At 63.4% G+C, this 56,665-nt stretch carries 54 protein-coding genes and 1 pseudogene (2 of these 55 running past the window's edge); 27 read left to right on the forward strand and 28 right to left on the reverse strand.

The window, feature by feature from the left end; all coding sequences use genetic code 11:
• The 3 genes in view from ACV1FX_RS20450 to lptF are tightly spaced (each overlapping or abutting the next) and all read right to left on the reverse strand, a layout consistent with a single transcriptional unit that may run on beyond the window.
• Positions 1-1,478, reverse strand: the 5' portion of a protein-coding gene (locus ACV1FX_RS20450) for an LPS-assembly protein LptD (protein WP_473119352.1). Its footprint begins 1,009 nt before the window's first position; 1,478 of the gene's 2,487 nt are visible here — the first part of the coding sequence; its start codon is at positions 1,476-1,478; its stop codon lies off the left edge, out of view.
• Entirely contained in the window at positions 1,478-2,575 is a 1,098-nt protein-coding gene (gene lptG, locus ACV1FX_RS20455; RefSeq protein WP_473119353.1) for an LPS export ABC transporter permease LptG, read from the reverse strand. The genes ACV1FX_RS20450 and lptG overlap by 1 nt, the downstream gene beginning before the upstream one ends.
• Positions 2,572-3,741, reverse strand: coding sequence for an LPS export ABC transporter permease LptF (gene lptF, locus ACV1FX_RS20460; protein ID WP_473119354.1), 1,170 nt, complete (start codon positions 3,739-3,741; stop codon positions 2,572-2,574). Before lptF ends, lptG begins: the two co-directional genes overlap by 4 nt.
• A 338-nt stretch (positions 3,742-4,079) precedes the next feature.
• Between lptF and ACV1FX_RS20465 the strand changes: the two genes are divergently transcribed.
• From ACV1FX_RS20465 to ACV1FX_RS20475, 3 genes are all read left to right on the forward strand, one after another.
• Entirely contained in the window at positions 4,080-5,582 is a 1,503-nt protein-coding gene (locus tag ACV1FX_RS20465; protein ID WP_473119355.1) for a leucyl aminopeptidase, read from the forward strand.
• 6 nt (positions 5,583-5,588) lie between these two features.
• Entirely contained in the window at positions 5,589-6,041 is a 453-nt protein-coding gene (locus tag ACV1FX_RS20470) for a DNA polymerase III subunit chi (protein WP_473119356.1), read from the forward strand.
• A gap of 167 nt (positions 6,042-6,208) precedes the next feature.
• On the forward strand, positions 6,209-6,703 hold the full coding sequence (locus ACV1FX_RS20475; protein WP_473119418.1) for a hypothetical protein: 495 nt from the start codon (positions 6,209-6,211) through the stop codon (positions 6,701-6,703).
• Positions 6,704-6,818: 115 nt separating this feature from the next.
• Here ACV1FX_RS20475 and ACV1FX_RS20480 read toward each other — a convergent pair whose 3' ends face one another.
• On the reverse strand, positions 6,819-6,947 hold the full coding sequence (locus ACV1FX_RS20480) for a hypothetical protein (protein WP_473119357.1): 129 nt from the start codon (positions 6,945-6,947) through the stop codon (positions 6,819-6,821).
• 377 nt (positions 6,948-7,324) lie between these two features.
• On the opposite strand from ACV1FX_RS20480, the gene ACV1FX_RS20485 reads away from it, so the two are divergent.
• Entirely contained in the window at positions 7,325-8,272 is a 948-nt protein-coding gene (locus ACV1FX_RS20485; protein ID WP_473119358.1) for an amidohydrolase family protein, read from the forward strand.
• Positions 8,273-8,294: 22 nt separating this feature from the next.
• On the opposite strand, the gene ACV1FX_RS20490 is transcribed toward ACV1FX_RS20485, so the two are convergent.
• On the reverse strand, positions 8,295-8,975 hold the full coding sequence (locus ACV1FX_RS20490) for a response regulator (protein WP_473119359.1): 681 nt from the start codon (positions 8,973-8,975) through the stop codon (positions 8,295-8,297).
• Positions 8,972-10,285, reverse strand: a complete 1,314-nt coding sequence (locus ACV1FX_RS20495; protein ID WP_473119360.1) for a sensor histidine kinase — start codon at positions 10,283-10,285, stop codon at positions 8,972-8,974. Before ACV1FX_RS20495 ends, ACV1FX_RS20490 begins: the two co-directional genes overlap by 4 nt.
• Before the next feature lie 362 nt (positions 10,286-10,647).
• Here ACV1FX_RS20495 and ACV1FX_RS20500 point away from each other — a divergent pair, with 362 nt between their 5' ends.
• The 5 genes from ACV1FX_RS20500 (at position 10,648) to ACV1FX_RS20520 (ending at position 15,807) form a co-directional block, all read left to right on the forward strand.
• Positions 10,648-11,004: a hypothetical protein gene (locus ACV1FX_RS20500; protein WP_473119361.1), complete on the forward strand. Its 357-nt coding sequence runs from the start codon at positions 10,648-10,650 to the stop codon at positions 11,002-11,004.
• 92 nt (positions 11,005-11,096) lie between these two features.
• Entirely contained in the window at positions 11,097-11,447 is a 351-nt protein-coding gene (locus tag ACV1FX_RS20505; protein ID WP_473119362.1) for a hypothetical protein, read from the forward strand.
• 134 nt (positions 11,448-11,581) lie between these two features.
• Positions 11,582-12,865 carry a serine hydrolase domain-containing protein gene (locus ACV1FX_RS20510; RefSeq protein ID WP_473119363.1) on the forward strand — a complete coding sequence of 428 codons (1,284 nt, stop codon included), beginning with the start codon at positions 11,582-11,584 and terminating at the stop codon, positions 12,863-12,865.
• Between the two features lie 157 nt (positions 12,866-13,022).
• Positions 13,023-14,279: a tetratricopeptide repeat protein gene (locus tag ACV1FX_RS20515; RefSeq protein WP_473119364.1), complete on the forward strand. Its 1,257-nt coding sequence runs from the start codon at positions 13,023-13,025 to the stop codon at positions 14,277-14,279.
• A gap of 1,048 nt (positions 14,280-15,327) precedes the next feature.
• Positions 15,328-15,807 carry a hypothetical protein gene (locus ACV1FX_RS20520; RefSeq protein WP_473119365.1) on the forward strand — a complete coding sequence of 160 codons (480 nt, stop codon included), beginning with the start codon at positions 15,328-15,330 and terminating at the stop codon, positions 15,805-15,807.
• An 81-nt stretch (positions 15,808-15,888) separates the two neighbouring features.
• On the opposite strand, the gene ACV1FX_RS20525 is transcribed toward ACV1FX_RS20520, so the two are convergent.
• Positions 15,889-16,698, reverse strand: coding sequence for an IclR family transcriptional regulator (locus ACV1FX_RS20525; RefSeq protein WP_473119366.1), 810 nt, complete (start codon positions 16,696-16,698; stop codon positions 15,889-15,891).
• 146 nt (positions 16,699-16,844) lie between these two features.
• Here ACV1FX_RS20525 and ACV1FX_RS20530 point away from each other — a divergent pair, with 146 nt between their 5' ends.
• From ACV1FX_RS20530 to ACV1FX_RS20560, 7 genes are read left to right on the forward strand one after another with little or no spacing between them, the layout of a single operon-like run.
• Positions 16,845-17,888: an ABC transporter ATP-binding protein gene (locus tag ACV1FX_RS20530; protein ID WP_473119367.1), complete on the forward strand. Its 1,044-nt coding sequence runs from the start codon at positions 16,845-16,847 to the stop codon at positions 17,886-17,888.
• A complete protein-coding gene (locus tag ACV1FX_RS20535) occupies positions 17,888-18,751 on the forward strand; it encodes an ABC transporter permease (RefSeq protein ID WP_473119368.1) in 864 nt (287 codons plus the stop codon). Before ACV1FX_RS20530 ends, ACV1FX_RS20535 begins: the two co-directional genes overlap by 1 nt.
• Positions 18,748-19,551 carry an ABC transporter permease gene (locus tag ACV1FX_RS20540; RefSeq protein WP_473119369.1) on the forward strand — a complete coding sequence of 268 codons (804 nt, stop codon included), beginning with the start codon at positions 18,748-18,750 and terminating at the stop codon, positions 19,549-19,551. The genes ACV1FX_RS20535 and ACV1FX_RS20540 overlap by 4 nt, the downstream gene beginning before the upstream one ends.
• An 11-nt stretch (positions 19,552-19,562) precedes the next feature.
• Complete coding sequence (locus tag ACV1FX_RS20545; RefSeq protein WP_473119370.1) at positions 19,563-19,856, forward strand: (2Fe-2S)-binding protein; 294 nt, start codon at positions 19,563-19,565, stop codon at positions 19,854-19,856.
• Positions 19,853-21,232 (forward strand): FAD-dependent oxidoreductase, encoded by a 1,380-nt coding sequence (locus tag ACV1FX_RS20550; protein ID WP_473119371.1) that lies wholly within the window; start codon positions 19,853-19,855, stop codon positions 21,230-21,232. The genes ACV1FX_RS20545 and ACV1FX_RS20550 overlap by 4 nt, the downstream gene beginning before the upstream one ends.
• A complete protein-coding gene (locus ACV1FX_RS20555; protein ID WP_473119372.1) occupies positions 21,229-22,377 on the forward strand; it encodes an NAD(P)/FAD-dependent oxidoreductase in 1,149 nt (382 codons plus the stop codon). Before ACV1FX_RS20550 ends, ACV1FX_RS20555 begins: the two co-directional genes overlap by 4 nt.
• A 19-nt stretch (positions 22,378-22,396) precedes the next feature.
• The gene (locus ACV1FX_RS20560) at positions 22,397-23,440 is read left to right on the forward strand and encodes an ABC transporter substrate-binding protein (RefSeq protein WP_473119373.1); all 1,044 of its coding nucleotides are present in this window, start codon (positions 22,397-22,399) and stop codon (positions 23,438-23,440) included.
• A 146-nt stretch (positions 23,441-23,586) separates the two neighbouring features.
• Here the strand turns inward: ACV1FX_RS20560 and ACV1FX_RS20565 are convergent, their stop codons facing one another.
• The 3 genes from ACV1FX_RS20565 to ACV1FX_RS20575 form a co-directional block, all read right to left on the reverse strand.
• Positions 23,587-25,449 (reverse strand): ABC-F family ATP-binding cassette domain-containing protein, encoded by a 1,863-nt coding sequence (locus tag ACV1FX_RS20565; RefSeq protein WP_473119374.1) that lies wholly within the window; start codon positions 25,447-25,449, stop codon positions 23,587-23,589.
• A 92-nt stretch (positions 25,450-25,541) separates the two neighbouring features.
• Entirely contained in the window at positions 25,542-25,724 is a 183-nt protein-coding gene (locus ACV1FX_RS20570; protein WP_473119375.1) for a hypothetical protein, read from the reverse strand.
• Between the two features lie 223 nt (positions 25,725-25,947).
• Complete coding sequence (locus ACV1FX_RS20575; RefSeq protein WP_473119376.1) at positions 25,948-26,205, reverse strand: sulfur globule protein precursor; 258 nt, start codon at positions 26,203-26,205, stop codon at positions 25,948-25,950.
• A 297-nt stretch (positions 26,206-26,502) separates the two neighbouring features.
• Here ACV1FX_RS20575 and ndk point away from each other — a divergent pair, with 297 nt between their 5' ends.
• Positions 26,503-26,925, forward strand: coding sequence for a nucleoside-diphosphate kinase (gene ndk, locus ACV1FX_RS20580; protein ID WP_027522612.1), 423 nt, complete (start codon positions 26,503-26,505; stop codon positions 26,923-26,925).
• A gap of 15 nt (positions 26,926-26,940) precedes the next feature.
• Positions 26,941-27,801 carry a TerC family protein gene (locus ACV1FX_RS20585; RefSeq protein WP_473119377.1) on the forward strand — a complete coding sequence of 287 codons (861 nt, stop codon included), beginning with the start codon at positions 26,941-26,943 and terminating at the stop codon, positions 27,799-27,801.
• A 3-nt stretch (positions 27,802-27,804) separates the two neighbouring features.
• Here ACV1FX_RS20585 and ppx read toward each other — a convergent pair whose 3' ends face one another.
• The 4 genes from ppx to ACV1FX_RS20605 all read right to left on the reverse strand — a co-directional run bounded on the left by ppx (position 27,805) and on the right by ACV1FX_RS20605 (position 32,981).
• On the reverse strand, positions 27,805-29,307 hold the full coding sequence (gene ppx, locus ACV1FX_RS20590) for an exopolyphosphatase (protein ID WP_473119378.1): 1,503 nt from the start codon (positions 29,305-29,307) through the stop codon (positions 27,805-27,807).
• A 15-nt stretch (positions 29,308-29,322) separates the two neighbouring features.
• Positions 29,323-31,512: an RNA degradosome polyphosphate kinase gene (locus tag ACV1FX_RS20595; RefSeq protein ID WP_473119419.1), complete on the reverse strand. Its 2,190-nt coding sequence runs from the start codon at positions 31,510-31,512 to the stop codon at positions 29,323-29,325.
• 157 nt (positions 31,513-31,669) lie between these two features.
• Positions 31,670-32,347: a P-loop NTPase family protein gene (locus ACV1FX_RS20600; RefSeq protein WP_473119379.1), complete on the reverse strand. Its 678-nt coding sequence runs from the start codon at positions 32,345-32,347 to the stop codon at positions 31,670-31,672.
• 91 nt (positions 32,348-32,438) lie between these two features.
• Complete coding sequence (locus tag ACV1FX_RS20605; RefSeq protein WP_027523874.1) at positions 32,439-32,981, reverse strand: CDP-alcohol phosphatidyltransferase family protein; 543 nt, start codon at positions 32,979-32,981, stop codon at positions 32,439-32,441.
• Between the two features lie 153 nt (positions 32,982-33,134).
• Between ACV1FX_RS20605 and purM the strand changes: the two genes are divergently transcribed.
• Positions 33,135-34,208, forward strand: a complete 1,074-nt coding sequence (gene purM, locus ACV1FX_RS20610) for a phosphoribosylformylglycinamidine cyclo-ligase (protein WP_473119380.1) — start codon at positions 33,135-33,137, stop codon at positions 34,206-34,208.
• 5 nt (positions 34,209-34,213) lie between these two features.
• Positions 34,214-34,867: a phosphoribosylglycinamide formyltransferase gene (purN, locus tag ACV1FX_RS20615; RefSeq protein ID WP_473119381.1), complete on the forward strand. Its 654-nt coding sequence runs from the start codon at positions 34,214-34,216 to the stop codon at positions 34,865-34,867.
• A gap of 85 nt (positions 34,868-34,952) precedes the next feature.
• On the opposite strand, the gene ACV1FX_RS20620 is transcribed toward purN, so the two are convergent.
• The gene (locus tag ACV1FX_RS20620) at positions 34,953-35,156 is read right to left on the reverse strand and encodes a cold-shock protein (protein WP_027523877.1); all 204 of its coding nucleotides are present in this window, start codon (positions 35,154-35,156) and stop codon (positions 34,953-34,955) included.
• 382 nt (positions 35,157-35,538) lie between these two features.
• Between ACV1FX_RS20620 and ACV1FX_RS20625 the strand changes: the two genes are divergently transcribed.
• Positions 35,539-36,693: an autotransporter outer membrane beta-barrel domain-containing protein gene (locus ACV1FX_RS20625; RefSeq protein ID WP_473119382.1), complete on the forward strand. Its 1,155-nt coding sequence runs from the start codon at positions 35,539-35,541 to the stop codon at positions 36,691-36,693.
• A gap of 10 nt (positions 36,694-36,703) precedes the next feature.
• Here ACV1FX_RS20625 and ACV1FX_RS20630 read toward each other — a convergent pair whose 3' ends face one another.
• On the reverse strand, positions 36,704-37,747 hold the full coding sequence (locus ACV1FX_RS20630; RefSeq protein WP_473119383.1) for a LysR family transcriptional regulator: 1,044 nt from the start codon (positions 37,745-37,747) through the stop codon (positions 36,704-36,706).
• 66 nt (positions 37,748-37,813) lie between these two features.
• On the opposite strand from ACV1FX_RS20630, the gene ACV1FX_RS20635 reads away from it, so the two are divergent.
• The 5 genes from ACV1FX_RS20635 (at position 37,814) to ACV1FX_RS20655 (ending at position 41,372) form a co-directional block, all read left to right on the forward strand.
• Positions 37,814-38,431: a hypothetical protein gene (locus ACV1FX_RS20635; RefSeq protein ID WP_473119384.1), complete on the forward strand. Its 618-nt coding sequence runs from the start codon at positions 37,814-37,816 to the stop codon at positions 38,429-38,431.
• Positions 38,418-39,038, forward strand: a complete 621-nt coding sequence (locus tag ACV1FX_RS20640; RefSeq protein WP_473119385.1) for a GNAT family N-acetyltransferase — start codon at positions 38,418-38,420, stop codon at positions 39,036-39,038. Before ACV1FX_RS20635 ends, ACV1FX_RS20640 begins: the two co-directional genes overlap by 14 nt.
• Before the next feature lie 25 nt (positions 39,039-39,063).
• Positions 39,064-39,627 (forward strand): isochorismatase family protein, encoded by a 564-nt coding sequence (locus ACV1FX_RS20645; RefSeq protein WP_473119386.1) that lies wholly within the window; start codon positions 39,064-39,066, stop codon positions 39,625-39,627.
• 26 nt (positions 39,628-39,653) lie between these two features.
• Positions 39,654-39,836: a hypothetical protein gene (locus ACV1FX_RS20650; RefSeq protein WP_473119421.1), complete on the forward strand. Its 183-nt coding sequence runs from the start codon at positions 39,654-39,656 to the stop codon at positions 39,834-39,836.
• 153 nt (positions 39,837-39,989) lie between these two features.
• A complete protein-coding gene (locus tag ACV1FX_RS20655; RefSeq protein ID WP_473119387.1) occupies positions 39,990-41,372 on the forward strand; it encodes an aspartate aminotransferase family protein in 1,383 nt (460 codons plus the stop codon).
• A gap of 178 nt (positions 41,373-41,550) precedes the next feature.
• Here the strand turns inward: ACV1FX_RS20655 and rnd are convergent, their stop codons facing one another.
• From rnd to ACV1FX_RS20715, 12 genes and pseudogenes are all read right to left on the reverse strand, one after another.
• A complete protein-coding gene (gene rnd, locus ACV1FX_RS20660) occupies positions 41,551-42,699 on the reverse strand; it encodes a ribonuclease D (protein ID WP_473119388.1) in 1,149 nt (382 codons plus the stop codon).
• Positions 42,700-43,145: 446 nt separating this feature from the next.
• Positions 43,146-44,591, reverse strand: coding sequence for an outer membrane protein (locus tag ACV1FX_RS20665; RefSeq protein WP_473119389.1), 1,446 nt, complete (start codon positions 44,589-44,591; stop codon positions 43,146-43,148).
• A gap of 345 nt (positions 44,592-44,936) precedes the next feature.
• Positions 44,937-45,501, reverse strand: a pseudogene (locus ACV1FX_RS20670) (autotransporter outer membrane beta-barrel domain-containing protein); the annotation flags it as partial.
• Between the two features lie 501 nt (positions 45,502-46,002).
• Complete coding sequence (locus ACV1FX_RS20675) at positions 46,003-46,995, reverse strand: helix-turn-helix domain-containing protein (protein ID WP_473119390.1); 993 nt, start codon at positions 46,993-46,995, stop codon at positions 46,003-46,005.
• A 112-nt stretch (positions 46,996-47,107) separates the two neighbouring features.
• Entirely contained in the window at positions 47,108-48,136 is a 1,029-nt protein-coding gene (locus tag ACV1FX_RS20680) for a helix-turn-helix domain-containing protein (RefSeq protein WP_473119391.1), read from the reverse strand.
• A complete protein-coding gene (locus tag ACV1FX_RS20685; RefSeq protein WP_473119392.1) occupies positions 48,133-48,327 on the reverse strand; it encodes a hypothetical protein in 195 nt (64 codons plus the stop codon). The genes ACV1FX_RS20680 and ACV1FX_RS20685 overlap by 4 nt, the downstream gene beginning before the upstream one ends.
• The gene (locus ACV1FX_RS20690; RefSeq protein ID WP_473119393.1) at positions 48,324-49,352 is read right to left on the reverse strand and encodes a helix-turn-helix domain-containing protein; all 1,029 of its coding nucleotides are present in this window, start codon (positions 49,350-49,352) and stop codon (positions 48,324-48,326) included. Before ACV1FX_RS20690 ends, ACV1FX_RS20685 begins: the two co-directional genes overlap by 4 nt.
• A gap of 292 nt (positions 49,353-49,644) precedes the next feature.
• Positions 49,645-50,964 (reverse strand): ABC transporter substrate-binding protein, encoded by a 1,320-nt coding sequence (locus tag ACV1FX_RS20695; protein ID WP_473119394.1) that lies wholly within the window; start codon positions 50,962-50,964, stop codon positions 49,645-49,647.
• A 10-nt stretch (positions 50,965-50,974) separates the two neighbouring features.
• Complete coding sequence (locus ACV1FX_RS20700) at positions 50,975-51,844, reverse strand: carbohydrate ABC transporter permease (protein ID WP_473119395.1); 870 nt, start codon at positions 51,842-51,844, stop codon at positions 50,975-50,977.
• On the reverse strand, positions 51,841-52,791 hold the full coding sequence (locus ACV1FX_RS20705; RefSeq protein ID WP_473119396.1) for a carbohydrate ABC transporter permease: 951 nt from the start codon (positions 52,789-52,791) through the stop codon (positions 51,841-51,843). Before ACV1FX_RS20705 ends, ACV1FX_RS20700 begins: the two co-directional genes overlap by 4 nt.
• 1 nt (position 52,792) lies before the next feature.
• Positions 52,793-53,641, reverse strand: a complete 849-nt coding sequence (locus tag ACV1FX_RS20710) for a phosphodiesterase (protein ID WP_473119397.1) — start codon at positions 53,639-53,641, stop codon at positions 52,793-52,795.
• Between the two features lie 203 nt (positions 53,642-53,844).
• A complete protein-coding gene (locus ACV1FX_RS20715; RefSeq protein WP_473119398.1) occupies positions 53,845-55,323 on the reverse strand; it encodes a protein adenylyltransferase SelO in 1,479 nt (492 codons plus the stop codon).
• Positions 55,324-55,518: 195 nt separating this feature from the next.
• Between ACV1FX_RS20715 and aspS the strand changes: the two genes are divergently transcribed.
• Positions 55,519-56,665: the 5' portion of an aspartate--tRNA ligase gene (gene aspS / locus ACV1FX_RS20720; RefSeq protein ID WP_473119399.1), read on the forward strand. It continues 626 nt past the right edge of the window; the window shows 1,147 of its 1,773 coding nt (coding positions 1-1,147); the start codon lies at positions 55,519-55,521; the stop codon falls past the right edge of the window.

Consider the following 56,665-nt stretch of genomic DNA (forward strand, 5'->3'; position numbering starts at 1 on the left):
GTGTAGGTGCCGGGGAAGCCGCGCAACAGACATTGCGAGGGCGTGCGCGCGGCGGTATCGGCCGAAGTGGTCGTGCAGAGGCCGTTGGTGTTCGCGGTCGTGGTGATCGGGTCGAACACCGCGTCGTTACGTGTCAGGTTGACGAAATTCGTCTTGTAGGAGACCTCGCCGCCGAAGATCGGATAGTTGAGCACGTTCGAGTAGTCGATCACGGGGTAAACGACCGGGACCTGCTGCTGGTTGCCCGAGAAGCTCAGGAAATACATCGTCCGCGCGTCGAAGTAGCTGCGGTTGCCCACCCCCGTCAGATAGAGCTGCGAGATCGCTTCCGTCGGCAGGCTCAGGAACGACGTGAAGGGATCGCGGTACTGCGACAGGCGGTAATCCGACATGAAGTAGTAGTCGGAGAGCAGGACGCCGTCCCAGCCCCAGACCCATTTGTCGTTCAGCGCGAACTGGCCCTTGGTCTCGACGCCGCCGCGGAACTGGCGGTCGCCCGGCAGCCCGGCGAAATTGCTGGGGTTAAGCTGGTCGATGCCGTAGACGCGGATCTGGTAGGCGCCGTCCATCAGGCGTTGGCGGAATTCGGCCTGGAACAGCACGCCCTGCTTGGACGTAATGCGCGGATTGAAGGTCGCGTCCATATCGGGCGCGATCGCCCAGTAGAACGGGACTTCGACGCCGTAGCCGAACGCCGTGTATGAGGTGAAGCCCGGCATCAGGAAGCCGGTCTTGCGCTTCACCGTCGGGTCGGGCGTCGAGAAATACGGTATGTAGGCGAGCGGCACGCCGAAGAACTCGAGCTGCGCCGTCTCGAAGTACAGCATCTTCTCCTGCTGGTCGTGGATGATGCGGGCACCCTTGACCTGCCACAGCGGCGGCTTCTTCGGATCGTCCTTGCACGGCGCGCAGGCGGTGTAGACGCCGTTCTCGAACACCGTGTAATTGCCGCTGGAGCGGTCGGCGCGGCTCGCGGCCATGCGGGTCTGGTCGGCGGTGTCCACGCGCAGCGAATCGACGAAGCCGTCGCGGTAGTCGTCCGAGAGGTCCATGATCTCGGCATAGGTGATCTTTCCGTCGGCATCCGTCATGCGGATGTTGCCTTCGGCATGGAGGCGCTTGGTCTTCTGGTCGTAGATGACCTTGTCGGCCTCGACGCTGGTGCCGTTGTAGAACAGCTGGACGTTGCCGACCGCCGAGACGCGCGAGTTGTTGTAGTCGTAATCGACCTCGGTCGCCTGCACGAGCATCTGGTTGTCGTTCGGGGCCTTCGGCGGCTTCGGACGCGGCGGCAGCGGGTTGTAGGTGAAGCTCTGCGCAGCCGCAGGCGCGGTCGCGGCAAGATCGAGCAATCCGCCAAGCGCGAGCGCGGCAAGGAAGGGGAGCAGGAGGCGACCAGCAGGCAAGCCACGTCCGTTCGCACGCACCAGGGTGCGTCGCGTCAAACGGGACACAGGCTCTCGGTGGACGGCAGTCACTATCCGTCCTCCTGATAGAGCAAGGCCAAAAAGCCGGTGAGGCCGCCCACCACAACGGGCAACCACGCCGCAGCGATCGGATGCATCAACTCAGCCTTGCTCAAATCCTCAGTAACTTTGGACAGCACGTAGAGCAGAAAGCCTGCGCCCACGCCACTCAAAACCATCTTCTGCACGCCGCCCATCCGGAAGAAGCGCAACGATACGGAAGCCGCCAGCATGACCATCGCTGCAAGCAGAAATGGCTGTGCCAGAAGCTTATGGTACTGGAGTCGATATCCGGCTGTCGCGAAGCCCGAGCTTTCCGACGAACGGATGTAGCTCGGTAGTTGCCAAAAGGACACAGTTTCGGGTGTGGAAAAGCTGTTGCGAACCTGCGCTTCGGTCAGCGTCGTAGGAATCTCCAAGCGGTCCTGATCGACAGGGGGCGCGTCGAGCGAAAAGCGTCGCACGGTCCTGAACACCCAGCGGCCATCCTCCAGGGTGGCCTCGCGCGCCTCGATGCGCTCCTTGAAGTGATAGGCCGTATCAAACCGAAACAGTGTCAGGCCGGTCAGCCGGATGCCCTGCTGCTCGCTGCGCGCGGCGTTGATGATGACCTGGCCCTCGTTGGTGACCTGGTTGAGCCAGAAGCCGGAGGCGTCCTGGATGCCGCCGCCGGGCGCCGAGCCGAACAGCTCCGCTTCCATGCGCTTGGAGAGCTCGCGCAGGTTCGCCGACATCGGATTGTAGGCGACCGTCGCGATCACGCCGATCAGCAGCGAGCTGGCGAGCGCGGGCGAGATGAACTGCCAGGCGGAAATGCCGGCGGCCCGTGCCACCACGAGCTCCAGCCGCCGCGATAGACCGAGGTAGCAAGTCATGGCGCCGATCAGCATGCAGAACGGCGTCAGCTTCTCCAGAAGCTGCGGCACACGGAACAGCGAGGTCTCGGCCACCATGACCGCGGAGGCGGAAGCAAGCCCGGAAGTCTTGCGCACCATCTCGATATAGTCGACCAGCACCAGCAGCAGGAAAATGCTCGCAAACACGCCGAGCGCGTTGATCACGAAGCGGCCCGCGAAATAGCGTCCAAGCGTGTTGGTGAGCATGCTCATGCGGCGACCGGACGTCGAAACAGCCGCGCAATACGCGCATTGGATCGGTTGATGGCTTCCAGCAGCGCAGGCGGCGCTTCGACCACCACGCCGCCGACGATCATCCAGACGCCGAGGCCAATGGCGAGGACGAGCATCCCATATTGAACGACTTCTGCCGTTGGCGAGTTTACTGCGATGACGGAGCAGGCGTAGCCCGCGATGCGTAGGCTGAGGACCGCCAGGATCGTGCCGCCGATCGCGAAGTTTCGGCTTTGGCGCGTCGTGCGGGGGGCGCCCAAGAAGGCAAAGGTCAAAGCGGCGAAGGCGAACGGATAGATCGGCGCGAGAATGCCGTCGTGCAGGGCCGAACGGAATTGGCCGGGGACGGCTTTGTAGACGGGATCATCCTCCGACGGCGAGGCCAACTCCCAGAGATAGCGTTCGCGAATGCCGAGCGTGACGTCGCGTCCCTGGTTGGAGAATTTCGACATGTCGAAGCCGTGGCGAGCGAAGGTAACGAGCGCGGGATCGCGCTTGCCGGCCTCGAAGCGCTGCAGGTTGCCGTCCTCCAACACCAAAATGGTCTCGCCGCCGCTCTTCACCACCGTGCCGCGCTCGGCGACGATCGAATTGCGTTCCTTCGGATCGCGGCGGTCGTCGATGAAGATGCCGGCCATGATGCCGCCGGGCTGGCGCTCGCGAATCCGGATCGTGAGGTTCTGGTCGAGCTGGGCGAAGCGGCCGGGCTGGAGGATGTTGGTGAGGACGTCGGCGGTGATCTCGGCGTCCCATTGCTTGATCCGCCGCATGCCGTCGGGGGCGAGATAGGCGGCGATGAAGGCGACCAGCAGCGCGACCACGCAAGTAGCGTAGAAGAACGGATAGAACAGCCGGAATGGCGAGAAGCCGGCGGCATTCATCACGATGATCTCGGAATCGGTCGCGAGCTTGTTCAGCGTGTGCGTGATCGCGATCATCAGCGCGATCGGTGAGATGATCAGCACCAGCGCCGGAATCACCAGGCTGGTGATGCCGAGAAAGGTCAGGATGGTCTGGCCCTGACTGGTCATCAGGTCGATGCCGCGCAACGCCTGCGTAATCCAGATCACGCCGGTGAGGCTGACCAGGACCAGCGCAAACGACGCCAGCGTCGTGCGGAAAATATACCTATCGATCGACCCCATGCGCTACCGCACGATCCCCGCCAGGCCCCTTCTGGGTCCCAAACTCCGGACATTCCGACCCATCCCGAAAGGGGTCCCCAAGGGTCGTTCTGCCACGTCTTTCACCAGTTCACACTCTCACTACCATCCCTTTGATCCGTCAACAAAATGGCTGCCCCGTGGCACCCTCATCATATGGTTAATATTTCCTTCTTGTGGCCGGCCGGCCACGGGCGGCGCTTGGCATGCGAGGTGCGGACGGGTCATAGTACGTCCGGGAGCAGTGAATCGCCGTTCAGCCAGCATCCTCAGCGATGCGCGGTACGCGGCAAAAGTCTCGTCTTTTGGAGGAGTTATCCATGTCCGACGCCGTCAAGGTCGGCTTCGTTCCGTTTTCCGCCGTCCCGCGCGGCACGCTGGTGGCGTTTTGTGACGACGGCCTGCGATTCGGTCCCGCGACCGCCAAGGCGCTCGGATCGGCAGCGGAGATGGTGAAGCGGGCAGCAGGCACGAGCCAGTTCAAGGGCAAAACGGGCGCGGCGCTCGACATTTTGGCACCGGAGGGGCTGAAGGCCGACCGGCTTATTGTGATCGGGGCTGGCAAGGCTTCGGCCCTGAAGCTCAACGATTTTCTGAAGTTCGGTGGCGTGGCGGCCGGCAAGCTGAAAGCGGGCGCGAACGCCATGACCATCATGGCCGAACTGCCCGACGGCGCCATGACTGCGGAGCAGGCGGTCGCGATCGGCTCGGGCCTGCGGCTGCGCGCCTATAAATTCGATCGCTACAAGACGAAGAAGAAAGACGGCGAGGAGGGCGGCACCCTGCGAGCCGACGTCGCGTTTGCCGTCGCTGACCTCACGGCTGCGAAAAAGGCTTTCGCGCCGGCGGGCCATGTCGTCGACGGCGTGATCATCGCGCGCGACCTCGTCAATGAACCGCCGAACGTACTTTATCCCGAGGAGTTCGCGCGGCGCGCGAGCCAGCTCCGCAAGCTCGGCGTCAAGGTCGAGGTGCTCGACGTCAAGGCAATGCAAAAGCTCGGAATGGGCGCGCTGCTCGGCGTCGGCCAGGGCTCGGCGCGGCCGAGCCGCACCGTGATCATGCGCTGGGAGGGCGGCAAGAAGGGCGAGGCGCCGGTCGCTTTCGTCGGCAAGGGCGTCTGCTTCGACACCGGCGGCATCTCGATCAAGCCGGCCGGCAGCATGGAGGACATGAAGGGCGACATGGGCGGAGCGGCCTGCGTCGTCGGCCTGATGCACGCGCTCGCGGCGCGCAAGGCCAAGGTCAATGCGGTCGGCGCTATCGGCCTCGTCGAGAACATGCCCGACGGCAATGCGCAGCGTCCCGGCGACATCGTCACCTCGATGTCGGGCCAGACCATCGAGATCATCAACACCGATGCCGAAGGGCGCCTCGTGCTGGCTGACGTGCTCTGGTACGTTGCCAAGAGGGTGAAGCCGAAATTCATGGTGGATCTCGCAACGCTCACGGGCGCGATCATGGTCGCTCTCGGCACCGAGCATGCGGGCATGTTCTCCAACAATGACGAACTCGCCGAACGTCTCCTGACGGCCGGCATCGAGAGCGGCGAAAAAGTCTGGCGCATGCCGCTTGGGCCCGAATACGACAAGTTGATCGACTCTCAGTTCGCCGACATGAAGAACACCGGCGGCCGCCATGGCGGGTCGATCACCGCCGCGCAGTTTCTCCAGCGCTTCGTCGACGGCACGCCCTGGGCGCATCTGGACATCGCCGGCACCGCGATGGGTGCGCCGAAGACCGACATCAACCAGAGCTGGGGTTCCGGCTATGGTGTCCGCCTGCTGGACCGCCTGGTCGCCGACCACTACGAGCGCAAATGACCCAAGATGACTGAAGTGCTGTTCTACCATCTACAGAACATGACGGTGGAGAACGTCTTGCCGCCGCTGCTCGAGAAATCACTCGAGCGCGGCTGGCGCGTCGTGGTGCAGTCGACCTCGGAGGAGCGCGCCGATGCACTCGACGCGCACTTGTGGACCTATCGCGACGATTCCTTCCTGCCGCACGCGACATGGCGCGTGAACGACGCCGCCGAGCAGCCGGTCGTGCTGGCGGTCGAGGAGGGCAATCCCAACGGCGCCAATGTCCGCTTTCTGATCGACAACGCGGCTTTGCCTCAGGACTCGGAACGCTATGAGCGCATGGTGCTTCTGTTCAACGGCGACGATCCGGATGCGCTCGCGCTGGCGCGCAGCGCCTGGACGGATTGCAAGACGCGCGGATTTGATGTCACCTATTGGCAGGCCGACGAGCGTGGCCGGTGGCAGCGCAGGAATTAACGTTCGCATCCAATTAATGATAATTTGCGGCTTTTGGGGTAATGCTGCCCTCCGTCACGTTCGTGCCGCAAAGTGATGTTGGGACAATCGTTTAGGGCTGGCCCTTAACGCGGGGATTTGAGTTTATCGTGCGACATCAAAAGCTTCCTCCGACGCTTCTACTGGCGTTGTGCGCGGTTGCGCCGCTGATCGCGGGCTGCTCCAGCGCATCCGATATGATGTCGAGGGATGCCGAATGGTTCAACAAGCCGGCCCGGCTCTTCATCAAAAACATCTCAATCGAATCCCCGCCGCTGACTCCGGACAGGCCGGTGACGGCGGAGGATCTGGTCAGTGCCGACGGCGCCTGCCCGGGCATGGCACCCGCGGGTGCGCCGGCTGACGCCAACGCCTCGACCACGGCGTCCGCTCCGACGGGCGGAACGGTCGCGCTCGGTCACACCGAGTGTGACGTCGTGCGCGGCATCGGCGCTCCGAGTAACGTCAATCTCTCCAACGATGCCGCCGGCAGGCGCGTCGCCGTAATCACCTGGGCGACCGGTCCGCGCGCCGGCATCTACACCTTCACCGCAGGCCGCCTGTCCTCGATCGAAGGTAGCCCAGAGCCGGCGCCGATGCCGAAGGCGAGCAAGCCGAAGGCGAAGAAGAAGGCGGCGACGTAAGTGGAGGCCGTGTCGCGGGCGCGGCGCGGCATGACGCAACGTTATTGCGCGGGTACGGCGGCATCCATCACGGGAAAGTAGATCGGTGGGCAGCCGCCGCCGATCATTTCAACGATCACCGAACGGACTTCTTGCCGTTCGCCTGGCCGTAAGCCGGCTTGTTGTCAGGCTCATGCTCAAATGCGCAAGCAGTCACCGAGATCCCGATCAGGATCAGCAACGTCGCGGTCGTCCAAAATTTCATCTGCTCGGCCCCAGGGCTTCGGTGGATATTCCGGAAAAAACAGGTCTTTGACGTCGCGGGCCGGGGTGGGGTTCAAGGCAGTGCTTTCTGTCGCCTTCGCATCTTGGCTATGCCGACATTGAGCACCATAGGTCTGCCCCTGAAGAGGACGCGAGCGCCGTCAAACGAGCTTGCCGCGCCACGACGCTAAATGTTACGATATGTAACACATCTGCCCGTCCGCCTGCCGAGAGTTCGTGACGTCCAACGCGCATCGATCTGACCGTTCGCGAAAGTACCGTCAGCGCCATTGCCCTCGACAAGCGGTGGGCTTTGCAACCGAGGGCTTGCACAGAAGAGCCCTCCGCATCGAAGGGCGCTATGAGAATGTGCTCTCGATGGTGCTCGTGATCGCCGTGACCATGACGTCATTTCAAGAGGCGCTGACGACCGGCGATTTGGAGGCGCGCCGGTCGTTTCCGAAGAGCGACTTGCACAACCATGCGTTTGGTGGCGGCAATCGGGCATGGATCGCCCGCATGATTGGACATGACATCGCGCCACTCGATAGCCCCCTCAGTTCGATGGCTCAAATGCATGAATGGGTCGCCGAGCATATCGGTCCGCTTTTCGATGGTCCGAGAGGGCGCCTCACCGCGTTCGAGGCGACGCTCGTCCAGGCGCAACATGATGGCGTTTCGCGGCTGGAGGTCGGTGAGGACGTCTGGGCTATCAAATTGTTCGATGGGAACGCTGAAAAGCTGACCCGCGAGCTTATTAGCATCCATGCCCGCGCAGCTCCTGAGATTGAATGGATCCCGCAACTTGGGATGTCTCGACATTGCGACATATCGAGCCTGATCAAATGGCTGGAGCCGTTCCTGGAGCTTGGCGTCTACAGGACGATTGATCTCTCGGGAGACGAACTCGCTCAACTTTACCGCATGGCCAAGGAAGCGGGTCTAAGACTGAAAGCGCATGTTGGGGAATGGGGCGACGCCGACTCGGTGTGGCGCGCGGTTGAACAGCTTGAGCTTGATGAAGTCCAACACGGGATTGCGGCGGCAGGTTCTGCCCGGGTCATGCGTTTTCTTGCGGACAACAAGATCCGCCTGAACATCTGCCCGACATCGAACGTCATGCTGGGAAGGGTCGATTCGCTGGCTGCTCATCCGATCCGTACGTTGTTCGATGCCGGCGTTCTCGTCACAATCAATACCGACGACGTGCTGGTCTTTGGCCATGGCGTTTCGGAAGAGTTCTGGACCCTGTTCGACGCAAAATTGTTCGACGCGGATGAGTTGGAGTCGATCCGCTTGGCAGGCCTCGCCGATCCGGGGCAATAGCGTGTCCACGTTCCGCGATCGCTCATTCTCGGCGGTCACCCTCCTGCTCGCGCTCCTCGACCCGCGTTACTAACCCGCTTCGCAGCCCAAAGAGCACAAGCTCAACGTCGGAAGAAACGCTGAGCTTCGATTTGATGGCGTAGTGGTAGTTCGAGACGGTTTTCGGGCTGAGATTGAACGCGGCTGCTATTTCCGCGGCCGACCGGCCGGCAAGCAACATGCGCAGGATCTCGAATTCACGTGGGGACAAGGTATCAACCGCACTTGCATCGTCCAGCAGTTGGCTCCTCGCGAGGGCTTCGCTGATCTCGGGGCAGATTGCAACACGGCCGGCCGCGGCGTCGCGTACTGCGCTGACGAGCAACTCGGGCGGGCTGCTCTTCGTGACAAAGCCTTTAGCTCCGGCCCTGAACGCCTGAAGCGCGAATGTCGCGCTCAAATGCATGGTGAAAACGAGCAGGCGCGCTGCTGGGTCCCACTGGCGTATCTGGCGAATGGCATCAATGCCGCCGCGACCCGGCAGGGAAACGTCCATCACCACGACATCGGGGCTTTTGTTTTTATAGGCTTGGTAGGCACCCGCCGCGTCGGCGGCCTCGGCTACGACCGTAATGCCTTCATGCTTCTCAAGAAGCCGACGGTATCCTTCACGCACAACCGCGTGGTCGTCGACAAGCAGGACGCTGATACTTCGCGGCGTCATGTCGCTGCGCCCAGGGTGTTGGTGACGGGAATTATGGCGCTGAGGATGAGGCCCTTCTCTGGCCTCGACACAACTTTCATCTGTCCGCCCAGCGCGAGCGTTCTCTCGCGAATCCCGATCAACCCGAGACCAAAACCAGTCTCTCTCCTGATCTCATGCGCCAATCCAGTACCATCGTCTTCAACCGTTGCCTCGACCGAGCCATCGCTAGACGGTGACGCATCGCCTTGGGCAAGGTCGATGCGGACCACGGCACGAACGTTGGCCGCCTGCGCGTGCTTCGCCGCGTTCGTGAGACCTTCTTGAACGATATAGAAGACGTGAACGGTAATCGCCGGGGGGAGCGCGTCGAGGTCGCCGTGTGTCTCGAGAAAGAACCGGGTCTTCCCGCAGCCGCGGCGATTATGATCGCCGATTAATCCCTCAAGGCTGGTGAGCAGGCCGACGTCATCGATCTCCTGCAGCCTGAGCTCCTGCACGGTCCTGCGAAGCCCCTTCATGATATTGCCAGCGGTTTCTGTCAGGGCCTGAGCCTCGGCAACGAGAGACGGACAATCAGTCGAGGCGGTGACCTTGATCGAAGCCGCCGTCGCGCTCATGGCACTGAGGCTCTGGGCCAGCTCGTCGTGAAGCACCCTTGCGAGGTGACGCCGTTCCTGCTCACGGGCTTCCACGAGACGTCGTGCAAACTCGGCGCGCTCGGAGGTCGCGACTTCCAGAGTGTTCGCCAGCTCATTGAAGACGCCGCGTATTCTTTGAAGCTCGGCAAGTCGAAATGGCGGGAGACGGCACTTCAGATCACCCGCAGCCAACCTGTTGAGGCCGCTAACGACATCTCTCGTCGGCCGCAGCGCGCGCTCGACGACAAAATACACGAGGATGCCAAGAGCGCTGATCGTTGCGGCGGAGAGGCCGAGCATTCGCGAGATATCGGACCAGGCACGCGCTGTCACGACTGATGGATCCGAGCTGACGACGATCGTGCCAAGTACGGGACCCTGCTGGGCGACGGGACGGCTGTAAGTCATACGGCTGCCGACCGCCCACTGATAGACGGCGGAAAACCATGCCGGTGCCGCGCCCACCTGAGTCTGAAACCCCAGACAGCTGGAGATGACATCCTTCCCAACTTCCTTGAACTGTACGCACTGACCCGGGCTCATCGCCTGGTCCAGAAAGCCATCCATGAAACGAAAGCGCTTTTGCAGATCAAGGCGTGTTCCGAAGAGAGTCCGCCGGTCGCGCTGGACTAGAATCGGTACTTCCAGATATTTGCCAACGGCATCGCCGACAGCCTGATTGGTCTTCAACGTCTCGTCTGCTGCTCGGTAGACGGAGATCGCCGCTCCGCCAAGAAAACAGAGTAGCGCGACGGCCGCTACTTGCCTCAATAGCGACCATTTGAGATCGATGACCGGCCGGCGCCGAAGGATCCTCATCTTCCGCATGGCGAAGGGCCCGCACTGCTTTCCGCAGATTACAGCATCCGGCCGCCGCTCGATACCGTTTGGGGCGGCGTCGGGCAAATTTCCCAGGGCCTTGCATGGAGTCCCCCGTTTCCCTGATTGACGGTCGGTCAGATGCTGCGTGCGGCCCCATGAAGGGCCGGCGAATTGAACCACGTCAATTTGGAAGTCGTGGTGCGAATGTCTCCGCTATTCAGGAGGTCATCATGAAAAATCTACTTTTGATCACCATTGCCGTCGCCGCCATCGCAGGCGCATGGACCAATAAAGCCGAGGCGTGCAGCTTGAACCCTCCGACCTTTGAGCTCATGGGCTTCCCGATCTCCCCGCACCAGGTAGCGGTAATGGGATCGGCCTATGTTGAGGAGAGCTCGGCTACACCGCAGCTCATGCTGGCTGGCATGCCCGCTTCTCCCCATCAGATTGCGGTCCTCACTCCGCGCTCGAAAACTCCAAAAATGGTGCAGGCCACGTTTGGCATTCGAGAACCAACTACCGTTGGCTTGACGCCTCCTGGCTTGCCCATCGAGGCGACTGGCGCTGCGCTCTGTGCCGCTGACTGAACAGGCGTGAGATCGATTAACGCCACTTCAAGGCCGCTCGATGACCTCGAGGTCCTTCATTGAGCCGAGACCAGATCGCGGAGGCGAAGACAATGCTGGCGACGAGGCAGGCGACGTTTCCGATCTGTCTGCTGCTGTTCGCGACCGCAGCGCTCGCGCGAGACGACGGCCGCTACGCGAATTCCCCGCTGAAACCCTGGTTCGAGAGCCTGGAGAGCGAATTCGGGAAATGCTGCGAGGATTCCGACGCCTACGTGGTCTCCGAACCGGATTGGGAGTCTGATCACGGGCGCTATCGCGTTCGCATCGATGGAGAGTGGGTCCTGGTGCCAGACGGCGCTCTCATCACGCAACCCAACCTCGCCGGACGGACGATGGTCTGGAAGCACTATATCGACGGCCATCCCCGTGTTCGCTGTTTCATACCGGGCAGCATGACCTGATGCGTCCAGCGCCAGACCGACGCGAAAAGGCGGTCCTCGCCGGCGGGTGTTTTGACCAATCCTGGAAGTCGTGCTCTTGATGGAAGGGCTGCGCCAATGCAGCCTGGTTGTTTGCGCAGCACGCGGAGGCGGCGATGAACTGGGCAACAGGGCGGGTTTGGATCCTCGCGGTGGTCATGCTCGCGACCTTCGGCATCACAAGTGCGCAAGAAACCGCCAAGCGTACCGCTGCCGGACCGGTTTTGTCGAACACCGGTCATGATGCGGCCGCTTACGGCGCTGACGAGGGATATCCCCTTGGCACCTTGTCCACCGGCGCTGAGATGCGGCATCTCGTAGCGACCTATAGTCATTTTGACGAACTGACACCGGCGCGCATCGTTGCACGTGCAGCCACATCCTGGTCGTTTCAGCGCGCCGCCGAGCCCGAGATCTACTACAGCTTCGAGGGTGAGCGCCGCACGATCGCGGACTATCTCGCCCGGCAGCCGACGACCGGACTGCTGATCGCCAGGGACGACACGATTCTGTACGAACATTATCAATACGCGCGATCGGACCGCGATCGCTTTCTCTCCCAGTCGATGGCGAAGACCATCACCGCGATGCTGATCGGCATCGCTACGGCCGAGGGTGCCATCAGATCGATCGACGACGACGCTGCGACCTATGTCACCGCTCTCGCAGGGACCGAGTACGGCAAGACACCGATCCGTGCGCTGTTGCACATGTCCTCCGGCGTCAACTTCGAAGAGCGGTACGATGGGCAGGACGATATTGCCCGCCTCGGGCGCGATCTGTTCGGCCGGCCCGGCAAGTCCCCCGTGGTCAGCATCGCACAGTTCAATACCCGCGTCGCGCCGCCAGATACGCGATGGCACTACGCCAGTGCCGAGACCGAGATCCTCGGCCTCATCCTGCGCTCTGTGACCGGCACTCCAGTCGCGGATTATCTCAGTGAGAAGATATGGCGGCGGATCGGCACCGAAGCCGATGCCTCGTGGGCGATCGACGGAACCGGCCAAGAGGTGACCTTTTGCTGCTTTAACGCCGTGTTGCGCGACTACGCCCGTTTTGGACGCCTGCTTGCGCATGACGGCGTGTGGAATGGGCGCGAGGTCATCCCACGCCAATGGCTGATCGATGCGACGACGGTGAGATCAACCGACGTCCATCTCGCACCCGGTGTGGCCACGAAGTATTACGGCTATGGCTATCAGGTCTGGCTACTGCCCGGCGCTGCGCGCCGGTTCGTCTTGCTCGGCATCCGCGGCCAGATGATCTTTGTGGATCCTGGAACCAAGCTGGTGATGGTGCATACAGCCGTGCGTCCCGAAGCGACCGACAGGACCGCGTCGGCAGAGACCGTAGCACTATGGCTGGCCGTGGTGGAGCAGCTTGGTCGCACCGCGCAATAAGCGTCCCCATCTCGTGGGCCCATAGCGGAGATGACGCCGCCCGTTGCCGAAGGCGGGTATAACGGTCTCCGTTGCCGATGGTCGATAGCCTGCCGTTGGGGCTAAAGTTCTCATGTCCGGATGTGTCGTGCCGGAGAGCCTGGCGGTGGAGAACAGCATGACAGCGGGTGGATCAGGTGGACTGCTCCTTTGCGTCGCGGTCCTGCTTGCCGTGCCGGTGCGGGCCGCTACACCGGTCGATCGGGACGGGTGCGCGGCCAGCGCCGACAAGCCCGATGTCGGAGGCGCGGCATGCAGCCGCGTCATCGACGATGCAAGCGAGCCGGTGGCCGAACGCGTCAGGGCGCTCAAGAACCGGGGACGCGGCGCGTTCAACCGGAGGGATTACGACCGCGCGATTGCCGACTACGGCGAGGCTATCAAGCTCAGTCCGAAGGACGCCGGGGCCTTCGCGCACCGGTGCGAGGCTTATGAGAGCAAGGAGGCCCACGACGCGGCCATTGCGGATTGCACGGAGGCGATCAGGATCGATCCGAAGTATGGCTGGGCCTACAACAACCGTGGCGTCGCCTATTACAGTCTGCATGAATACGACGCTGCGCTGGCCGACCACGCCGAGGCGATCAAGGTCAATTCCGGAGATGCGTGGGCCTACGCCCGCCACGGCATGGCGTGGACGGAAAAGGGTGAATTCGACCTGGCCGTCGCCGATCTCACCAAGGCGGTGACCATCGATCCGAAATACGCCTTTGGGTTTGGCCAACGGGGGCAGTCGCTCTTCAGGAAGAGATTGATCACGAAGAAGGACGGATGGGAGCCTGCGATCGCAGACTTCAGCGAGGCAATCAGGCTCGATCCAAATCTGGTTTGGCTATTCAGCTCGCGTGGCGTCGCCTACAGCAACAACTTCCAATACGATTTGGCCGTTCCGGATTGCAGCGAGGTCATCAAGCGCGAACCCAGCAATGCCGGCGGGTACAATTGTCTCGGCGTCGCCTACGAAGGCTTGAGACAATATAGTCGTGCGATCGCCGCCTATAATCAGTCGATCAGCATCAATCCAAGAAACGGTGTCGCTTATTGGAATCGCGGCAATGCCAATGTGGGGCTGCGCAAGATCGATGACGCGATCGCCGACTACGACCGGGCAATCGCGATAAACTCCAAGGACTTCAACGCTTTCAACTCCCGCGGCAAAGCCTACGTTCTAAAGGGTGACCGCGACCACGCAATCGCCGACTATACGCAGGCGATCCAGCTCAATCCGTCCTATGTCGAGGCCTACAACAACCGCGGCCTCACCTGTGAAGCACAGCAGCGCCGCGCTGATGCGATCGCCGATTTCCGCAAGGCGCAGTCGATAGACCCGGCCGACCAGGTCAGCAAGCAACAGCTCCGCCTGTTCGGCTTCTGACAGCTTGCGGCGAAGCCGCCTGCCGTGAGAATGTCTGCAAGTCGGCCGTCCCAGAACTCCGGCTTAGGCCGAACGTCCGCTTGGCGCAAAGAGCGGACCTCGCCGTGAGGTCGGCACCCGAAGCGGGCATTGCGCATGGCTCGAAATCCCTCGAGCCATGCTATCACTGCCTTCGCGCAGCCGGCGTGGACTATCGGGTGCCCAGTTGCTTGATTTCGGCGACTTGCTTTTCGCCGGGCAACTTGCCGCCGGCCAGCAGGCTGGTGCAAATCCACCGAGATTCTCTGGGTTGCGCGCCAAGGAAAGCCTTGGTCTCTACGCACTGCGCGTAAGTCTTGTAGCTGAGCGTGTCTGTGCACGTTGGTGAGAACATGCTCCCATCAAATCCTCCCTGGCCAGCAAGGCTACATCCAACCCAGGGGGCGTTGCCGACCCTGAAACTTGTTTCGCAACCACCGTTGCAGCTGCGGGCTTCTCTCTCCAGCTTGGCAAGCCTCCCCAATGTTGTATTCGGCGCGAACACTGGCGTTTGAGCGGTTGAGGTGCCGGTTGTCCTGCGGGATGTCCCCGCGTTGGACCCCCGTTGCGTATGATGGGGCCTTGCCGCCTGGTCCGGCGCATTGACCGTGACACCGGGGAGCGTGCTGGTGGCCGAGCCTTGCGACGATGCCGGGCCACACAGGAAAACAGTTGCGAACATAGCGAGGATTGAAGGAGCGACAGCACTTGAAGACAATTTCATGATGATGCCTTTCCAGGACGGACAGGCCGTCCATTGGTCAAAATAACCACGCGCAATTCGTAGCGTGAATTCTGCAACCTGCCTAGCGACCCCCTCGCCGAAAAGTTGTGCACGTCGGCGTTGCGGGCCATGGATACGCCCGAGCAAAGATACGCCCGAGCAAACCTGGTGCGCCGCAACAATCGCGTTGGAAGACCACGGGCATCAGTGCTGTCTTCCGCTCATCGGCCCGAGGCCGACTTCGTCCTAAGCCCAGATGTCCACTTTGCGCCAGAGGGCCATACACTCCGGGATCGCGTTTGGCCCATGGCAGACGTTGCCGCGTGTGCGCTATACGACCATCCAGTTAAACGGGGCTCGCATTCGAAAATGTTGAACGTTGCGCTGGCGGCGGTGCTTCTTGTTGCACTCGGTGGGATTTTGTTTGGCGTGAGGTATATGCGGCGCGAGGAATATCTGCCGTATCATGCCGTCGTGGCCGGAAAGCCTTTCTCCGAACTCGATCCCGGAGTTCAGGGAGTCATTCTTGGTATGCTGAAAGTCATTGGGGGCGGCTTCGCAACCCTTGGTGTCACCTTGCTGTGGCTGTGTTTCGCGCTTCATGAGGGCGAGCGCTGGGCACCTTGGGCAATCCTGACCATCTCGGCTACGGCGCTCGTGCCGATGTTGTACGTCGCCACCAGGCTACGCACGTTCCGACCCGGCGCGCCAACACCTGTGCGGCCGACACTCGTGATGATGATCTTGATCGTCGTCGGTGTCGGGCTGGCTCTGCTGGCGCGCTAGCTATCAAGGGAGGTCCGGGTACTGCCGGGGAGGCGGCAACGGTTCGACATTTCAGGCCGTCGCCCTTCTTGCGGCGGACGACTACCTGGTCTGGTGAACCTGCGCGTTGCTGAGACTTCTGAGCGGCTGGCTTAGCGTTTCGTCGAAGGGGTTGATCTTGCTGCTCAGGGCCTTCGCCTCGGTCTTGAGGATATCGACCACGATCGGCAGGCGTTCCTTGCTCAGCCGCTCTTGCAGGGTCCCCACGCTCAATGCTGCAACCACGCGACCGCCCGCATCGAACACCGGAACAGCCACACCGGCCATTCGCGGAATGAGTCCGAGGTTGAAATCGGCAAAACCTTGCTTCGCGGTTGTATCCAGCGTCAGACGTAATGCAGCCTCATCAAGGAAGCCGCGGTCGAGCAGGCGCGGCATGTTGAACGCGATCACAGCTTCACGCTCGGCTTCGGGCAGGTGAGCGAGGATCGCGAGGCTTCCCTGGCCGATGCCGAGCGGCACCTTGCCGCCGATCTCGCCTGTAAACGAGCGGATCGGGAAGGGGCCTTCGACGCGATCGAGGCACACCGCATCATATCGGTGCCGGACCAACAGGAACACCGTGTCCGACAAGGTCGAGGAAAGGCGCAGCAGCGAGGGGCGGGCGACATCGCGCAGCCCCGCCGCACGTCCGGCATTGGCCGCGAGCACAAAAAAGTCGAGCGACACGCCGTACCGGTTCGTGTCGTCGATCTGCTCGATTAGGCCTTCGGCGGTGAGATCCTGCAACGCGCGATGTGCAGTCGACGGTCCGCAATCGGCGCGCTCCGCCAGATCCTTCAGGCGCATGCCGCCGCGAGGCCCCTCGGCCAGGACCCTGAGAAGCTGCAGCGCACGACGGGTGCTCGTCATAGTTTTCAAGTATTGAAAAATACGCGACAGGGGAAGTACAAAATTCCAAATGCGGGAATAATTTTGGAAAAAATTCCACAATCTGGAAGTTCGGCTTGACCTCCGTGTTCCAGCCGGAGCTGACTATGGCATCTCCGGAGTCGACAATGACGTTCCTGACCCTCGAGTGCCTGAGCAAGCAGTACGGCAATGTGTTTGCCGTCGAGGACGTCAGCCTGAGCGTGGCGCGCGGCGAATTCGTTTCGCTGCTGGGTCCGTCCGGATGCGGCAAGACCACCACGCTGCAGATGATCGCCGGCCTGGTCCAGCCAAGCAGCGGCCGCATCACGCTGGATGGACGCGACATCACCGACGAGAGTCCGAGCCGACGCGGCCTCGGCATCGTCTTTCAGAGCTATGCGCTGTTTCCGCACATGACCGTGGCGCAGAACGTCGCCTTCGGCCTCGAGATGCGCAAAGTCCCGCGCGCCGAGCGCGACAGGCGCGTTGCCGAGATGCTGGCGCTGGTCAAATTGTCAGCGATGGCTGATCGCTATCCGCGGCAGTTGTCCGGCGGGCAACGTCAACGGGTGGCCATTGCCCGCGCGCTGGTCATCAATCCTCCCATCCTGCTGCTCGATGAACCCTTGTCGAACCTCGACGCCAAGCTGCGCGAGGAAATGCAGTACGAGCTCTCGCGCATTCAGCGCCAGGTCGGCACGACGACGATCATGGTGACCCATGACCAGGCGGAGGCCCTGTCGATCAGCGATCGCGTCGTCGTCATGGAGCATGGCCGCATGGTGCAGGTCGATGCGCCGTTCCAGCTCTATGAGCGGCCCGCCACGCCTTCGATCTCGTCCTTTGTCGGCAAGATGAACCGCCTCGAGGGCGAGTGGCGCGACGGCCGCGCGATCGTCGCCGGCATCGCCGTGCCGAGCGAAACCATGGCTCGGGCAGACGGGGCCGTCTCTCTGTTCATCCGTCCGGAAAAGATTCTGCTCGCGCGTGCCGGTGAAGGTGTCGTGGACGGTAAGGTGACGTCACGGTTCTTTCTCGGCAGTCATTGGCTGTTCAACCTCGATACGGCGGTCGGACCGCTGACCGTGTCCGTTCCGAACCAGGGCGAGGTGGCGGAGAAGATCGGTGACGACGTCGGTCTGGTCTGGCTGCCGGGAAGCTTGCGCTACGATCGCGGCGCGGAGGTCTGATGAAGGGGGCGACGCGCCTTGGCAACTTCCCGCCGGTCCTCCTGGTGCTGCCGGGCGTCTTGCTCTTCACCGCTCTCGTTCTGGTTCCGCTGTGCCTGACCCTCGGACTTTCGTTCCTGGACTACGACGCGACCACCGGCATCAAGGACACCTACACATTGTCGCATTACGCGACGATCCTCGGCGACCGCTACTATCTGGATATATTCTGGCGAACGCTGCGCATCGCCGCGCTGACGACGGTGATCTGCGCCGCGATCGGCGTGCCGGAAGCCTATGTGCTGTCGCGCATGAACGATCCCTGGCGGTCGATCTTTCTCGTGGTCATCATCGGACCGCTGCTCGTCTCGGTGGTGGTTCGCGCCTTCGGCTGGAGCATGCTTCTCGGCTCGTCCGGACTTGTGAATCAGGCGCTGCAGGTGATGGGGCTCGGTCCTGTCCGGCTGCTCTACACGGAGACGGCCGTCGTGGTCGCACTTGTCCACGTGATGTTGCCGTTCATGGTCATCCCGGTCTGGACGTCGCTGCAGAAGCTCGACCCGACGATCGAGGCGGCGGCGTGGTCGCTCGGCGCGTCGCGGTTCACCGCCATCCGGCGCGTGGTGTTCCCGCAGATCATGACGGGGCTGTTGTCGGGCAGCCTGGTCGTGTTCGGCCTTGCGGCCAGCTCGTTCGCAATTCCGGGCCTGCTCGGCGGGCGCAGATTGAAGATGGTCGCAACGATCGTCTACGACGAATATATGCAGGCGCTGAATTGGCCGGTCGGCGCGACGATCGCCATTCTGGTGCTCGCCGCCAATATGCTCATCATGCTGAGCTACAACCGTGTCGTCGAAGCGCGCACGCGCCGGACCCTGGGATGAGCGGGATGCAGCGCAACGGTCCGATAGCTCTCCTTTTCCATGCCCTGGTTGCCACCTTCATGCTGGCGCCACTTGTCATCGTCGTGCTCGTTGCCTTCACGCCTGCGAACACGCTGACGATACCGACCACGCACTTTTCGACGAAATGGTTCGTGGCGCTCTGGCAGCATCCCGATTTTGCTGCTTCATTCGTGAACAGTTTTTGGGTCGGCGGGATCTCGGCAACCATCTCCGTGCTGCTCGCCGTGCCGGCCGGGCTGGCGATCCATCGCTACGAGTTCAAGGGGAGGGCGGCCGCCAACGCGTTGTTCCTGTCGCCCCTCATCATTCCTCATCTTGTGCTGGGTGTTGCGTTTCTGCGCCTGTTTGCGCTGATCGGCGCCGTCGGCAGCTTCGGCTGGCTGGCTGCAGCCCACATCATCGTGGTGACGCCCTATGTGCTGCGCCTCGTGCTGGCCGCGCTTGCAGGCCTTGACCGGCATGCCGAGCAGGCGGCGGCAACGCTCGGGGCTTCCGCCTGGACCGTGTTCAGGCGGATCACCGTGCCGATGATGCTCCCCGGCATCACCGGAGGATGGCTGCTCGCCTTCATCAATAGTTTCGACGAATTGACGATGTCGATCTTCGTGACCTCGCCCGTCACGATCACCCTGCCGGTCCGCATGTACATGTACACGACCGAGTCGATCGATCCGATGATGGCTGCGGTGTCTGCGCTGATGATCGCGCTGACTGCCGCCGCGATGCTCATCCTCGACCGGATTTTCGGTCTCGACAAGATCCTGGTTGGCGAAAAATAGGGCCTCGATTCATGTCGCTCCTTCATCGCATCGCGCGCACCGATCAGCCGACCATCACGTTCGTTCTCGACGGAGTTCCGCGCGAGGGGCGCGTCGGCGACACGCTGCTTACTGCGATCCTCGCCGCTACCGACGCCGTCAGACGAACCGAATTCTCTCAGGCGCCGCGCGCCGGCTTCTGCCTGATGGGCGCATGCCAGGATTGCTGGGTCGCGCTTGAAAACGGTGAGCGCATCCGGGCCTGCACCACGGTCCTGTCGCCCGGCATGCACATCGTGACCGGCGGCAAGGAAGGCGCACGATGAGCTCGCGCGTGCAGCCCTTGATCGTCGGCGCCGGCCCGGCCGGCGTCCGTGCCGCAGAGACGCTCGTGAAGGCCGGCTTGAAGCCGTGCGTCGTCGATGAAGCGCCTGCCTGCGGCGGCCAAATCTATCGTCAACGTCTCGTCGATGACGGCCGGTCCGTGGAAGCGCTCTACGGATCCGAGGCTTCGAAGGCAGGAAGGCTGTACGCGGCTTTTGCTGCACTTTCGGATCAGATCGACTATCGGCCCGAGGCGCTGGTCTGGAACGTCTCCGATGGCACGGCCGACATTGCCGTGCGCGGCGAGCATCGCCGCGTACCCTATGATGGACTTATCCTTGCAACGGGTGCGACGGATCGGGTGCTGCCAATTCCCGGATGGACGCTGCCCGGCGTCTTCACCCTGGGCGGCGCGCAGATTGCCTTGAAGGCCCAGGGCTGCGCGATCGGCGAGAAGGTCGTCTTCGTCGGTTCCGGGCCGCTTCTGTATCTCGTCGCCTGGCAATATGCCTGCGCCGGCGTCGAGGTGCTCGCGGTCCTCGATGCCGCACCGCGCGCGGCGCGTGTGGGGCTGATCCGTGCTGCGCTGCTTGCGCCGGATATTGTGGCGCGCGGATTACGCTTTGCACTCGCGCTTCGCCTGCGGGGCACGCGGTTGTGGAGCGGCATCAGCGATGTCCGCATCGAGGGTGAAGGGCGCGTCTCGGCCATCTCGTGGGATCATCGCGGCGAGCGGCATCAGTTGCCTTGTGATGCCGTCGGCTATGGACTCGGGCTGCGCTCCGAGACGCAATTGGCCGATCTTGCCGGATGCATGATGCATTTCGAAGCCCGCGATCGCGCCTTCCTGCCGATCCGCGAAATTGGTGGACGAAGCAGTGTGCCCGGCGTCTATCTGGCAGGGGATGGTGCTGGTATTGCCGGCGCTGACGCGGCAGAGCTCGGCGGCGAGCGTGCTGCGCTGGCGCTGCTTGAAGATCGTGGACTAGCGTATGACGAGGCGCGTGCCCGCAATCTCGATCGCCGCCTGTCTCGGATCTTTCGTCTTCGCGATGCCCTCGAGGCCGCCTTTCCGTTTCCGGCATGGTGGGCGCAGCGCATTGAAGACCAAACCCTCGTTTGCCGGTGCGAGGAGATCGACGCCGGCACGATGCGTAGCGCAGTGCGGGATTTCCAGCTCACCGAGCTCAATCGCATGAAGGCTGTCACCAGGGTCGGTATGGGGCGCTGCCAGGGGCGCATCTGCGCGGCGGCGGCAGCCGAGCTGCTGGCGCTGGAGGCGGGGCGCGACGTCGATGCGGTCGGTCGTTTCCGCTCGCAAGCGCCGGTCAAGCCGCTTCCGCTGACGCTTGGCCCGTCCTGCGAGGCGGCCGAATGACGATGCGACTTGATGCCGATGTCGCCATCATTGGCGGCGGGTTGGTCGGGACGTCGACGGCGCTGGCGCTCCGGCGTCGTGGCATGAGCGTCGTGCTGCTGGAAAAAGGCTTTTGCGGTGCGCAGGCCAGCGGCGTCAATTATGGCGGCGTTCGCAGGCAGGGGCGTCCGCCCGAGCAGCTCGCGCTCTCGCAACGTGCGCATGCCATATGGCCGCGCCTGCGCGAGCTCATCGGGATCGATGGCGAGTTCCTGCGCACCGGGCATCTCAAACTTGCACGTAGCGAGGCCGATATGGCTTCGCTCGAGGCGTATGCGCAGCGCGTCGAGGCTTACGCCCTCGGGCTCGAATTGCTCGGACACAATCAGCTCAAGGAGAGGTTCGGCTGGATCGGCGATGAGATCATCGGAGCCTCGTTCTGTCCGGGCGACGGTCACGCCAATCCGCGTCTCGTCGCAGCCGCTTTCGCGGTCGCTGCGCGGCGCGCAGGAGCGCAGGTTTTCGAGAATGCGCCCGTTGTGAGCTTTGCGCGAGATGCCGGTGGCTTTGCGATCGAGGCGGAGAACGGTCTGCAAGTTCGCGCCCGCGCAGTGATGAACAGTGCCGGCGCTTGGGCCGGGCCGTTTGCGGCGTCGTTCGGCGAACCCGTTCCGCTCAAGCGAATCTATCCATCGATCATTGTGACCGAACCCATGCAGACCATCATGACCGTCAATATCGGGATGGAGGGTGGCGGGGTCTATGCGCGCCAGGTCGAGCGAGGCAATTGCATCGTCGGGGGCGAGCGCGGCAGGCCGCTCGCGGATGCTGATTTCTCGCGCCCTCGCAGCGAAGGCGCGCGCGCCATCATGAATCGCGCCTGTGAGCTTTTTCCGGGATTGCGTGGCAGCCTCGCCATACGTTTCTGGAGCGGCACTGAAGGAGAAATGCCGGATCGCAATCCCGTGCTTGGAGCAAGCCACACGACGCCCGGGCTCTTTCATGCCTTCGGCTTCTCCGGCGCCGGATTCCAGATCGCGCCTGGGGTCGGCGAGGTGATGGCGGAGCTCATCGCTGAGGGTACCACGACGACGCCCATCGACGCTTTTTCGATCACGCGCTTTTCCGGGGCAGGGACAATCCCGTCCGCTTCGTCTCAACCATAGGCCACGAGGGGAATCAGCAATGCAGAGATATCTGACGACATTCGTTGCGGCCATTGCCGCATGCGTTCTCGTGAGCGAGGCATCAGCCGAAACCAAGACGCTCTATGTCGGCATGAACGGCGGAAATTTCGAGCGGGCATTCACGCAAGTATTTGCCGACTTCGAGAAGACGAACGACGTCAAGGTCGTCGTTGTGCCCGGCACCTCGTCCGACATTCTTGCCAAGGCCACCGCGGCCAAGGACAAGCCGCAGATGCACCTGATGTTCCTTGACGACGGCGTCATGGTGCGGGCCGTCGGCATGGGGCTCTGTGAAAAGCTTCAGCCGAGTCCGGAATTGGCTCAGCTCGAGAAGGGAAGCCGCTTGAAGGACGACATGGCCGCCGGCGTCGACATGGGCATGACCGGTCTCGCTTACAACAAGAAGCTGTTCGATCAAAAGGGATGGGCCGCGCCGACCTCCTGGATGGATATGGCCGATCCAAAATTCAAGGACAGCGTCGTCTTCCAATCGGCGTCCGCTTCGACCTTCGGATTGCACGCGTTCTTGATGTTCAATCGCATCCAGGGCGGTTCAGAAGCTAACGTCGAGCCCGGCTTTACCAAGTTCCGCGATACCATCGGCAGGAACGTGCTCGAGTTCATTCCAAGCTCCGCAAAACTGTCCGAGATGGTTCAGACCGGCGAAGCCGCGATATTTCCGCTGACGCCGACCGCCGTGGCAACCCTTCAGGAGAAGGGAATTCCAGTCGAGTACGTCCAGCCAAAAGAAGGTTCGGTCGTCCTGATGGTCGCCGAATGCGTGATCGCGCGCAACTCGGAGCCCGAGCTTGCACAGAAGCTCGCAGCCTATCTGCTTTCGGCGCAAGCCCAGAGCAAGGCATTGGCAGTCGGCAATATCGTGCCGTCAAATACGACGGCGGTGGCAGCGACGCCCGAAGCCGAGAAAAAGATGAAGGCCTTTCACACTTACATGCAGAATGCCGTGACGCTCGACTGGGACGCAGTCAATGCCAAGCGACCGGAGTGGAACACCCGTTGGAACAAGATGATCGAACGCTAGCAACACGCTGAAGCTTCCACATCGTCATGGCCGGGCTTGTGGCTCCGGCACGCCCAGCCCTCCAGAATAGGTTCAGGTATTTATGACATGGGTCGTTTTTCAGAGTTTGAATAGAGGCCTCGCGGCCGCTAGCGGGTTATGAGCCTTCAACCTGCTGCCTCATCATATTGCGCGCTCGCCTCGAGCCATTGCTCCTCCGCGCGCGCGAGCGCGTCGGCGGCGTTGGCGCGGGCCTTGGAGAGCTGCGCGGCCTGCTTCGGATCGCGCGTGAAGATGTCGGGCAGGGCGAGCGCGGTGTCGATCTTGGCGATGATTTCGGTGACGCGCGCGATCTCGGCCTCGGCTTCTGTGATGCGCTTCTTCAGTGGGCCGCGATTGTCCGATCGTGCGCGCTGCGGCTTCTCGGCTGGGGCATTGCGCTCGCGGGTGCTGTTGTCCGCGCTTGCCGCGGATAGCACCACGCGGCGGTAGTCGTCGAGGTCGCCATCGTAGTTCGTCACTGTGCGATCGGCGACCAGCCAGAGCCGCTCGGCGCAGGCTTCGATCAGGTAGCGGTCGTGCGAGACCATGATGACGGCGCCGGGAAAGTCGTTGATCGCCTCGGCGAGCGCGGCACGGCTGTCGATGTCGAGATGGTTGGTCGGCTCGTCCAGAATGATCATGTTGGGGCCGAAGAAGGTTGCAAGCCCCAAGAGCAGCCGAGCCTTCTCGCCGCCGGACAGTTTGCCGGCCTTGGTGTCGGCCGCCTTGCCGGAAAAGCCGATCGCGCCGGCTCGCGCCCGCACCTTGGCCTCAGGCGCTTCGCCCATCAGCTTGCGGACATGGTCGTAGGCGGAGGCATCCACGTTCAATTCGTCGAGCTGGTGCTGTGCGAAATAGGCGATCGACAATTTGTCGGCGCGCGTCACCCTGCCGGAGAACGGCGCGAGCTTGCCTGCGAGCAGCTTCACCAGCGTCGACTTGCCGTTGCCGTTGGCGCCCAGCAGCGCGATGCGGTCGTCATTGTCGATGCGCAAGGTGACGCGGCTCAGCACGGGGGTCGTCGGATCATAGCCGACCGAGACGTTGTCGACCGCGATGATCGGCGGCGATAGCGTCTTCTCGGGCGGCGGGAAGCTGATCTCGTGCACGTCCTGCGTCACCAGTGCCGTGATCGGCTTGAGCCGCTCCAGCATTTTGACGCGCGACTGGGCCTGGCGGGCCTTCGAGGCCTTGGCCTTGAAGCGGTCGACGAAGGCCTGCAGGCGCGCGCGCTCGGCTTCCTGGCGCTTGATCTGCTTGGCATCGAGCAGTTCGCGCGCGGCGCGCTGCTCTTCGAACGACGAATAGCTGCCGCGATAGAGCGTCAGCTTGCCGCGATCCAGGTGCAGGATCTGGTCGACGGAGCTTTCCAGGAGATCGCGGTCATGGCTGATCACGATCACGGTGCGTGGGTAGTGCGCGAGGTGATCCTCCAGCCACAGCGTGCCTTCGAGGTCGAGATAGTTGGTGGGCTCGTCGAGCAGCAGCAGGTCGGGCGCTGCAAACAGCGTCGCGGCGAGAGCCACGCGCATCCGCCAGCCCCCGGAGAACTCCGAGCAGGCGCGCAACTGGTTCGCGGCCGAGAAGCCGAGACCGCTGAGAATCGCAGCCGCGCGGGCAGGGGCCGAATGAGCATCGATGTCGACCAACCGGGTCTGGATCTCCGCGATGCGATGCGGGTCGTGCGCGGTCTCGGCCTCCCGCAGCAGCGCGTCGCGCTCGAGGTCTGCCTTGAGCACGACCTCGATCAGGCTTTCCGGGCCGTCAGGGGCCTCCTGTGCGAGGCTGCCGATGTGCCAGCGCGGCGGCAGCGTGACGGAGCCGTGCTCTGCGGCAAGCTCGCCGCGGATCACCTTGAACAGCGTCGACTTGCCGGTGCCGTTACGTCCCACAAGGCCGACGCGCGAACCGGGCGTGATCTGCACGGAGCTCTGGTCGATCAGGAGGCGTCCGGCGAGGCGGATCGAAAGGTCGGTGATGGTGAGCATGCGGCCTTGTCACCGCAGCGCGTCGCAAACGCAACCCCGTTGTTGCACCTGGCTCTCAGGATCTAAGTTCTTGGGATCTAAGTTCTTGATATCTAATTCTTGGGATCGCGGTCGCGATCCCGCTTGCGCAACTCATTCATGAGGTGCTCGAGATATGTCGGAAGCCGCGGCTCGGGCCGAAGATTCTGCTGGAGCCGTTCGCCGATGGCGTCGCAGATCGATCGGCTGGTCCGCCGGTCCATCTGTTCGCTGTCATTGGCGGATTGGCGAGGCATCACGGGTTCCATTGTGAAATGCAGGACACCCTACCAAGTCCCTGACCCCGAAATAGTTTCGGCCCGCCGGTGGGGACCACCTTACATTCTCGTAAAGATTGCATGAACGTGGCGATGTGCGCCCAAAGCAAATCACCCCATGCAATTGATCCAAGGCAAAGCCCCCGGCGGGGGACGCGCCGGGGGCTTCTTCTGGTCGTTCTCTCGGAAGGTGCTGACGGGCTCAGTAGCAGCGGTTGACCAGCCGCCAGCGGGGTCCCCAGGGGGTCGGGACCAACTGGCGCACATAGCAGCCGCCATAGCCATAGGAGACCGGCCCGCCGGCATAGAAGCGCGGTGCGCCCCAGCCCCAGCCACCGTGGTGCCAACCGCCATGCCAGCCACCCCAGCCGCCATGCCAATGGGCGGAGGCAGAGGTCGGAGCCAGCGCGGCACCCAGCGCGACCGCGGCGACTGCAGCAAGCGAAACTTTCCTCAACATGGTGATCTCCTCAAAACTGCCGGCGCGGGCCTGCGCGTCGATGGAATGGCCGCCGAAACGCCTCTTGAAGGGCAGAACGCGTCTCGATGGGCGTGACCTTAAGCCCGCAATCCTGAACCGGGGCCTGAACGGAGGTTGCAGATTGGGTTCATCTCGGTGAAATAATTGTAACTCCAGGGCTCGGCCCCCGCGGCGATCCGCCTGTGAAGCGCTGCTGGCCGGTCGCTTGCCGTCCGCCGACAGCGCCGATATAAGCCCGGCAACTCCAAATCACCCCCCTTCCTCAAGGATAGAACCATGGCGATTGAACGCACCTTCTCGATCATCAAGCCCGACGCGACCGAGCGTAACCTGACCGGCGCGGTCAACGCCGTGATCGAGAAGGCCGGCCTGCGCATCGTCGCTCAGAAGCGCATCCGCATGACCAAGGGCCAGGCCGAGACCTTCTATGCCGTGCACAAGGCCCGTCCGTTCTTCGGCGAACTCGTCGAGTTCATGACCTCCGGTCCCGTGGTCGTGCAGGTGCTGGAAGGCGAGGGCGCGATCGCCAAGTACCGCGAGGCGATGGGCGCGACCGACCCCTCGAAGGCCGCTGACGGCACCATCCGCAAGCTCTACGCCAAGTCGATCGGCGAGAATTCGGTGCATGGTTCCGATGCCCCCGAGACGGCCGTGATCGAGATCGCTCAGTTCTTCTCGGGCAACGAGATCGTCGGCTGATCGGAAGGACGCATTGTGAACTGGCTCTGGCAGATCTTCGACCCGGCCACCCTCGGGTCGTTCTTCACCCAGTTCCGCAATGAAATGGCCGAACCGGCCTTCTGGGTCGCGGTCGGCAAGATCATCTGGATCAATATCCTGCTCTCCGGCGACAACGCGCTGGTGATCGCGCTCGCATGCCGCGGCCTGAAGCCACGGCATCGGCTGTGGGGCATGGTGCTCGGTGCGGGCGCCGCTGTGCTGCTGCGCATCGTCTTCACCGGCATCGTCGCAAGCCTGATGGCGCTGCCGTATCTCAAGCTGGTCGGCGGTCTCGCGCTGATCGTGATCGCCGCCAAGCTCCTGGTGCCGGAAAGCGAGGACGAGGACGACGTCGCCTCCGCCTCGCATCTGTGGCAGGCGGTGCAGATCGTCGTCGTCGCCGACATCATCATGAGTCTGGACAACGTCATCGCGGTTGCGGCCGCCGCCAATGGCAGCGCGCCGCTCCTGGTGCTCGGCCTCGCCATCAGCGTGCCGCTGATCGTCGCGGGCGCCGCGCTGATCATGGCGCTGCTGTCAAAACTCCCGATCCTTGTCTGGGCCGGCGCGGCGCTGCTCGGCTGGATCGCCGGCGAGGTGATCGCGACCGATCCGGGCGTCGAGCCGAAGCTGCATGCGCTGTCTGACGGTCCGTTCGGCACGTCCCTGGATTCGCTGCTGGCAGGCTTGCGCATCCCGCCGCAATTTGCCCATGGCGGCGCGGGCGCCGAATATCTCTGCGCCGTGCTCGGCGTCATCGTCGTGCTGGTCGTCGGTTATATCTGGCGCCGGCGCAGCCTGCATGTCGCCGCGCTCGAAGCCTCCAAACGGCACGCCAACGCGTCGGCCGAGTAGACTTTAGCGCCTTACGATCGATCCCGAGCGGCCGACCAGGCGGGCGAGCTGCTTGAAGCGACCGCCGACGCGATCGGCGACGAGATCGACGAGGCGGTGCTCGAACACCAGCATCAGTTTGCGACCCGTACTGCGGAAATGGGTGGCCGGCAGCACGCCGGGCCGCGCTGCAGAGATCAGATGCGCGACGCGGAACGCGGCGCCCAAGAGCCGCGCGCGCTCGAGATGCGCAGGCGTGAGCAACTCCTGCATCATCAGCGGAGGCTGGTTCTCTTCGCTCAGGCCCGCATAGCGATAGAACACCGACAGGCCGACGAAGGCGCGGCCCTCGTGGCTGATCGCGCCGAAATTGCCGTTGACCACGAGGCTCAGCGTCTGCTCGCCGCGATGGTCGGGATGGACGCGCCAGCCGATGTCGGAGAGCAGGCACGCGGTGTGGCGCAGCCTGCGGTCCTCCTCGGTCTCGCGCAGCTTCACCACGCGAACGAAGCGGTCGGTCCATTCGATCAGCTCGCGGGCATGGCGCGCTGAGCGTGACATGAGCTGGTTCAGTTCTTCCGCAGCGCAGACCAATCCGTCCTTGGCGCGCTCGGCTTCCGACAGCTTCTCGTGCAGCAGGCCTTCGCGCACGCCGAAGGTCGAGAACACGATCGTCTTCGGCCGTGCGACCCGGATGATGTGCTCGAGCACCAGCGCGGCATAGGTGAGGAGAGGCCGCCGCGCGTCGGCGACCACTTCGATGTCGGCAAGCAGGTTGGACGCAGCTAGGCGTCGCAGGCGTCGTGCGAAATCCAGCGCATCCGCGGCCGGTATCGAGTAGCCGTGCATCACCTGCAGCGGATAGCCGCTCTGGATGATGTGGATGCGCGCGAGTGCGCGCCACGTGCCGCCGACCGCATAGAAGGTGCGGCCACGTCCGGCCTTGAGCTGTTCCACGGCATCGAGCTCTTCCTGCACGATGCGGTCGGCGCGCTTCAACGATTTATGCGAGAGATCCTGCAGGGCGAGCCCGCCAAGCGGCAGCGTCACGCCGCTGCGCACGCTATTGCGGTGGACCTCGACGAGCTCCAGCGAGCCGCCCCCGAGATCGCCGACGATGCCGTCGGGGTGATGGATTCCGGAGACGACGCCGAGCGCCGAGAGGCGCGCTTCGCGCGGGCCTGAGAGGATCTCGATCTTGACCGCGCAGATGCGCTCGGCCTTGGCGATGAAGTCGGGGCCGTTGGAGGCGTCGCGGCACGCGGCGGTCGCGATCGCAAAGACGCGGCCGACCTGCATCACGCGACAGAGCGCCCGAAATCGCTTCAGCGAAGTCAGCGCCTTGTCGACCGCGTCGGGCGCGAGTAGGCCCGTGCTCTGCACCTCGCGGCCGAGGCCGCAGAGCGTCTTCTCGTTGAAGATCGGAATGAGGCTGCGCGCCAGCGCCTCGTAGACGACGAGACGAACCGAGTTGGAACCGATGTCGATCACCGCGACGCTTGCGCCACGTTTGCGCGGCCGTGTCACGGCAACAATCCCCGATCAGGACTGATGACGTTCGTTCCGGCGCGTGAGACGCCGCGGCGAGGATTCCTTGAGCGACTTTCCACGGCCAGACAGACTCGGATTTGTCATGAAGTAGTTGTGCACGTTGAAAGGCTCCTCGCCCTTCGCGGCCTTCATACGCGTTGACGATCCATCGGGCAACAATTGCCAGCTCTGCTCATTGTCCTTCAGGTTGGCGACCATGATCTGCTCGAGAACCTGCTGATGTACCGTCGGATTTTGCAGCGGGCACAGCACTTCGACACGGCGGTCGAGATTGCGCGGCATCATGTCGGCCGACGAGATATACACAGCCGCTTTCGCGCTCGGCAGGCCCTGGCCCATGCCGAAACAGTAGATTCGGCCGTGCTCGAGGAAGCGCCCGATGATCGACTTGACGCGGATATTCTCCGACAGGCCGGGGATGCCCGGCCGCAGGCAGCAGATACCGCGCACCACAAGCTCGACCTGGACGCCGGCTTGAGAGGCCTCATAGAGCGCGTCGATGATGTCAGGATCGACGAGGGCATTCATCTTCATCCAGACCGCGCCGGGCTTGCCGTGCCGTGCATGCGCGGTCTCGCCCTGGATGTGCTCGATGATGCGTTTGCGCAGCGTCAGCGGCGATACCGCCATCTTGTCGAGATCGCTCGGCGCCGCGTAGCCGGTGATGAAGTTGAACACGCGCGCTGCGTCGCGGCCGATGGTCGGGTCGGAGGTGAAGTAGGAAAGATCGGTGTAGATGCGCGCGGTTACCGGATGGTAGTTGCCGGTGCCGGTGTGAACATAGGTGGTGAGGCTGCCGCCCTCGCGGCGGACGACCATCGAGAGTTTCGCGTGCGTCTTCAACTCGAGGAAGCCGTAGACGACCTGTACGCCGGCGCGTTCGAGGTCGCGTGCCCAGCGGATATTGGCTTCCTCGTCGAAGCGCGCCTTCAGCTCGACCAGCGCGGTGACGGACTTGCCGGCCTCTGCCGCCTCGGCCAATGCACGCACGATCGGCGAGTTGTTGGAGGTGCGGTACAGCGTCTGCTTGATCGCAACGACGTCGGGGTCGCGCGTCGCTTGCTGGAGGAACTGCACGACGACATCGAAGGATTCGTAGGGATGATGGACGATGAGGTCCTTCTGCCGGATCGCTGCAAAGATGTCGCCGCCATGCTCGCGCACGCGCTCGGGATGACGGGGCACATAAGGGGTAAATTCGAGGTCGGGGCGATCGAGGCGGGTGAGTTGCGACAGCTCGTTCATGGCGAGCACGCCGTCGACCAGGAACACTTCGTCATCGGCCGCAGAGAGCGCGTGCTGCACGAAGTTGCGTAACTGTTCGGGCGTCTTGGCGTCGACCTCGAGCCGGATCACCGATCCGCGGCGGCGCCGCTTCAGCGCCGTCTCGAACACGCGCACGAGGTCTTCGGCCTCTTCCTCGATCTCCATTTCGGAGTCGCGGATGATGCGGAAGGCGCCCTGGCCATGCACGGTGTAGCCGGGGAACAGACGGTTGATGAAGAGTGCGGTGGCCTGCTCGAGAGGGATCAGCCGCGTCACGCCCTCGGCGGGCAGCTTGATGAAGCGGTCGATCTTGCCGGGCATGCGGATCAGCGCGTTCATCTGCTTGCCGTCGGCATCGCGCGTGAGCTGGAGCGCGATGGTGAAGCCGAGGCTTGGGATGAACGGGAAGGGGTGGGCCGGATCGATCGCCAGCGGTGTGAGCAGGGGGAAGACGTTGTGGAGAAAATAGTCCTCGAGCCACGAACGCTCGGCCTTGGTGACGTCCTTGCCGTCGACCAGCATGATGCCGACATCGGCGAGCGTGCCGCGCAGGTCGCGCCAGATCGCCTGCTGGTCGGACGCAAGCTGGGAGACGGTGCGGTTGATCAGGGCGAGCTGTTCGGACGGGGTCAAACCGTCGGGGCTGCGCTCGGGGATGCCCTCGCGGACCTGCGCCTTGATGCCGGCGACGCGGACCATGAAGAACTCATCAAGGTTATTCGCGGAAATCGACAGGAATCTCACCCGCTCCAGCACTGGGTGGCGGGAATTGACCGATTCCTCCAGGACCCGGCGGTTGAAATGCAGCCAGGAAAGCTCGCGATTGATGAATCGCTCAGGGCTTGTGGCGATCGCCGGCTGGCCCGCCGCTTCCTGTTCTTTTTCTTTGATATCAATATCTTGCGCGGAGTCCATGAGAAGTCGATCCATCTTATCTCGCCTTACTTTGCGACTTACGCGCAAAACCGGCGGGAGCATGTGTTAATGCGATGACGTTTCGATGACATTGATGTTCCGCCGCAGCGCCGCGTCAAGCGGTCAGGGGGACGGCCATGCAGGGGCGCTGGAAACGTCAGGCGTCGCGAAGCAGCTCGGCGGCCAGTGCACGCGTCACGGGCCGGCCGAGCCGCAGGGCTTCGCTGTCGAGCAGCTCCACAGCCCGCCGCGCGGCGGCGGAGGAGCGCTCCAGACGGGTCGCGAGGTAGCTGACCACGTTCTCATCGACGCTCAGTTGGCGGTCGGCGCAGAACTTGACGATCAGGCCGCGGAAAAGCTGATCGTCCGGAGGCAGCAGCGACACCACCGGTACGGCGCGGAGGCGCGAGCGAAGGTCGCGCAGCTCGATGTCCAGCGCCGCCGGCATCTCGCGGCCCGTGAGCAGGACGTAGGCTCCGTCCTCGCGCGCGAGATTCAGTAGATGGAAGAGCGCGCGCTCGTCGAGGTCCTTCGATTTCAGGTCCTCAACGACCAATGCGCCCGTGGCGAGCGCCCCAGGCACGGCAGCCGCAGTCAATGCATTCGCGGTGGTGGAGCGGGCGCCGGACTCTTCGGCCCAGATGGCGGCGAGGTGGCTCTTGCCGGAACCTTCGGGCCCGGCCAGCCACATGATCCGGTTGGGCCATTCGGGCCAGCCGTTGATCAGGGCGAGACCGGCCGCGTTGGCCGGGCCTTCGAGAAAATTGTCCCGGCTCAGGCTTTCCGCGTGCGGAAGCGAAAATGCCAGCTGTCGGGGTTGAACGCGGCCTGCCACGCTTGCTTTGCTCCTTACCGGCGCGCCGGCTTCGTTTGAAGAGATTCGACGTATCGAGCGGGAGTTGGCCTTTTGCGGGGCCGCATCCAGCTCATTTGGCCTCGATCGTGCTCATGTGCCGCAGCCACTCGACGAGATAGAGCGACACGGACGAGAGCGTGAAGACCGTGACGAGGCCCATCAGGATTATATCATAGGGGCCGGGCTTGAACCCGAAGGCGAGGGAGGCCAGCACCAATGCCGCGTAGGCCACCTGGGCTGCGGTGTTGAGCTTCGACACCTTCGACGGCTTCATTTCAACCGGCTTGTCGAATAGCCAGGAGACGATCACGGCCGCGACGATCATGATGTCGCGGGAGACCACCAGGATCACAATCCAGCGCGGGATGTCGCCCCAGATGCCGAGCGCCAGATAGATGGAGACCAGCAGCGCCTTGTCGGCGAGCGGATCGAGCAGGGCACCGAGCTCGCTTCTCATGTTGAAGCGCTTGGCCAGGAAGCCGTCGACAGCATCGCTGATGCCGGCGATCAGGAAGACGGCGAATGCCACCTCCATTTGGCTCGACACGATCGCCCAGACGATGATCGGGACCAGCATGATGCGGCCCAGGGTAATGATGTTCGGAATACTCACGCGGCGCTTCCCGGCACCCGGTCTGACCTCGAATCCGGTCCTTTGGAGGCCGAACCGGTTGATATCTACATAGTATAGCCTCAGGCCCCTTGCGAGCCATTGCGCAGCCCTCGAATTCGACGTAACCAGCCGCAAATCCACTGGAAATCCGGCATGACCGACCGCAAAAACGGCCTTACCTACGCCGATTCAGGCGTCGACATCGATGCGGGCAATCGCCTGGTCGACCTGATCAAGCCGATGGTGCGCGCCACCGCGCGTGCCGGCGCCGACGCCGAGATCGGTGGTTTCGGCGGCCTGTTCGACCCCAAGGCAGCCGGGTTCAAGGACCCGGTCCTGGTCGCCGCCACCGACGGCGTCGGCACCAAGGTCAAGATCGCCATCGAGACCGGCCTGCATGGCGGGATCGGTATCGACCTCGTCGCCATGAGCGTCAACGACCTCGTGGTGCAGGGTGCCGAGCCGCTGTTCTTTCTCGACTATTTCGCCTGCGGCAAGCTCGACCCCGAGGCTGCGGCATCGATCGTCGCGGGTGTCGCCGAAGGCTGCCGCGAGTCCGGCTGCGCGTTGATCGGGGGCGAGACCGCCGAGATGCCCGGCCTCTACAAGGACGGCGACTATGATCTAGCCGGGTTTGCAGTCGGCGCCGCGGAGCGCGGGACCTTGCTGCCGCGCAAGGATATCGCCGCGGGCGATGCCGTGATCGGGCTCGCGTCCTCGGGCGTGCATTCCAACGGCTTCTCGCTGGTGCGTAAGATCGTCGAGCAGTCCGGCCTTGGCTTCGAGGCCCAGGCGCCGTTTGCGCCCGTCATGACGCTCGGCGGCGCGCTGCTGGCGCCGACCCGGCTCTATGTCAAATCGTGCCTGCGCGCGATCCGTGAGACCGACGCGGTGAAGGGCCTTGCCCACATCACCGGCGGCGGCTTCACCGACAACATTCCGCGCGTGCTGCCAAAACATCTCGGTGTCGGCATCGACCTTGCGAACCTGCCGGTGCTGCCGGTGTTCAAATGGCTGGCGACGCAAGGCGGCATCGCCGAGCTCGAAATGCTACGCACCTTCAACTGCGGCATCGGCATGATCGCGATCGTCGAGCCGGATGCGGTCGACAAGGTGGTCGAGATCTTCACGGATGCAGGCGAGACTGCGATGCAGCTCGGTACTGTGATCCCGGCCGAGGGCGAGCATCGCGTCGTCTATAACGGCCACCTCGACCTTTCGCTGTAAGAGCCATGAAGCGCCGCGTCGCCATCCTGATTTCCGGCCGAGGTTCCAACATGGCGGCGCTGATCAATGCCGCCGCCGCGCCGGACTTTCCGGCGGAGATTTCGCTCGTCGTCTCGAACAAGGCCGGCGCGCCTGGGCTGGACAAGGCAAGGACGGCCGGCGTGAAGACGCTGGTGATCGAGAGCAAGCCATTCGGCAAGGACCGCGCCGGCTTCGAGGCTGCGCTGCAGGCCGCGCTCGACCAGCACGGTATCGAGCTGATTTGTCTGGGCGGCTTCATGCGGCTGTTCACGGCCGAGTTCACGCAAAGCTGGTACGGACGGATGCTCAACATCCATCCTTCACTGCTGCCGTCGTTCCCCGGCCTTGACCCGCACGGCCAGGCCCTGCGCGCCGGCGTCAAGCTGTCCGGCGCGACGGTGCACTTCGTGATTCCCGCGACCGATGCCGGCCCGATCGTGATGCAGGGCGCCGTTCCCGTCAGCGACAACGACACGCCGGAGACGCTGTCCGAGCGCATCCTCGAGGTCGAGCACCGCATCTATCCCGACGCGCTCCGCCTGCTTGCAACCGGCAAGGTCCGGATCGACGGCGACGTCTGCAAGACCACGGGAAGCGGCGGCTCGGAAAATTTCCTGATCTCGCCGGTAGTGAGCTGAATCGCCACGTGGGCCTGATCCACAAACGAAATCCCCCGGGCGGAGCCGGGGGGATTCATTCTTGTCTGCGTCGATCGTCAGAAAGTCAGTGAACCCTGAGGTTCTCCGCGGAAGTCTTGCCGCGGTTCTCCACGAGATCGTATTCAACCACCTGATTTTCATTAAGGGTGGTCAGCCCAGCGCGCTCGACCGCGGAGATGTGGACGAACACGTCCTTGTCGCCGCCGTTCGGCTTGATGAAGCCATAGCCCTTTGTCGGGTTGAACCATTTGACGGTGCCTTTTTGCATCGCCAGTCTCCTCCTCTAGACATAAAAAAGACGCGGCTACGTCTTTGCGCGTGCCACGCCACAAACGGGCTTCCGGAAGTCTGTTCGAGTCTTGAGTCTCAATGTCGCGAAACGCACAGTCGAGCGGCCAAATCCGATTGTGCCTAATATTGCAGCATGAAAATCGCGCCCTAGCAAGCAGCGCGCGGATTTCAAGTGCCGACCTGACTCGCGGTGGCACAGTTTGCGACCTGTGGCAGCGGTACCACAGGGCGGGCTAATCACCCCGTTCAATACCGTTCAAGCGATTGACCCTTCACGCCGGTTCGGCGCAAATCGTCGCAGTTGCCGCAACGCGTGTTGCATTTTTGCGCGCTCCATTTGCTTCGGGAATTGTGTCGTCATGCGCTGCCCATCGCAGCCTTCAGGGACAAGGCGAACGCGCCGGCCGGGTTTTCTCCCGCGGGCCGCAAGCGTCATCCTGGTCGCCTTTGCGCTCTCGCTGCTGATCATGGCTGGGCCGGCGCATGCGCAGTCGCCTACACCGACGCCCACGCCTACGCCCACAGCGACGCCTACCCCGACACCTACGCCAACCGTGATGAACTACGGCCAGTCGGCCGGTAATACCACGCTCAACCTCGGCTCCAGTTTCCTGGAGCGACTGGGCAATCAGGCCTCGAACGGCTTCGACCGAACCTCCCGCACCAATCCAGGCGGCGGCGGCGCCGCCGAGGCGACGGAAGGGCCGCGCTACCGGACATGGTTCGAGGGGTACGGCATTTCGATGCGAACCGACGCGCAGGGCGACTTCGTTGGCGACACGCGCAAGACCGTCGGCGGGGTCGCGGGCTTCGGCGCGCGGCTTGCGCCGGGAGTCAATCTCGGCTTCTCAGTGGACCAGAGCCATACCGACATCGACGTGCCGCTGGCGCTGCAATCGGCGACGCTGGATCTGACCCAGCTCGGCATCAACGGCTCGGTCGACAAGGGGCCCTGGACCTGGGCCTTTGCGCTCGTGCACGGCTTGGGCAACGTCCGTTCCAGCCGGGACACCGGCTTCGGCTTTGCGACCGCGGGCTATCGCGCCACCATCGACGGCGCACTCACCGAGATCAGCTACTACTGGACCCAGGACCAGACCCGCTTCGTTCCCAAAGGTGCGCTGGAATATGTCCGCGCTACGAGCGCCTCGTTCCAGGAAACGGGCAGCCTCTTTCCCTTGACCGTCGGCTCGTCCGCACTCGCACGCGCGCGCCTCATGCTCGGAGCCGAGGTCGGGCGCTACTTCATCTTCGACCAGAAGATTCTAGACCTTTCGGCCTATGGCAAGTTCGTCGACAATTTCTATCAGGACCTTGGATCGATCCAAGTCAGTCTGGGCACGCAGAGCCTCGTGGTGCCCGGCATTGGTGAGAGCCGCTACGGCCTCGACACCGGTGCGTCGGCCTCGCTCAGCCTTACCAACACCGCGCGCCTCTACATCAATTATGACGGCAAGTTCCGCAACGAGTTACGGTCGCACCAGGGCACGGTCGGCTTCGAGTACAGATGGTAGCTGCCGCCCGTCACGTCGGCGTCGCCGCGACATAGCCCGTCAGGCCAAAGCTCTCCCGGGCCGCCTCCATCATCGGTACCAGCTCGTTCGGATGGATGAACTCGTCGCGGAAGCAGGGATAGGTGCGCGGATCGAAGATCTTCTTCAGCCACTCGACCACGATCTTGTGCCGCTCGGAGGCGCGGAATTCCTTGTGATAGGTGAGCCAGAGATCGGCGTGGTGACTGACGCCGAGATCGACAGCGACGAGCGGCGCGCCGAGTGCGATCGATACCGTCGGCAGAAAGCCGATGCCGGCGCCGCGTTCCACCGCGTAGAGCACGCCGACCGATGAGTTGGTCTTGATCCCGACGATGCCCTCGAGCGACTCGAGTCCCAGGATGCGGGCATAGGCGGTGTCGTCGACCTGCGGCGCGCTCTGCTTGACGATCCGGTGTTTGTGCAATTCGGCAAGCGTGCCCGGCACGCCATGCAGACTCTCGTAATCCTTCGAGACGAAGGGATAGATGTGGAGCCGGCCAAGCTTGGCCACGATCAGATCAGGATTGGTCGGCGGCTCCAGCTGGATCGCGATATCGGACTCCAGGCGCGCAACATCGGCCTGCTCCATCGCGCAGCGCAGGTCGACGGTGATCTTGCGATAGGTCTTCTGAAAGTCGATCAGTCGCGGCAGGATCCAGAAATTGCCGGGCCCTTCAGTGACTGCGACGCGCACGGTGCCCGTCGCATCGCTCGAGCTACGCGAGGCGCGGCGAAATACATTGAAGGCATAACGCTCCATCAATGTGACGTCGGAGATCATCGCCGTGCCTTCGTCGCTCAGCGTCAATCCGCTCTGGTCACGCAGAAACAGCTTGCAGCCGATGCTCTCTTCGAGCCGGTCGATGCGGCGCATCAGCGTCGTGGAGGTAAGGCCGAGCTCCTCGGCGGCGTTGCGGAAACTTTTATATTTCGCGCACGCTAAAAACAGCTTCAAATCGTCCCAGGATGCATCCAGGGACTCATCGCTGCGGTGCTGCGTCATCGCAGCACCCCGGTGCAATAGTTGCTGCATACACCTGTTCCTTACCCGCTAAGCTCCTCATCCTAACGGGATGGGGCGAAACGATAGAGGGGCAGGATGGGTATGGAAAGGGGCTCGTTTGCCGCAAGGCATGAATTTGACGCGCTGCCGCTCAGTGCGGACGTCGATGTTCATTGTGCGCAATTTTCCGAAATTGCCGCGCTTGCCGAGATGGCGCACCGATTAGTGCCCGGCGTGCGGATTGGCGAGCAGGAGCTCGCACGCTATTTCACCTTCGATTCCCAATGCCTTCTGACATTCACGCGGAACGGCGCGCTGGTCGGTGGCATGGCCTTTCTGTTTCTGAATGAGCGCGGCCACGATGCGTTGCTGCTCGATGAGATATGTCTGACCGAGCCCGATATCCGGCATCTCGCATCTGGCAATGAAGACGTCTCGGCCACCTACATCTGGGCCATCGCAGCCACCGGCCGCGGCATTGCCGGTCTAGGCAGGGCGGCCGCGCATCTGCGGCAGCCGCGGTTGCGAAGCGCCGATTGTTTCGCGCAACCGTCGACCGCGGCCGGTCGCGACATCATGAAAGCGACGGGTTTTCGGCCTATCGCGAGCTTCCAGCCCGACCTCTGGTGTTACGAGCGGCCATGGAATCGACTGCCCATGCGCAGGCAGGGCGCGATGATCGAAGCAGGGAGTCTTGCAGATGCACGGCACTAGAATTCCTTTCGCCAAACCCGACTCGCGCGCCATCACGATCCGCATCGCGCGCGATCCCAGCGACCTCATGCTGGTCACGGCCATCCGTTCAGCGGTCTATCTCGCCGAGCAGGACTGTCCTTTCGAGGAAGAGTTCGACGGCAATGATCTGGTCGCCGCGCATTTCATCGGCTTCATCGGCAACGAGCCCGCCGGCTGCCTGCGCGTTCGCTTCTTCGGCGAATTCGCAAAGGTCGAGCGGCTGGCGGTGCGGCACCAGTACCGGCGCTCGCGCGTGTCGTTCAAGCTCGTGCAGGCGAGCGTCGACTATGTGAAGCGCAAGGGCTTCCGCAAGATCTATGGGCAGGCGCAGGACCGGCTCGTCGACTTCTGGGCCCATTTCGGCGCCAAGCCGCTCGGCCACAATCGCAAGATTACCTTCTCCGATTTTTCCTATACCGAGATGGTGCTCGAGATCGAGCCGGGGCCCGACGCGATCACGCTGGACAGCGATCCTTACGTGATCATCCGTCCCGAGGGCGATTGGGATCGGCCGGGCGTGCTCGATGCCTCAGCGGGACGGGCGGTGACATCGCCGCTGCGTAACGTCTCCATGGCACAACGCTGAAATTGGTGCAGCTACGAACAAGAAGATGCCGGACTTGATTCACGACGATCCGCCGATCCTGATTTGCGCCGATCTGCAGGTCGAATATCTCACACCCGGGCGTCGCCATGTCATTCTCGATGGCGACGCCACGACCTTGCGCTGCCTGGAGTTGTTGACGCTGTGGCGCGACAATCTCTGGCCGGTGATGCACCTCAAGCGCATCGCGCAGGCCGCCTGGTTCAATCCGGCATCCAAGCTGACCGATTGGATTGGCGAGCTCAAGCCGCGCCCGGGAGAGATGACTTTCGAGCATCCGCTGCCATCGGCATATAGTTCCGCGCGGTTCGCAGATTACGCCGCGAACGTCCGGAACATCCGCTGCGTGCTGCTCGGGTTCTCCCTCGACGAGACGATTTTGGCGACCGTGGTCGACGGGTTTCACCGGAGCCATCGTTACCAGGTCGTCGGCGACGCTGTCGCCTGCCGCCATCCGGGCCATGGCAACGCAGCCGACTACAAGCAGTCGGTGGTGAACGTGATCAGTAATTTTGCTACTATTCGCCCCAGCGCCGAGCTCATCAGGACCAGCGGCGCCATCGCGGTATAGACGGGCGCGGCCCGCGACGAGGGTAATTGACGAAATTGTCCCGGGGGCAAGAGCTGGAAGGCCTGCTAGGCGACCTGTCGCGCGCCCTTGAAACGGCGCGCCGGCTCGGGCTGTCGACGACCGTCTATCTGCTCTCGATGGCACTCGTCGAGGTACGCGAGGAGGCCGCCGCTGCCTCGGATGGCGGCGACGATGACGGGGCCGCCTGAACTGGTGTTTCACCTGTTTCCTGCAATGCTGCTGGGCGTTTGCCGCCGACGGATTGGCGTTGCAAGTTGTGCCGTGCCGCAATAGCCAATTGACGACGCCGTCGACAGGCGAGCTCCGTTTCGGCGCGCGCCGAAGGCTGAAGGAATGATGTGATGACCATGCTGCCCAACTCGCAAGAAGCCCGGGATGTTGCCTACCAGCTGCATCCCTACACCAACGCACGCACCCATCAGCAGAACGGTCCGCTGGTGATCGAGCGTGGCGAGGGGCCCTATGTCTTCGACGCCGCGGGCAAGCGCTATTTCGAGGCGATGGCCGGCCTGTGGAGCGTGGGTCTCGGCTTCAACGAGAAGCGGCTGGTCGAGGCCGCGTACCGGCAGATGCAGGCCCTGCCGTTCTACCACGTGTTCTCCGCGAAATCGCACGGGCCCTCGATCGATCTCGCCGAGAGACTCGTCGCCCTCGCGCCGGTGCCGATGAGCAAGGTGTTCTTCACCAACTCCGGCTCGGAGGCCAACGACACGGTGCTGAAGCTGATCGCTTATCGATCGAATGCCCTCGGTCAGCCGCAGCGCAAGAAGGTGATCAGCCGCATGCGTGCTTATCACGGCGTCACGATCGCCTCCGCAAGCCTCACGGGCCTGCCGAACAATCACCGCTCCTTCGATCTTCCGTTGCCGAATATCCTGCACACGGGCTCGCCGCACTTCTACAAGGACGCTCAAGCCGGCGAGAGCGAGGAAGCCTTTGCGGCACGGCGCGCCGAGGAGCTGGAAGCGCTGATCGTGAAGGAAGGTCCGGACACCATCGCGGCCTTCTTCGGCGAGCCGGTGATGGGGGCAGGCGGCGTGATCGTTCCGCCCGCGACCTATTGGGACAAGGTCCAGCAGGTCCTGAAGAAGTATGACATCCTGCTCGTGGCCGACGAGGTCATCTGCGGCTTCGGCCGCACCGGCAAGATGTTCGGCTGCGACACCTATAACATCAAGCCCGATGCCATTGTCGTCTCCAAGCAGATCACCTCGAGTTATTTCCCGTTCTCGGCAGTCCTGATGAATGACCGGATGTTCGAGCCGATCGCGGACGAGAGCAACAAGATCGGCGTTCTCGGCCACGGCTTCACGGCGGGCGGTCATCCGGTCGGTGCGGCGGTGGCGCTGGAAAACCTCAAGATCATCAAGGAGCGCGGCCTGGTTGCGCATGCCGCGGAGACGGGAGCCCATCTGCAGGCGCGGCTGCGCGAGCTTTCAGGCCATCCGCTCGTCGGCGAGGTCCGCGGCGTCGGCATGATCGCTGCGATCGAACTCGTGCTCGACAAGCAGCGCAAGACGGCCGCCAGCACGCCCGGCGCCGTCGGCGGCATCGCGGCGCGCATGCTCCAGGAGCGCGGCGTCATTTCGCGCAACATGCTCGACGCCATCGCCATCTGCCCGCCGCTGATCGTCACGAAGGCCCAGATCGATGAGCTGGTCGGCACCATCGCGGGCGTGCTGGACGATATGAAGGCGGAGGCGGCGAATCTCACGCCGGCGTAGGGGAACGCCGCTGATCGCATCCTCGGTGTCGTCCTGGCGCAAGCCAGGACCCATACCGCGTGATGTATCGATAGCGGAAGGCAGGAGTACCAAACGACGAGTCTTCGCCAAACTCCTCGCTGGGGGGTAATAGGTCCTGGCTTGCGCCAGGACGACATTGGGGAGCGATTGCGGGCCGCTACGCCCGGGTGACCCCAACCACACGGCCCTTGTCAATCGCAAGCGCGAGCTGGCCGTGCTTCAGCTTCAGGGCGGCGTCGCCGAACAGCTCGCGCCGCCAGCCCCGCAGCGCAGGCACGTCGGCTTCGTCGTCGGCTGCGATCTCTTCGAGATCGTCGACGGTCGCGATCACCTTGCTCGCCACCGCATGGCGCTCCGCGGTCATCCGCAGCAACACCTTCAGCAGCTCGACGATCGCAGCGCCGTTGGAATTGTTGCGCGGCTTCTCCAGCTTCGGCAGCTTCGAGAGGTCGCGCGCCAGCCCGCGCTCGACCGCCGCGACGATGTCCGATCCCCATCTGGATTTCTCAAAACCCTTAGGCACCGAGCGCAGATGCGCGAGCTTCTCCAGCGTGGTCGGCGCGTGGGTCGCGATGTCGCTGATCGCCTCGTCCCGCAGCACGCGGCCGCGCGGCACGTCGCGGCTTTGGGCTTCCTGCTCGCGCCACGCCGCGATCTCCATCAGCACCGCCAGATCCTTTGGCTTGCGGACCCGCGTCTTCAGCCGCTCCCAGGCGCGCTCGGGGTGGAAGTCGTAGGTACGAGGCGAGGTCAGGATCTCCATCTCGATGGAGACCCATTCGCTGCGGCGGCGCTTCTTCAGGTCGGCGTCGAGCGCGGCAAACACCTCGCGCAGATGCGTGACGTCGGATACCGCATAGTGCATCTGCTCCTTCGTCAGTGGCCGGCGCGACCAGTCGGTGAAGCGATGGGTCTTGTCCGGCCGGTGGCCGGTGACCTTCTCCACGAGTTGGTCGTAGGCGATGCTGTCGCCATAGCCGAGCACCATCGCCGCAACCTGGGTGTCGAACACCGGATGCGGGATGATGTTGGCCTGATGCCAGATGATCTCGATGTCCTGGCGGGCGGCGTGGAAGACCTTCAGGACCTCCTCGTTGCCCATCAGCTCGAAGAAGGGTTTGAGGTCGATGCCCTCGGCCAGCGCATCAATGACCACGGCCTCCTGCGGGCTCGCCATCTGAACCACGCATAGGAGCGGGTAGTAGGTGGTCTCGCGCAGAAACTCGGTATCGACGGTAATGACGGGGTGCTCAGCCAGCCGGCTGCAGGCAGCGGCAAGGTCAGCGGTGGTGGTAATCAGATCCATGAACGGCCCATGACACGTACATCAGCCGTTCTGCCGAAAGCGCTGTGATGTCAAGGGGGTTGGAGCGAATTCGAGGCTTGATTTCGGCCGGAATCGCCGATGCCGACCGCCGATGGGCCAATCCGCGGGGGCGCGGAGGCGAAATCCTACTCGTACCGGATCCGCTGCGACGGCTTCCGCCCGCACGGCACTGCCGCCACGACCACGCACATGGCGAGCATCGCCAGTCCCAGAAACTCGAAAACCAACAGATCCACGGCAGGTCTCCCCGATAGATCGTTAGACTTGTCGGGGGGAAATTGAGGGTCTGTTAATTGTCGTGGTTACCGGCGGAAGGCCGGGCCGGATGGTGGACGGGAGGTTAACGCAGGGCCGCACAGTGTTGACTCCCCAACGAAAAAGCCCCGGGCGATGCCGGGGCTTTGATGTTCGAGACGCAGATCGGATCAGTACTTCGCGACCACCGCGCCATCCGAGTTGAAGCGATAGACCAACGAGGTGCTGATGGTCTGGACCCACGGCTTGAAGGTGATCGCAACGCCCGGGTCACTGCCGCCGAACGCCGGCACCCGCGTCTGCGGGAGGGCGATCCGGTCGTAGAACGCAGACCGGTATTCGGTCTTCATGAACCAGCCCGGCGCGGAGATGCCGAAAATATTCAGGCTGTTCTCGACGCCTCCGCCCACAAACCAGCCGTCACGACGGAAAGAGGGTGTTGTGGCATATGCGATCGGGAGACCAATGAAATTCTGAGTCGTTCCCGACCATTCGGACCCCGAGTAACCCGCGTTGACATAGGAAAGGACATTCGGCGCGACCAGATAACCCAGCCTGACACCGGCGGCGTAGCTGGTACGTAGTTTCTCGGTACCCAGCGTATCTGGCATCTCCGGCGTGCCGAGCGAGCCGCTGACGTCTCCGAACTGCCCGTCAGCGAAAACACCGGCAACCCAGTTGCCGCCATACTGCCAGTCGTAGCCGGCGCCGACGGTGCCGAACCAGCCACTGCCGCCCATTCGCTGGTCGCGCGTGAAGGGCGTGCCTAAAGCAAAGAAGGGAGCTGCAGCCGGCGAGGCGACGGCGTTGCTGTCGGCATTCCAGAGGCCGCCGCCGCCGCCGCCGAAGGCGTAGAACCCGGTCCAATGCGGCGCCCAGTTCGCAGCAGCGGCCTTCGCATACAGCCTTGGAGCCGAATCCGCGGCCGCAACCGCTCCCGTCGAGTTGAAGCGGTAGACCAGCGAGGTGCTGATGGTCTGTACCCACGGCTTGAAAGTCATCGCCGCGACGGCGGGGCCGCCGCCGCCAGCGGGAACGAACGTCTCGGGAAGCGTCGCGCGAGCGTAATAGGCGGTCCGATATTCGGTCTTCATGAACCAGCCAGGCGCCGAAATGCCGAAGATGTTCAGGCTGTTTTCCACGCCACCGCCGACGAACCAACCATCTCGATGGAAGGACGGCGTGGTTAGCATTGGGACGCCAGCGAAGCGACCAGTAGTGAATGGATCCGAGAGCGTGGCAGCTGACCAATCAGAGCCGGAATAGCCCGCGTTGACGTAGGAAAGAACATTCGGTGCGACCAAACTGCCGAGTCGCACGCCCGCCGCATAACTCGCGCGAAGCTTTTCACGTCCTGCTGGAAAAAAGTCGGACCACGGGTCCGCGATCGAACCGCTGATGTTGCCGAACTGTCCGTCGGCAAAGACGCCTGCCACCCAGCTGCCATTGAACTGCCAATCGTAACCCGCGCCAACCGTGCCGAACCAGCCGCTGCCGCCGAGGCGCTGGTTTTGCGATAGCACGGTGCCTGCCGGTCCATAGGTAACGGGATCAATTCCAGAGCTGACAACGTTGGTGTCGGCAGCCCACAGGCCGCCGCCGCCGCCACCGAACACATAGAATCCGGTCCAGCTTGGCGCAGCGACGGGCGCCGGCGCTTTCACATAGGGCCGGGCCGCAAGGTCGGCCGCCGAGGCCGATCCGGTCATTGCCGTGACCGCGCCCAGAGCGAGCAGAAGCTTTTTCATTTCAAATCCCAACCCCAATCTGTTTGGCATGATCGATTCAGATGCCCCTCATATGGTCTTGCCGAAGCGCGCGCAGGATGAACAGGCCAAACGGCGAGCTGTCGCGAAATCGGAAAAATCAGGAAGCGAAACTGGAAAGCGCGGGAAAACGCCTGCCTGTCCACCGAGAGGAACGAGACAGATCATGCGCGAGCCCCTCGCGCGGCACCCCGGTCACCACTGATACCGAACCACTCCCTTGCCGGCATAGGACCGGGTCACGTTCGAGAACTCGCCCTCGAACGTCGCTGCGGCTGCCCAGCCGTTCAGCCACTTTTTCTCCGCCGCCGCCGTGACCAGCGCAGCATCCGCCGCCTGCGCGGCGCTGTTCACGACGAAGCTTGCACCGGGCAACGTCTGGAACGTTGCAGCCAGAACGATCCGGGTTGAAGTCGTGGGCCCAGGCGAAGCGCCCGCGCAATGTGAGGACGCCGTCCTGCGCGGCGAATGACTTGTCCGTGCGCACGCCGAGCTCGCTACGGGCATCCGTGACGTTCTTCGCCGCGTAGGCGAGGGCGGAGGTGCCAGTGCCGACCAGGACGGTTTCGGCATAACCAGGCAAATCGAACATCGTGACCTGCGCCGCTGCATAGGGCGTGATGCCGATGCCGCCCGTCCATGGGGCAACCACGCGATAGCCGCCTTCAACGCGCCCCGAATAGGCATCGGCTTTGAAGTTGGCATGCAGGCGATCGATGCCCGCGACGGTCACGGTGCGATCAGTGGTGATGTCCTGCCAGGTGCTGCCATGGACGTCGACAGAACTGCCGATCGTGCCGTTGCCGGCGAGCGTACCATAGGGAACGTAGAACTTTAGGGCATTGACGATCGAACCGGTGACCACCTGTGTGCCGCCGATGACCCAGACCCTGCCTGTGAACCGCTGCTGTCGCGGTCGGTTGCGTGACGCCGGCGGACTGGGTGATGTCGCCGTTACCTGCGAATTGGGAAGAAAATACGTAATTCGACGAGGTGTGATAGAAGTCGATCCCGCCCTACTGGCTGGCTCCCGTCGAAAACTGGATCAGCGACGCAAAACAGGAAATTAAAGCAAGACGACGGCGTGCCTGCTCACTGCAGAGCTACCGAAGAATCATGGCCGCGTGAGCGCAGCAGAAGCTAGCGATCGTGCGCGTGGCGTTGCGAACATAACCGTTTCGATTCATGTCGCTATAGGCGTATCGCTGCGCGGCCGTTCGGCCGCCAGCAAGGTTGGCGCGGGAGCCGTTCGGTCGCCAACTCACCTCAAGCCTCTGATCCAATGCGTCCAGTCCGCCAGCCTGCTGTCGGGCACTGACGGCAGCGCATGGCCCTCGTGCGCCAGTGCGCGAACCTCGCGTGGTGTGAGACCAAACTGTCGCTGAAAGGCGAGGGCAAAGCTGCGATAGTGATTAAATCCATGCGCTTCGGCGATAGTCTCGATCGACTGGCCTTTATGCGAGGGATGACTCAACGCCGCACGTATCATCGACAGGCGTCTTCGCCGGATGTAGGCGGCAACGCCGCCCTGGGATTCGAAGAGATAGCCGAGATTGCGCCGCGTCATGCCGAAGCGGCCGGCGATCCTCTCCGGATTGAGGTCAGGGGCGAGGATATGGGCATTGATGTAGGAGCAGATCCGTTCGGTCATCGCCATCCGCACGCTGCTGGCCTGTTCCTCGCGAACGGTGCCGTTGAGGGCCGCGGCGGTCAATTGCACCGTGGCGGCGAGGACCGCTTGAGCCTGCTCAAGCGACATCTCAGGCAAACGTGCGTGAAGGTCCACGAGATGATTGCGGAGAAGGGCGGCAAGCGGGTCGCGCGATAGCAACAGTTGCTCATTGTGTTCATCGGGCGCCTTGAGATACGGGCCGAGCAGACTGCGCGGCAGGAACAGGGTGAGCGCTTCGCAGTCGCCGCTACGCCTGTCCGTCGGCTGCGCCATGTCGAAGATCAGGATATCGCCGGCGCGGGCTGTCGTCCCGCTGTCGCGCGGGCCATTCCAGCCTTTGCGATAGAGCTGCAGTATGAATAGGTCCGTCCCGTCGCGTCCGATGCAGGCGCGGGAGCGGCTCCAGTCCTGCGAAGGTACCTGAAAATCGCTGAGGAGAACGTTGCCCAGGTGCCAAAAGTTCGCGCGGACGTCGAAGGCCTGCGGATATTCCTTTTGCGTCCGCAGGTCATAGTGGCGGCTTACGTGCTCTTGCCAGAGGGTGAATGCCTGCTTTCCCGGGAGGCCGCGCGTGTCGAGCACGGAATGGGGGATGCCGCTATCTGAGTGCTCTGTCATGGCTGCGCGAAGTCCCAATCCGCTGCGCGAACCATTCCGATTGAGCCGGTCCGCGTCCCGAAGGCTCGCCTTCCCGTCACGTCATGCTCCTGGCCCAGTATACCCATTCCGCGAGCTTGTCGTTCGATCTTGACGATAGAGCTTGGCGCTGGAGTCCGAGCATGCGCACTTCACGTGGCGTGACACCAAACTGCCGCTGAAAGGCGAGAGAAAAACTGCGGTAGTGATTGAAACCATGCGCTTCGGCGATGGCCTCGATCGACTGGCCCTTGTGCGACGGTTGAGTCAATGCCGCACGGATCATCGACAGACGCCTTCGCCGGATGTGAGCGGCAACGCCACCGTGGGATTCGAAGAGATAGCCGAGGTTGCGCCGTGTCATGCCGAAGTGGCCGGCGATCGCCTCCGGACTGAGGTCGGCAGCGAGGACATGGGCGTCGATGTAGGAGCATATCCGCTGGGTCGCCGCCATCCGCACGGCGCTGGCTTGGTCCTCGCGAACCCTGCCGTTGAGCGCCGCGGCGGCCAATTGCACGGTGGCAGGGATGATCGCTTGTGCTTGCTCGAGCGACATCTCGGGCAAGCGTGCGTGAAGGCCTTCGAGATGATCGCGGAGAAGGGCGGTGAGCGGGTCGCGCGGCGGCAAGAGTTGCTGATTGTGTTCGTCGGGCGCGTTGAGAAGTGGGCCGAGCAGGCTGCGCGGCAGGAACAGGGCCAGTGCTTCGCTGTCGCTGCCGCGTCTGTCCGAGGGCTGCGCCGTGTCGACGACCATGATGTCGCCGGCGTTGGCCGTCGCCCCGCTGTCGCGCGGGCCGTTCCGGCCTTTGCGATAGAGCTGCACCATGAACATGTCGACTCCATCGCGTCCGATGCAGGTGCGGGAGCGGCTGTAATCCTGGGCAGGGAACTGAAAATTGCCGAGCAGAACATTGCCGAGATTCCAGCAATCCACGCGGACGTCGAAGGTCTCCGGATATCCCTTCGGCGCGCGGAAGTCGTAGTGACGGTTCAGGTGCTCCTGCCAGATGGTGAAAGCCTGCCTTCCCGAAAGGCCGCGCGTGTCGAGTACCGAAAAGGGGATGCCGCCGTCGGTGTGCTCTGTCATGCCTGAACGAAATCCCAATCCACCGCGCGAATGGAGAGTGCCTTTTCGATTGAATCCGGATCTAACGGAGCATCGCCGCTGTCGGCACGATATGGGGCGAGGTAAGCCAAGATAACAAATCGGAAATTGCAGGAAGTGAAACCGGAAAGCTCGGGAGTGAAGGCGCGGGCGCCGCGAAGCCAGCCCGTCACGTCATGCTCCTGAGCCAGTGCGTCCACTCCGCGAGCTTGTCGTCCGACGTCGACGACAGGGCTTGGCCTTCGAGCCTCCGCACGCGCACCTCGCGTGGCGCGACGCCAAACTGCCGCTGAAACGCGAGGGCAAAGCTGCGGTAGTGATTGAAACCATGAGCTTCGGCGATGGCCTCGATCGACTGCCCCTTGCGCGACGGATGGCTCAACGCCGCACGGATCATCGACAGGCGCTTTTGCCGGATATAGGCGGCAACGCCGCCCTGGGATTCGAAGAGATAGCCGAGGTTGCGCCGTGTCATGCCGAAGCGACCGGCGATGGTCTCCGGATTGAGGTCGGGGGCGAGGATATGGGCGTCGATGTAGGAGCAGATCCGCTCGGACATCGCCATCCGCACGTCGCTGGCCTGTTCGTCGCGAACCGTGCCGTTGAGGGCCGCGGCAGTCAATTGAACGGTGGCGGGGATGACTGCTTGAGCCTGGCCAAGCGACATTTCAGGCAAGCGTGCGTGAACGCCTACGAGATGTTCGCGGAGAAGGGCGGTGAGCGGGTCGCGCGATGGCAGGAGTTGCAGACTGTGTTCATCGGGCGACTTGAGATGCGGGCCGAGCAGACTGCGCGGCAGGAACAGGGTGAGCGCGTCGTTGTCACCGCCACGCCTGTCCGTTGGCTGCGCCATGTCGAAGATCAGGATGTCGCCGGCGCGGGCCGTCACCCCGCTGTCGCGAGGGCCGTTCCAGCCTTTGCGATAGAGCTGCACCATGAACAGGTCCATCCCGTCGCGCCCGATGCAGGCGCGGGAGCGGCTCCAGTCCTGGGAAGGCACCTGAAAATCGCTGAGGAGAACGTTGCCGAGGCGCCAAAAGTTCGCGCGGACGTCGAAGGCCTGCGGATATTCTTTCTGCGCGCGCAGGTCGTAGTGGCGGCTGAGGTGCTCCTGCCAGAGGGTGAACCCTAGCTTTCCGGGAAGACCACGCGTGTCGAGGACCGAATGTGGGATGCCGCCGTCTGTGTACTCTTCCATGCCTTAACGAATTTCCCATCCTGCTGCCGCGAGCAGTTGGTGCCCTTCCAACGTAGGGAGGTTCGCGTGCGGCAACCTGCCGCTAGCACGATATGGGCCAAAACGGGCGGGCGCCAGCAGGAAAGGAATTTGCGGGAAGAGATATCGGAAGTTTTGGGAAATCGGTGGTCAGGTTCGCTCGACCGCGCACAGGTGCTCAGGGCTCGAGACCGGCTCTTGCCGGGACCCCGGAATCAGTTCGGCGCCCCAGATCCTGGGGCGCCGACGTCTTCTCCGTCGTGCTCGCCGAGATTTAAGGCAGCTTCAGCGCCGTCTCGGCGTTGTAGGGCTTGAGCAGCTCGTCGGCGGCCTTCTGCGCGGCGACGAGCGCATCCTTCGGCTGCTTCTTGCCGTTCAGGACCAGCATGACCTCGTCTTCGAGGGTCTTGCGGACAGGCACGGTCTTGTAGGTCGCGAACCAAGGCTTTGCGACCTCGAGTTGGTCGACCGCGGTCTTCGCGTCCGGATTCTTGCCGAGGAAGTCGACCATCTCCGGCGTCTTGTAGGCGGCCATGTTCGGGGCGAAATAGCCGGTAGCGCGGCTCCACCAGCCGCTCTTCTCCGGCGACGTCATCCACTTGATCAGCGTCCAGGCGGCCTTCTGCTTGTCGGCCTCGAGACCTGCCGGAATGATCAGCGACGCGCCGCCGATCGGCACGGCATTGCGGACGTTGCGCGGGATGAAGGCGACCTTGTAGGGGAACTTGGCGTTGTCGCGCACGTAAGTGAGCGAGCCGGTCGAGAGCATCATCATCGAAGCGTTGCCGGAGATGAAGGCGGTGCTCACGGCCGGACCTGGCGTTGCACCCGGCGGATGCACCTTGTGCTTGGCGATGAGGTCGTTCCACCAGGAGAGCGCGCCGAGCATCGAGGGCGTGTCGTAATAGACTTCGCCGCCGAACTCCTCGTTGTAGTAGCGCCCGCCGTTGGACATGGTGAGCGTCTCCATCATCCAGCCGCAATAGTCATAGGCGCAGGGAATTTCGATGCCCCAGCGCGTGACCTTGTCGCCCTCGCGCTTGGTCAGCTTCTTGGCCCAGTCGGTGACCTCGGCCCAGGTCTGCGGCGGCTTGTCGGGATCGAGACCCACTTCCTTGGCGTGCTCGGCATTGATGTAGAGCAGCGGCGTCGAGTTGTGGAACGGCACACCATAGACCGAGCGGTTGATCACGGCATTGCCGTGCAGCGCAGGGAAGAACTGGCCGAGGAATTGCGCTTTCGTGGTGCCATCAGCGGCGATCAGGGAATCGAGATTGGTGAGTTCGTTCTCGATCTGCATGTCCAGGAGGAAATTCGCCGACATGATCACGGCCGCCGGCGGCTTGCCGGCCTTGATCGCGGCGCGCGTCTTGATCAGCGTGTCGTCATAGGAGCCGGTATAGACCGCGGTCGTCTTGATGCCGGGATGAGTCTCGTTGAACTCCTTGATCATCGTGCCCATGTCGCGAGCGAGCTTGCCGTCCACGGGGACGGGGAAGAACAGGTCGATCTCGGTCGGGCCTTCGGCAAAGGCCGGAAAGGCGAGGGCGCCAGCGATGGTGAGGCCGAGCGCAAGCCGGCGGGAGAGCAGCATCGAAAATCTCCTACTTGATGCCTGAGGTGACGAAAGAGCTGATGAAGCGCTTCTGGAAGATCAGGAAGGTGACGAGCAGCGGGGCGATCACGATCAAGGTGCCGGCGGCAATCGTGCCCCAGGCCTGTGTGCCTTCGGCGGTCTTGGTGAAGACGGAGAGCCCGACCGTGAGCGGGCGTTTGTCCGGCGAGTTGATGACCATCAGCGGCCAGAGGAAGTCGTTCCAGTGGCTGGTGACCGAGACGATCGCAAACGCTGAAAAGCTCGGCAGCGACAGCGGTACGTAGATGTGGCGGATGCGCGCGAGCACGCCGGCGCCGTCGATGAGGGCTGCATCCTCGAGCTCGGTCGGAATCGCCTCGAAGGCCTGGCGCATCAGGAAGGTGCCGAAGGCCGAGGCGAAGAACGGCATCATCACGCCGGTCAGCGTGTCGTAGAGGCCGAGCTTGGCCACCAACGTCAGGTTGGGCACAATGAGCAGCACCGGCACCAGCATGAACTGGAGCAGGAAGAGATAGAAGATCAGCGACTTTCCCGCGAAGGAGAGCCGCGCAAAGGCGAAGCCTGCGAGCGTAACGGTGACGAATTGCACCAGCAGAATGCCGGTGCAGATGATCGTGGTGTTGAGGAAGTAGCGCGGGAAGTCGCCGATGTCCCACGCGTCCTTGATATTGTCGAGCGTGGGCTTCAGGCTCGGTATCAGCTCGGCCATGGCGTTGATGCCGTCGGAAGCGGGGCGGAGCGTCGCCACCACCATCCACAGGAACGGGATCAGCCAGACCAGCGCGAGCAGCACAACAAGCGCAAATCCGAGCTTTGGCGTGATCTCGTTTCGGGTGGCGAGCGGGGCGTCCGTGAACGATCCCTTGAAGAGCTTCATGGCCCGCCCTCCCGGTTCGCAAGCGTGCGGAAGGACAGCGCGGTCAGCCCCATCAGCACGCCGAGCGAGAGCAGCGTCGCTGCCGATGCCTTGCCCACGTCGTAGTGCTCGACCGCTTGCTCATAGATGTAGAACAGCACGAGATTGGTCGCGTTCGACGGTCCGCCCTGGGTCATGACGAAGACGTGGTCGACCTGCGTCACGGCATTGAGGCCGGCAATCACGGTGACGAACAGGAAGGTGGGCTTAAGCTCCGGCAGGATGATGTAGCGCAGGCGCTGCCAGGGGCCCGCGCCGTCGAGATAGGAGGCTTCCATCGCGTCTTCCGGCACGGCCTGGAGGCCTGCGAGGAAGAATAGCATGTAGTAGCCGGCGTTCTTCCAGATCGTGATCACCATGATCGCGATCAGCGCGACGTCGGGATCGCCGAGCCAGTTGGGCAGCACCGGGAGCAGGCGGCCGATATAGTGGTCGAGCAGCCCGACATTGGGCAGGAAGATGAACAGGAACAGCGCGGATGCGGCGACCATCGGGATCAGCACCGGCAGGAACAGCGCGGCGCGCAGCGCACTCGTCACCGCATTGGTGCGCGACAGCGCCAGCGCAAAGAGAAAGGCGAGCGCCATGCTCGGGACCACGGTGCCGACGGCATAGATCAGGTTGTTGATGACCGCGCCCGTGAAGGCGGGGTCGGCGAGCACGGCTGCCAGATTGTCCAGGCCGACGAAGCGGCTCGGCGCCCGCGGCGTGGCGCGCTGATAGAGCGCGTCGACGATCACCCGTCCCACAGCGCCATAGGTGAAGGCCGCGAGGAAAATGAGTGAGGGCAACAGTAGCAGATAGGCCGGCAGCGACGCTTTGAACCGGGCGGACACCCGCCTCGCCATGGGAAGGCGTGGCGATGCGGGCGCCGCGACCGGAAAAGCCGCGGGTTCGGCCAGGCTCATCTCACCGCGCCGGAAAGTTGAGTGCATAGTCGCGATCGTCCATTCCCTCTGGTGGGGAGAAGGGGAAACGCAAGCTCGTGTCGAGGAAGTCGTGGCTGTGCACGACCAGGTTCTCCTGGTCGACCAGCACCACGCCATAGGCCGGCGGCTCGTGGCTTGCGAGATGCGGCTTGTTCGCGTCGAGCTCGAACCAGACCTGGTGGTTGGTGCCGCGCAGGGTGGAGAAGGGGATCTTGCCGTAGCTGCCCGAGATCGGCCGGTGCACATGGCCGAAGAAGAGGTGGCGGATGCGGGAACGATAGGGCGCGATCACCTCGGCAAATTCAGCGCTCTGCTTCAGCGCGATCTCGTCCATCGCGTGGACGCCGACCGGGAACGGCGGATGATGCATGAAGAACACGAACGGCGCGTCACCGGGCGCTTTGGCAAGCGTGTCCGCCAGCCAGCCGAGGCGCTTGGCGCACATCTCGCCGGCGTCGCTGGTCTCGTCTAGCGTATCGAGAAAGACGAACAGTCCGTGATCTGTGGTCCGCGTGCCCTGCACGAAACCGTTTGGATCGCGGGGCGCGGCCTTGAGCCCGTCAAGGCAGGCGATGCGCCGGTCGTGATTACCCACCATTGCAATGTAGGGGATCCTGAGCGGGGCCATCGCAGCGGCGAAATCCGCATAAGCCTCGGCATCACCCCAGTGGGTGAGATCGCCGGTCACGACCGCGAAGGCGGCATCGGAATGGTGCGTGTTGATGTCAGCGATGGCGGCGTCGAGCCGGGTGCGCGGGTCGAGGCCATAGAGTTTCAGGCCCGGGCCCGCAAGATGCGTGTCGGTGAGGTGGATGAATTTGAAAGGCATGGCGCGTGTGTCAGGTCTCTGGGAGGACGGTCGCCTCCGGCAAGACGGCCCGCCAGCCGGTTAGAGTGCCAGTGTTTCAGTATGATGACAGTGGTTGCCGATGCCGCAAATTGTTGGGCAGAAAGGCAGACGGGGTCAACGGGGTCGTCTCGCGGTGCGGTAGGGAGTCGATCGCGCGCGCAAGATGGCGGCGAACGACTGCCTCACGTCCCGCAAAACGTTCGCAGCACACGCTGGTCCGGTAGCGGCGGGTCTTGATAGGCCGCGTACTCCGGCTGGTCCTCGTACGGCTTGGCCAGCACCTTCACCAGCTCTTCGAACGGCCTGTAGTCGTCATTGTCCACGGCGGCGCGGATCACCGCTTCGACGCGGTGGTTGCGTGGGATGTGGGCGGGGTTGACGGCGTGCATGGCGGCTTGGCGCTCGGCGGCGGATTGCGGCTCCGGAGCGAGACGTTCGCGCCAGCGTTTGGCCCATTCGTCGAAGGCGGCCGGGTCCATGAACTGCGCGCGGACGTCGGCAACGCCGTCCTCATTGCCGGCGGCATCGCCGAGCCTGCGGAAGGTGAGGGTGAAGTCGGCCTGGTGCTTCGCCATCGCATCCAGCAGATCCTGAATCAGCGCCTCGTCGCCGTCGCGTTCCGTGAACAGGCCTACCTTCTTGCGCAGGCCCGCCTGATAAGCTCTGCTGAACGCGTCCGGGAACGCGCCGAGGATGTCCTGCGCCTGCTCGATCGCCTTCTCCTGATCGTCGCAGAACAGCGGCAAGAGGCATTCGGCGAGCCGGATCAGATTCCACAGCGCGATGCGCGGTTGGTTGGCATAGGCGTAGCGGCCCATCTCGTCGATCGACGAGAACACCTGCGCGGGATCGTAGGAGTCCATGAAGGCGCAGGGGCCGTAATCGATGGTCTCGCCCGAGATCGAGGTGTTGTCGGTGTTCATCACGCCGTGGATGAAGCCGACCAACAGCCAGCGCGCGATGAGATCGGCCTGGCGGGCGACGACGCCGGCGAGCAGCGCGTGATAGGGCTGCTCGGCGCCGCGCAGCTCCGGATAGTGCCTGTCGACGACATGGTCGGCGAGCCGGCGGATCGCGTCGGTGTCGCGGCGGACGGCGAAATACTGGAACGTGCCGACACGGATGTGGCTCGATGCCACGCGGGTCAGCACGGCGCCTGGAAGCGCGGTCTCGCGGATCACGTGCTCGCCGGTGACGACGGCGGCGAGCGAGCGCGTGGTCGGGATGCCGAGCGCGTACATGGCTTCGCTGACGACGTACTCGCGCAGCACCGGCCCGAGCGCCGCGCGGCCGTCACCGCGGCGCGAAAACGGGGTGGGACCCGAGCCCTTGAGCTGGATGTCACGGCGGACGCCGTCCTTGTCGATGACCTCGCCGAGCAGGATCGCCCGGCCGTCGCCGAGCTGCGGCACGAACTGCCCGAACTGGTGGCCGGCATAGGCCATGGCGATAGGGTCTGCGCCCGCTGGAACCGTCTTTCCGGCCAGGATCTCGGCGCCCTCCGGCGTCTCCAGCAGGTCCGGATCAAGCCCGAGTTGGACAGCAAGCGGCCGGTTCAGCTTGATCAGCCGGGGCGCGGCGACCGGGGTCGGCGCCACGCGGGCAAAGAAAGTGTCCGGCAGCGCCGAATAGGAGTTCTGGAACGGGAAATGGACGGTCATGAGCGTAAATGTAGGGCTGGAACGCCGATCGGCAAAGGCTCCAGCCGGGCTCGTGTAAAAATGGGCATTCCAGGCCCAAAACAGGCCGTTCCCTTGGTTGCCGCACCCGGCCTCGTCGGGTAAACCCACCCGCAACTTCGGACCGGCCTTTTGGGTCGTCCGATTCGATCCTCCGACATCATTTTTGGGACTACCATGCATCGCTACCGGTCACATACATGCGGCGCGCTCCGCGAGAGCCACATCGGCGAGACGGTCCGCCTTTCCGGCTGGGTCCATCGCGTTCGCGACCATGGCGGCGTGCTGTTCATCGACCTGCGCGACCATTACGGCCTGACCCAATGCGTGGTCGACCCGGATTCGCCAGCGTTCTCGCTGGCCGAAAAGCTGCGCTCGGAATACGTCGTGCGGATGGACGGCAAGGCCCGCCGCCGTCCGGAAGGCACCGACAATGACGATCTGCCGACCGGCAAGGTCGAGGTCTATGTCAGCGAGATCGAGGTGCTCGGACCGGCCGGCGACCTGCCACTGCCGGTGTTCGGCGACCAGGAATATCCCGAAGACATTCGCCTCAAGTACCGCTTCCTCGATCTGCGTCGCGAGAAGCTGCACCAGAACATCATGACGCGCGTCGCGATCATCGATTCCATGCGCCAGCGGATGAAGGCGCAGGGCTTCTTCGAGTTCAACACGCCGATCCTGACCGCATCCTCGCCGGAAGGCGCACGCGACTTCCTGGTGCCGTCGCGCATCCATCCCGGCAAGTTCTACGCGCTGCCGCAGGCGCCGCAGCAGTACAAGCAGCTGCTGATGATGTCGGGCTTCGACCGCTACTTCCAGATCGCGCCTTGTTTCCGCGACGAGGACCCGCGCGCCGACCGTCTGCCCGGCGAGTTCTATCAGCTCGATGTCGAGATGAGCTTCGTCACGCAGGACGACGTCTTCGCGGCGATGGAGCCGGTCATCACCGGCGTGTTCGAGGAGTTCGCCAGAGGCAAGCCGGTGAGCAAGAACTGGCGCCGGATTCCGTTCGCCGAGGCGCTGCGGAAGTACGGCAGCGATAAGCCGGACCTGCGCAACCCCATCGAGATGCAGGATGTCTCCGAGCACTTCCGCGGCTCCGGCTTCAAAGTGTTCGCGCGCATGCTCGAAGACCCGAAGAACCAGGTGTGGGCCATTCCCGCGCCGGGCGGCGGCTCGCGCGCGTTCTGCGACCGCATGAATTCGTGGGCGCAGGGCGAGGGCCAGCCCGGCCTTGGCTACATCATGTGGCGCGAGGGTGGCGAGGGGGCAGGTCCGCTTGCGAACAACATCGGGCCGGAGCGCACCGCTGCGATCCGCG

The sequence above is a fragment of the Bradyrhizobium ingae genome (assembly GCF_055791185.1).

Bases quoted from the DNA above. Each gene is read 5' to 3' on its own strand.
- ACV1FX_RS20625 (WP_473119382.1), top strand. From the start codon at position 35,539: ATGCGCTGCCCATCGCAGCCTTCAGGGACAAGGCGAACGCGCCGGCCG.
- ACV1FX_RS20575 (WP_473119376.1), bottom strand. From the start codon at position 26,205: ATGTTGAGGAAAGTTTCGCTTGCTGCAGTCGCCGCGGTCGCGCTGGGT.
- ACV1FX_RS20645 (WP_473119386.1), top strand. From the start codon at position 39,064: ATGCCGGACTTGATTCACGACGATCCGCCGATCCTGATTTGCGCCGAT.
- ACV1FX_RS20655 (WP_473119387.1), top strand. From the start codon at position 39,990: ATGACCATGCTGCCCAACTCGCAAGAAGCCCGGGATGTTGCCTACCAG.
- ACV1FX_RS20525 (WP_473119366.1), bottom strand. From the start codon at position 16,698: ATGACGAGCACCCGTCGTGCGCTGCAGCTTCTCAGGGTCCTGGCCGAG.
- ACV1FX_RS20500 (WP_473119361.1), top strand. From the start codon at position 10,648: ATGAAAAATCTACTTTTGATCACCATTGCCGTCGCCGCCATCGCAGGC.
- lptG (WP_473119353.1), bottom strand. From the start codon at position 2,575: ATGAGCATGCTCACCAACACGCTTGGACGCTATTTCGCGGGCCGCTTC.
- ACV1FX_RS20565 (WP_473119374.1), bottom strand. From the start codon at position 25,449: ATGCTCACCATCACCGACCTTTCGATCCGCCTCGCCGGACGCCTCCTG.
- ACV1FX_RS20715 (WP_473119398.1), bottom strand. From the start codon at position 55,323: ATGACCGTCCATTTCCCGTTCCAGAACTCCTATTCGGCGCTGCCGGAC.
- ACV1FX_RS20465 (WP_473119355.1), top strand. From the start codon at position 4,080: ATGTCCGACGCCGTCAAGGTCGGCTTCGTTCCGTTTTCCGCCGTCCCG.
- ACV1FX_RS20550 (WP_473119371.1), top strand. From the start codon at position 19,853: ATGAGCTCGCGCGTGCAGCCCTTGATCGTCGGCGCCGGCCCGGCCGGC.
- ACV1FX_RS20530 (WP_473119367.1), top strand. From the start codon at position 16,845: ATGACGTTCCTGACCCTCGAGTGCCTGAGCAAGCAGTACGGCAATGTG.
- rnd (WP_473119388.1), bottom strand. From the start codon at position 42,699: ATGGATCTGATTACCACCACCGCTGACCTTGCCGCTGCCTGCAGCCGG.
- ACV1FX_RS20480 (WP_473119357.1), bottom strand. From the start codon at position 6,947: ATGAAATTTTGGACGACCGCGACGTTGCTGATCCTGATCGGGATCTCG.
- ACV1FX_RS20620 (WP_027523877.1), bottom strand. From the start codon at position 35,156: ATGCAAAAAGGCACCGTCAAATGGTTCAACCCGACAAAGGGCTATGGC.
- ACV1FX_RS20560 (WP_473119373.1), top strand. From the start codon at position 22,397: ATGCAGAGATATCTGACGACATTCGTTGCGGCCATTGCCGCATGCGTT.
- ACV1FX_RS20680 (WP_473119391.1), bottom strand. From the start codon at position 48,136: ATGACAGAGCACACCGACGGCGGCATCCCCTTTTCGGTACTCGACACG.
- ACV1FX_RS20485 (WP_473119358.1), top strand. From the start codon at position 7,325: ATGGTGCTCGTGATCGCCGTGACCATGACGTCATTTCAAGAGGCGCTG.
- ACV1FX_RS20705 (WP_473119396.1), bottom strand. From the start codon at position 52,791: ATGAGCCTGGCCGAACCCGCGGCTTTTCCGGTCGCGGCGCCCGCATCG.
- ACV1FX_RS20695 (WP_473119394.1), bottom strand. From the start codon at position 50,964: ATGCTGCTCTCCCGCCGGCTTGCGCTCGGCCTCACCATCGCTGGCGCC.
- ACV1FX_RS20545 (WP_473119370.1), top strand. From the start codon at position 19,563: ATGTCGCTCCTTCATCGCATCGCGCGCACCGATCAGCCGACCATCACG.
- purM (WP_473119380.1), top strand. From the start codon at position 33,135: ATGACCGACCGCAAAAACGGCCTTACCTACGCCGATTCAGGCGTCGAC.
- ACV1FX_RS20470 (WP_473119356.1), top strand. From the start codon at position 5,589: ATGACTGAAGTGCTGTTCTACCATCTACAGAACATGACGGTGGAGAAC.
- ACV1FX_RS20635 (WP_473119384.1), top strand. From the start codon at position 37,814: ATGGGTATGGAAAGGGGCTCGTTTGCCGCAAGGCATGAATTTGACGCG.
- ACV1FX_RS20515 (WP_473119364.1), top strand. From the start codon at position 13,023: ATGACAGCGGGTGGATCAGGTGGACTGCTCCTTTGCGTCGCGGTCCTG.
- ACV1FX_RS20490 (WP_473119359.1), bottom strand. From the start codon at position 8,975: ATGACGCCGCGAAGTATCAGCGTCCTGCTTGTCGACGACCACGCGGTT.
- ACV1FX_RS20595 (WP_473119419.1), bottom strand. From the start codon at position 31,512: ATGGACTCCGCGCAAGATATTGATATCAAAGAAAAAGAACAGGAAGCG.
- ACV1FX_RS20640 (WP_473119385.1), top strand. From the start codon at position 38,418: ATGCACGGCACTAGAATTCCTTTCGCCAAACCCGACTCGCGCGCCATC.
- ACV1FX_RS20570 (WP_473119375.1), bottom strand. From the start codon at position 25,724: ATGCCTCGCCAATCCGCCAATGACAGCGAACAGATGGACCGGCGGACC.
- ACV1FX_RS20710 (WP_473119397.1), bottom strand. From the start codon at position 53,641: ATGCCTTTCAAATTCATCCACCTCACCGACACGCATCTTGCGGGCCCG.
- ACV1FX_RS20630 (WP_473119383.1), bottom strand. From the start codon at position 37,747: ATGCAGCAACTATTGCACCGGGGTGCTGCGATGACGCAGCACCGCAGC.
- ACV1FX_RS20700 (WP_473119395.1), bottom strand. From the start codon at position 51,844: ATGAAGCTCTTCAAGGGATCGTTCACGGACGCCCCGCTCGCCACCCGA.
- ACV1FX_RS20690 (WP_473119393.1), bottom strand. From the start codon at position 49,352: ATGGAAGAGTACACAGACGGCGGCATCCCACATTCGGTCCTCGACACG.
- ACV1FX_RS20540 (WP_473119369.1), top strand. From the start codon at position 18,748: ATGAGCGGGATGCAGCGCAACGGTCCGATAGCTCTCCTTTTCCATGCC.
- ACV1FX_RS20555 (WP_473119372.1), top strand. From the start codon at position 21,229: ATGACGATGCGACTTGATGCCGATGTCGCCATCATTGGCGGCGGGTTG.
- ACV1FX_RS20535 (WP_473119368.1), top strand. From the start codon at position 17,888: ATGAAGGGGGCGACGCGCCTTGGCAACTTCCCGCCGGTCCTCCTGGTG.
- ndk (WP_027522612.1), top strand. From the start codon at position 26,503: ATGGCGATTGAACGCACCTTCTCGATCATCAAGCCCGACGCGACCGAG.
- purN (WP_473119381.1), top strand. From the start codon at position 34,214: ATGAAGCGCCGCGTCGCCATCCTGATTTCCGGCCGAGGTTCCAACATG.
- ACV1FX_RS20510 (WP_473119363.1), top strand. From the start codon at position 11,582: ATGAACTGGGCAACAGGGCGGGTTTGGATCCTCGCGGTGGTCATGCTC.
- ACV1FX_RS20505 (WP_473119362.1), top strand. From the start codon at position 11,097: ATGCTGGCGACGAGGCAGGCGACGTTTCCGATCTGTCTGCTGCTGTTC.
- ACV1FX_RS20520 (WP_473119365.1), top strand. From the start codon at position 15,328: ATGGCAGACGTTGCCGCGTGTGCGCTATACGACCATCCAGTTAAACGG.
- lptF (WP_473119354.1), bottom strand. From the start codon at position 3,741: ATGGGGTCGATCGATAGGTATATTTTCCGCACGACGCTGGCGTCGTTT.